Source organism: Proteus mirabilis ATCC 29906, from assembly GCF_000160755.1.
Taxonomy (GTDB): Bacteria; Pseudomonadota; Gammaproteobacteria; order Enterobacterales; family Enterobacteriaceae; genus Proteus; species Proteus mirabilis.
On sequence record NZ_GG668576.1, the window covers coordinates 452332 to 510002 of the forward strand.

At 38.5% G+C, this 57671-nt stretch carries 52 protein-coding genes, 2 tRNA genes and 1 pseudogene (1 of these 55 running past the window's edge); 30 read left to right on the top strand and 25 right to left on the bottom strand.

Annotation, left to right across the window (positions count from 1 at the left end):
- Window positions 1-88: 88 nt before the first annotated feature.
- Window positions 89-427 (bottom strand): Grx4 family monothiol glutaredoxin, encoded by a 339-nt coding sequence (locus HMPREF0693_RS02080; RefSeq protein ID WP_004243134.1) that lies wholly within the window; start codon window positions 425-427, stop codon window positions 89-91.
- A 315-nt stretch (window positions 428-742) separates the two neighbouring features.
- The gene (locus tag HMPREF0693_RS02085) at window positions 743-1276 is read right to left on the bottom strand and encodes a dihydrofolate reductase family protein (RefSeq protein ID WP_036932142.1); all 534 of its coding nucleotides are present in this window, start codon (window positions 1274-1276) and stop codon (window positions 743-745) included.
- A gap of 98 nt (window positions 1277-1374) precedes the next feature.
- Here HMPREF0693_RS02085 and HMPREF0693_RS02090 point away from each other — a divergent pair, with 98 nt between their 5' ends.
- A complete protein-coding gene (locus HMPREF0693_RS02090; protein WP_004243136.1) occupies window positions 1375-1941 on the top strand; it encodes a TetR/AcrR family transcriptional regulator in 567 nt (188 codons plus the stop codon).
- Between the two features lie 150 nt (window positions 1942-2091).
- On the opposite strand, the gene HMPREF0693_RS02095 is transcribed toward HMPREF0693_RS02090, so the two are convergent.
- A complete protein-coding gene (locus HMPREF0693_RS02095) occupies window positions 2092-2427 on the bottom strand; it encodes a hypothetical protein (RefSeq protein ID WP_004243137.1) in 336 nt (111 codons plus the stop codon).
- A 296-nt stretch (window positions 2428-2723) separates the two neighbouring features.
- On the opposite strand from HMPREF0693_RS02095, the gene HMPREF0693_RS02100 reads away from it, so the two are divergent.
- Both HMPREF0693_RS02100 and sodB read left to right on the top strand, forming a co-directional pair.
- Window positions 2724-3539 carry a sulfite exporter TauE/SafE family protein gene (locus tag HMPREF0693_RS02100; protein ID WP_004243138.1) on the top strand — a complete coding sequence of 272 codons (816 nt, stop codon included), beginning with the start codon at window positions 2724-2726 and terminating at the stop codon, window positions 3537-3539.
- Window positions 3540-3778: 239 nt separating this feature from the next.
- Window positions 3779-4357 (top strand): superoxide dismutase [Fe], encoded by a 579-nt coding sequence (gene sodB, locus HMPREF0693_RS02105; protein WP_004243139.1) that lies wholly within the window; start codon window positions 3779-3781, stop codon window positions 4355-4357.
- A 134-nt stretch (window positions 4358-4491) separates the two neighbouring features.
- On the opposite strand, the gene cydH is transcribed toward sodB, so the two are convergent.
- The gene (gene cydH, locus HMPREF0693_RS19785; RefSeq protein WP_096043109.1) at window positions 4492-4575 is read right to left on the bottom strand and encodes a cytochrome bd-I oxidase subunit CydH; all 84 of its coding nucleotides are present in this window, start codon (window positions 4573-4575) and stop codon (window positions 4492-4494) included.
- 268 nt (window positions 4576-4843) lie between these two features.
- On the opposite strand from cydH, the gene purR reads away from it, so the two are divergent.
- Complete coding sequence (purR, locus tag HMPREF0693_RS02110) at window positions 4844-5869, top strand: HTH-type transcriptional repressor PurR (RefSeq protein WP_004243141.1); 1026 nt, start codon at window positions 4844-4846, stop codon at window positions 5867-5869.
- Between the two features lie 9 nt (window positions 5870-5878).
- Here the strand turns inward: purR and punR are convergent, their stop codons facing one another.
- Window positions 5879-6781 (bottom strand): DNA-binding transcriptional activator PunR, encoded by a 903-nt coding sequence (punR, locus tag HMPREF0693_RS02115; protein WP_004243142.1) that lies wholly within the window; start codon window positions 6779-6781, stop codon window positions 5879-5881.
- A 119-nt stretch (window positions 6782-6900) separates the two neighbouring features.
- On the opposite strand from punR, the gene punC reads away from it, so the two are divergent.
- Both punC and cfa read left to right on the top strand, forming a co-directional pair.
- Window positions 6901-8118: a purine nucleoside transporter PunC gene (gene punC / locus HMPREF0693_RS02120; RefSeq protein WP_004248166.1), complete on the top strand. Its 1218-nt coding sequence runs from the start codon at window positions 6901-6903 to the stop codon at window positions 8116-8118.
- Between the two features lie 302 nt (window positions 8119-8420).
- Window positions 8421-9575, top strand: coding sequence for a cyclopropane fatty acyl phospholipid synthase (cfa, locus tag HMPREF0693_RS02125; protein WP_004243144.1), 1155 nt, complete (start codon window positions 8421-8423; stop codon window positions 9573-9575).
- Between the two features lie 89 nt (window positions 9576-9664).
- Here the strand turns inward: cfa and HMPREF0693_RS02130 are convergent, their stop codons facing one another.
- Entirely contained in the window at window positions 9665-10321 is a 657-nt protein-coding gene (locus HMPREF0693_RS02130) for a riboflavin synthase (protein ID WP_004243145.1), read from the bottom strand.
- A 303-nt stretch (window positions 10322-10624) separates the two neighbouring features.
- Here HMPREF0693_RS02130 and HMPREF0693_RS02135 point away from each other — a divergent pair, with 303 nt between their 5' ends.
- The 4 genes and pseudogenes from HMPREF0693_RS02135 (at window position 10625) to pykF (ending at window position 14217) form a co-directional block, all read left to right on the top strand.
- Window positions 10625-11998: an MATE family efflux transporter gene (locus HMPREF0693_RS02135; protein WP_004248167.1), complete on the top strand. Its 1374-nt coding sequence runs from the start codon at window positions 10625-10627 to the stop codon at window positions 11996-11998.
- A 158-nt stretch (window positions 11999-12156) separates the two neighbouring features.
- Window positions 12157-12233: transfer RNA gene (locus tag HMPREF0693_RS02140), tRNA-Val, on the top strand.
- Between the two features lie 28 nt (window positions 12234-12261).
- A tRNA-Val gene (locus tag HMPREF0693_RS02145) sits at window positions 12262-12338 on the top strand.
- A gap of 465 nt (window positions 12339-12803) precedes the next feature.
- Window positions 12804-14217: pseudogene (gene pykF / locus HMPREF0693_RS02150) on the top strand (pyruvate kinase PykF).
- A gap of 114 nt (window positions 14218-14331) precedes the next feature.
- Here the strand turns inward: pykF and gadC are convergent.
- Window positions 14332-15885: a glutamate/gamma-aminobutyrate antiporter gene (gene gadC / locus HMPREF0693_RS02155; RefSeq protein WP_004243149.1), complete on the bottom strand. Its 1554-nt coding sequence runs from the start codon at window positions 15883-15885 to the stop codon at window positions 14332-14334.
- A 104-nt stretch (window positions 15886-15989) separates the two neighbouring features.
- Window positions 15990-17381 (bottom strand): glutamate decarboxylase, encoded by a 1392-nt coding sequence (gene gad / locus HMPREF0693_RS02160; RefSeq protein WP_004243150.1) that lies wholly within the window; start codon window positions 17379-17381, stop codon window positions 15990-15992.
- Between the two features lie 402 nt (window positions 17382-17783).
- On the opposite strand from gad, the gene HMPREF0693_RS02165 reads away from it, so the two are divergent.
- Together HMPREF0693_RS02165 and HMPREF0693_RS02170 are read left to right on the top strand one after the other, a co-directional pair.
- Window positions 17784-18836, top strand: a complete 1053-nt coding sequence (locus tag HMPREF0693_RS02165) for a linear amide C-N hydrolase (protein WP_004243152.1) — start codon at window positions 17784-17786, stop codon at window positions 18834-18836.
- Window positions 18837-19111: 275 nt separating this feature from the next.
- Window positions 19112-19351 (top strand): Lpp/OprI family alanine-zipper lipoprotein, encoded by a 240-nt coding sequence (locus HMPREF0693_RS02170; protein WP_004248171.1) that lies wholly within the window; start codon window positions 19112-19114, stop codon window positions 19349-19351.
- A 104-nt stretch (window positions 19352-19455) separates the two neighbouring features.
- Here the strand turns inward: HMPREF0693_RS02170 and HMPREF0693_RS02175 are convergent, their stop codons facing one another.
- The 10 genes from HMPREF0693_RS02175 to ydiJ all read right to left on the bottom strand — a co-directional run bounded on the left by HMPREF0693_RS02175 (window position 19456) and on the right by ydiJ (window position 30780).
- Window positions 19456-20373 carry a L,D-transpeptidase family protein gene (locus HMPREF0693_RS02175; RefSeq protein WP_004243156.1) on the bottom strand — a complete coding sequence of 306 codons (918 nt, stop codon included), beginning with the start codon at window positions 20371-20373 and terminating at the stop codon, window positions 19456-19458.
- 117 nt (window positions 20374-20490) lie between these two features.
- A complete protein-coding gene (gene sufE, locus HMPREF0693_RS02180; RefSeq protein WP_004243158.1) occupies window positions 20491-20919 on the bottom strand; it encodes a cysteine desulfuration protein SufE in 429 nt (142 codons plus the stop codon).
- Window positions 20920-20940: 21 nt separating this feature from the next.
- Window positions 20941-22182 (bottom strand): cysteine desulfurase SufS, encoded by a 1242-nt coding sequence (gene sufS, locus HMPREF0693_RS02185; protein ID WP_004243160.1) that lies wholly within the window; start codon window positions 22180-22182, stop codon window positions 20941-20943.
- A 6-nt stretch (window positions 22183-22188) separates the two neighbouring features.
- Entirely contained in the window at window positions 22189-23496 is a 1308-nt protein-coding gene (sufD, locus tag HMPREF0693_RS02190) for a Fe-S cluster assembly protein SufD (RefSeq protein ID WP_004243162.1), read from the bottom strand.
- Window positions 23471-24217, bottom strand: a complete 747-nt coding sequence (sufC, locus tag HMPREF0693_RS02195; RefSeq protein ID WP_004243163.1) for a Fe-S cluster assembly ATPase SufC — start codon at window positions 24215-24217, stop codon at window positions 23471-23473. The genes sufD and sufC overlap by 26 nt, the downstream gene beginning before the upstream one ends.
- 44 nt (window positions 24218-24261) lie before the next feature.
- Window positions 24262-25758, bottom strand: coding sequence for a Fe-S cluster assembly protein SufB (gene sufB / locus HMPREF0693_RS02200; RefSeq protein ID WP_004243165.1), 1497 nt, complete (start codon window positions 25756-25758; stop codon window positions 24262-24264).
- Between the two features lie 17 nt (window positions 25759-25775).
- Complete coding sequence (gene sufA / locus HMPREF0693_RS02205; protein ID WP_004243167.1) at window positions 25776-26144, bottom strand: Fe-S cluster assembly scaffold SufA; 369 nt, start codon at window positions 26142-26144, stop codon at window positions 25776-25778.
- 407 nt (window positions 26145-26551) lie between these two features.
- A complete protein-coding gene (locus HMPREF0693_RS02210; RefSeq protein ID WP_004243168.1) occupies window positions 26552-27163 on the bottom strand; it encodes a hypothetical protein in 612 nt (203 codons plus the stop codon).
- 150 nt (window positions 27164-27313) lie between these two features.
- The gene (locus tag HMPREF0693_RS02215; protein ID WP_004243169.1) at window positions 27314-27727 is read right to left on the bottom strand and encodes a hotdog fold thioesterase; all 414 of its coding nucleotides are present in this window, start codon (window positions 27725-27727) and stop codon (window positions 27314-27316) included.
- Window positions 27724-30780, bottom strand: a complete 3057-nt coding sequence (gene ydiJ, locus HMPREF0693_RS02220) for a D-2-hydroxyglutarate dehydrogenase YdiJ (RefSeq protein WP_004243170.1) — start codon at window positions 30778-30780, stop codon at window positions 27724-27726. The genes HMPREF0693_RS02215 and ydiJ overlap by 4 nt, the downstream gene beginning before the upstream one ends.
- A 217-nt stretch (window positions 30781-30997) precedes the next feature.
- Between ydiJ and ydiK the strand changes: the two genes are divergently transcribed.
- On the top strand, window positions 30998-32110 hold the full coding sequence (ydiK, locus tag HMPREF0693_RS02225; RefSeq protein WP_004243171.1) for an AI-2E family transporter YdiK: 1113 nt from the start codon (window positions 30998-31000) through the stop codon (window positions 32108-32110).
- 453 nt (window positions 32111-32563) lie between these two features.
- On the opposite strand, the gene ppsA is transcribed toward ydiK, so the two are convergent.
- On the bottom strand, window positions 32564-34939 hold the full coding sequence (ppsA, locus tag HMPREF0693_RS02230) for a phosphoenolpyruvate synthase (RefSeq protein ID WP_004243172.1): 2376 nt from the start codon (window positions 34937-34939) through the stop codon (window positions 32564-32566).
- A 218-nt stretch (window positions 34940-35157) separates the two neighbouring features.
- Here ppsA and ppsR point away from each other — a divergent pair, with 218 nt between their 5' ends.
- From ppsR to HMPREF0693_RS02270, 9 genes are all read left to right on the top strand, one after another.
- Window positions 35158-36024: a posphoenolpyruvate synthetase regulatory kinase/phosphorylase PpsR gene (gene ppsR, locus HMPREF0693_RS02235; RefSeq protein ID WP_004243173.1), complete on the top strand. Its 867-nt coding sequence runs from the start codon at window positions 35158-35160 to the stop codon at window positions 36022-36024.
- Between the two features lie 120 nt (window positions 36025-36144).
- Window positions 36145-37194, top strand: coding sequence for a 3-deoxy-7-phosphoheptulonate synthase (locus tag HMPREF0693_RS02240; protein ID WP_004243174.1), 1050 nt, complete (start codon window positions 36145-36147; stop codon window positions 37192-37194).
- Window positions 37195-37408: 214 nt separating this feature from the next.
- Window positions 37409-37633 carry a hemin uptake protein HemP gene (gene hemP / locus HMPREF0693_RS18460; RefSeq protein WP_004243175.1) on the top strand — a complete coding sequence of 75 codons (225 nt, stop codon included), beginning with the start codon at window positions 37409-37411 and terminating at the stop codon, window positions 37631-37633.
- Between the two features lie 89 nt (window positions 37634-37722).
- Window positions 37723-39942, top strand: a complete 2220-nt coding sequence (locus HMPREF0693_RS02245; protein ID WP_248694446.1) for a TonB-dependent receptor domain-containing protein — start codon at window positions 37723-37725, stop codon at window positions 39940-39942.
- A 79-nt stretch (window positions 39943-40021) separates the two neighbouring features.
- Complete coding sequence (locus HMPREF0693_RS02250; protein WP_004248181.1) at window positions 40022-42064, top strand: TonB-dependent hemoglobin/transferrin/lactoferrin family receptor; 2043 nt, start codon at window positions 40022-40024, stop codon at window positions 42062-42064.
- 35 nt (window positions 42065-42099) lie between these two features.
- Window positions 42100-43149, top strand: a complete 1050-nt coding sequence (locus HMPREF0693_RS02255; RefSeq protein ID WP_036907935.1) for a hemin-degrading factor — start codon at window positions 42100-42102, stop codon at window positions 43147-43149.
- 15 nt (window positions 43150-43164) lie between these two features.
- The gene (locus tag HMPREF0693_RS02260) at window positions 43165-43980 is read left to right on the top strand and encodes a heme/hemin ABC transporter substrate-binding protein (RefSeq protein WP_004243179.1); all 816 of its coding nucleotides are present in this window, start codon (window positions 43165-43167) and stop codon (window positions 43978-43980) included.
- On the top strand, window positions 43980-44984 hold the full coding sequence (locus HMPREF0693_RS02265; protein ID WP_004248185.1) for a FecCD family ABC transporter permease: 1005 nt from the start codon (window positions 43980-43982) through the stop codon (window positions 44982-44984). Before HMPREF0693_RS02260 ends, HMPREF0693_RS02265 begins: the two co-directional genes overlap by 1 nt.
- Complete coding sequence (locus HMPREF0693_RS02270) at window positions 44981-45775, top strand: heme ABC transporter ATP-binding protein (protein ID WP_004243181.1); 795 nt, start codon at window positions 44981-44983, stop codon at window positions 45773-45775. The genes HMPREF0693_RS02265 and HMPREF0693_RS02270 overlap by 4 nt, the downstream gene beginning before the upstream one ends.
- Before the next feature lie 109 nt (window positions 45776-45884).
- Here HMPREF0693_RS02270 and HMPREF0693_RS02275 read toward each other — a convergent pair whose 3' ends face one another.
- On the bottom strand, window positions 45885-46352 hold the full coding sequence (locus HMPREF0693_RS02275) for an Lrp/AsnC family transcriptional regulator (protein ID WP_004243182.1): 468 nt from the start codon (window positions 46350-46352) through the stop codon (window positions 45885-45887).
- A gap of 160 nt (window positions 46353-46512) precedes the next feature.
- Between HMPREF0693_RS02275 and HMPREF0693_RS02280 the strand changes: the two genes are divergently transcribed.
- Window positions 46513-47124: a LysE family translocator gene (locus HMPREF0693_RS02280; RefSeq protein WP_004243183.1), complete on the top strand. Its 612-nt coding sequence runs from the start codon at window positions 46513-46515 to the stop codon at window positions 47122-47124.
- Window positions 47125-47206: 82 nt separating this feature from the next.
- On the opposite strand, the gene HMPREF0693_RS02285 is transcribed toward HMPREF0693_RS02280, so the two are convergent.
- Window positions 47207-48622 (bottom strand): aminotransferase-like domain-containing protein, encoded by a 1416-nt coding sequence (locus HMPREF0693_RS02285; RefSeq protein ID WP_004243184.1) that lies wholly within the window; start codon window positions 48620-48622, stop codon window positions 47207-47209.
- A gap of 148 nt (window positions 48623-48770) precedes the next feature.
- Here HMPREF0693_RS02285 and HMPREF0693_RS02290 point away from each other — a divergent pair, with 148 nt between their 5' ends.
- The 5 genes from HMPREF0693_RS02290 to HMPREF0693_RS02305 all read left to right on the top strand — a co-directional run bounded on the left by HMPREF0693_RS02290 (window position 48771) and on the right by HMPREF0693_RS02305 (window position 53296).
- On the top strand, window positions 48771-50105 hold the full coding sequence (locus tag HMPREF0693_RS02290) for a cytochrome ubiquinol oxidase subunit I (protein ID WP_036932145.1): 1335 nt from the start codon (window positions 48771-48773) through the stop codon (window positions 50103-50105).
- Window positions 50095-51102 carry a cytochrome d ubiquinol oxidase subunit II gene (gene cydB, locus HMPREF0693_RS02295; RefSeq protein ID WP_004243186.1) on the top strand — a complete coding sequence of 336 codons (1008 nt, stop codon included), beginning with the start codon at window positions 50095-50097 and terminating at the stop codon, window positions 51100-51102. Before HMPREF0693_RS02290 ends, cydB begins: the two co-directional genes overlap by 11 nt.
- Window positions 51083-51244 (top strand): DUF2474 domain-containing protein, encoded by a 162-nt coding sequence (locus HMPREF0693_RS18465; RefSeq protein ID WP_004243187.1) that lies wholly within the window; start codon window positions 51083-51085, stop codon window positions 51242-51244. Before cydB ends, HMPREF0693_RS18465 begins: the two co-directional genes overlap by 20 nt.
- 287 nt (window positions 51245-51531) lie before the next feature.
- Window positions 51532-52392 carry a siderophore-interacting protein gene (locus tag HMPREF0693_RS02300; protein WP_004243188.1) on the top strand — a complete coding sequence of 287 codons (861 nt, stop codon included), beginning with the start codon at window positions 51532-51534 and terminating at the stop codon, window positions 52390-52392.
- A 520-nt stretch (window positions 52393-52912) separates the two neighbouring features.
- Window positions 52913-53296 carry a DUF805 domain-containing protein gene (locus HMPREF0693_RS02305; protein ID WP_004243189.1) on the top strand — a complete coding sequence of 128 codons (384 nt, stop codon included), beginning with the start codon at window positions 52913-52915 and terminating at the stop codon, window positions 53294-53296.
- A gap of 269 nt (window positions 53297-53565) precedes the next feature.
- On the opposite strand, the gene phoH is transcribed toward HMPREF0693_RS02305, so the two are convergent.
- Window positions 53566-54351 (bottom strand): phosphate starvation-inducible protein PhoH, encoded by a 786-nt coding sequence (gene phoH / locus HMPREF0693_RS02310; RefSeq protein WP_004243190.1) that lies wholly within the window; start codon window positions 54349-54351, stop codon window positions 53566-53568.
- Between the two features lie 346 nt (window positions 54352-54697).
- On the opposite strand from phoH, the gene HMPREF0693_RS02315 reads away from it, so the two are divergent.
- Complete coding sequence (locus HMPREF0693_RS02315; protein ID WP_004248191.1) at window positions 54698-55141, top strand: methyltransferase family protein; 444 nt, start codon at window positions 54698-54700, stop codon at window positions 55139-55141.
- A gap of 10 nt (window positions 55142-55151) precedes the next feature.
- On the opposite strand, the gene HMPREF0693_RS02320 is transcribed toward HMPREF0693_RS02315, so the two are convergent.
- Complete coding sequence (locus HMPREF0693_RS02320; RefSeq protein ID WP_004243194.1) at window positions 55152-56129, bottom strand: endonuclease; 978 nt, start codon at window positions 56127-56129, stop codon at window positions 55152-55154.
- A gap of 254 nt (window positions 56130-56383) precedes the next feature.
- On the opposite strand from HMPREF0693_RS02320, the gene HMPREF0693_RS02325 reads away from it, so the two are divergent.
- Entirely contained in the window at window positions 56384-56566 is a 183-nt protein-coding gene (locus HMPREF0693_RS02325) for a hypothetical protein (RefSeq protein WP_004248195.1), read from the top strand.
- 5 nt (window positions 56567-56571) lie between these two features.
- Here the strand turns inward: HMPREF0693_RS02325 and HMPREF0693_RS02330 are convergent, their stop codons facing one another.
- Together HMPREF0693_RS02330 and HMPREF0693_RS02335 are read right to left on the bottom strand one after the other, a co-directional pair.
- Window positions 56572-57060: a threonine/serine exporter gene (locus HMPREF0693_RS02330; RefSeq protein WP_004243197.1), complete on the bottom strand. Its 489-nt coding sequence runs from the start codon at window positions 57058-57060 to the stop codon at window positions 56572-56574.
- A protein-coding gene (locus tag HMPREF0693_RS02335; RefSeq protein ID WP_004243198.1) for a threonine/serine exporter family protein crosses the window boundary here: on the bottom strand, window positions 57036-57671 show its 3' portion. 168 nt of this gene lie beyond the right edge of the window; only the last 636 of its 804 coding nucleotides appear in the window; the start codon falls outside the window, past its right edge — the gene reads right to left on this strand; it ends in the stop codon at window positions 57036-57038. Before HMPREF0693_RS02335 ends, HMPREF0693_RS02330 begins: the two co-directional genes overlap by 25 nt.

The following is a 57671-nucleotide window of genomic DNA, read 5'->3' on the forward strand; positions in this document are numbered from 1 at the left end:
CGACAAAAAAGAAGCCAGTGCAAATAATGTACTGGCCTCTTTTTTTAATTACGGTCAATTTAAATCATGGTGAAAAACGCAATGGGGATTATGCTTCTTCTTCACCACGGTATTTATCTGCAGTCTCTTTTAATAACTTCTGCAATTCACCGCGCTGATACATTTCTAAGATAATGTCACAACCACCGACTAATTCGCCATCCACCCATAATTGTGGGAAAGTTGGCCAATGAGCATATTTTGGTAGCTCTGCACGAATATCAGGGTTTTGCAAAATATCGACATAAGCAAAACGCTCACCACAAGCAGAAATCGCTTGAACGGCTTGTGCAGAAAATCCACAGCTTGGTAATTTTGGTGATCCTTTCATGTATAACAGGATGGGATTTTCTTTGATTTGGCGTTCAATTTTTTCGATAGTCGTCATTTATTAAGTCCTTACAACCTTTTTATATTCAGTATGTTTTATATTGAGGAAAACATGAAAGAAGAATACCACTTTATATAAGAAAGCTCTATATAAGTTTAGTTATGTATCTAAATCAATAAATTACGGATAAATCACCCTATAATTGATGAGAAAACATACGACAAGGCATGACGATCTGGGAACAAATTAAATAAGATTAATGTTGGCTTAGCGAAAAACGCCGTAAACCCTCGCTCAATGTGAAGTGCCCCCATAAAAAACACCTAAATAAACGCATAAAAGCACAACACTATTTCCTAGAAGGAATAAATATTATTTATCACGTAAATAAGTGGTTTGGACTAGATTTTCTAGTAATACTTCATTTTTAATCACCTTGAAATTTAATGGCTGTTTTAGTTCGCCAAATAAAGGTGTTCCACCGCCAAGTAAGATCGGAAAGCGGGTGATAATCATTTGATCTATTAAATCTTCATTTAGAAAACTTTGAACTGTCACACCGCCATCAATATAAAGTTCATTAAATCCCTTAGCATTCAATTCGGTAATAATATCTTGCAATTCACCTTTAACTAAAAATACTTTTCCGTTATAACCATTTGGAACAGTTGTCATAGAATTACTCAGTACAAACACGGGCTTTGTGTAAGGCCAATCACAATTAAAACTCAGTATCGTGTCTAGCGTATTACGTCCCATAACTAACGCATCAATTTTCTCCATTAAAGTGATAAAACCTGTATCAATATTATCTAGATTTTGTATTGAATATAACCAATCGAGCTTGCCTTGCCTATCTGCAATATAACCATCTAAGCTAGTTGCAATAAATACAATATTTGCCATAAATATCTCATCAAATTCTTTGTAATTGAATAAATCCAAACTATTACTTACAATAATTCTACAGCATAGAATTATTGTAAGCTTATTGGAGTTATTAGATGAATGTCAATGAAAAAAAACGAGGAAGACCCGCAAGAGCACATTCACAGCTAAGCGCTGATGCTATTTTAAACAAAGCCAAGATTTTGATGCAAAACGACGGAAAAGTGCCTAGTATCCGATCGTTAGCAACACAATTAAATGTAGATCCCATGGCAATCTACCACTACTTCAAAAATAAAAATTCACTGCTAGAGACACTAGCTACGTCACTTACAGAAGAGATCTATATTCCTCAAGCATATTCTGATTGGAAAGAAGAATTAAAATATTTATGTATCAGTTACGTTGAAATATTATGTAAATACAAAGGATTACTGAATATTATACTGACTATGTCATTACAAGGTCCTGCTCAAATATTTGCCAAACGATATAAAATTATCATCTCGCCTTTAGCTCTTCCTAAAAAAGTCGAAGAAGATAGCCTAAATTTAATCGCTGATTATTTGCACGGTTTTACTATTTCAATCAGTTGTAATCCAGACAAAGGTATTATTAAAAATGAAATGATGTATGGTCCATTAAAGCTAATCTGTCATTCATTAGGAATGGCCAAAATGTAACGACAAGATGCCAATATTCACATATAGCGCAATGATTACAGTAAAGGACAGCAGATAATGTTTTAGTCGACGGATATCTGATGTCCCTGATCACACAAATTTTCAACGTCAATATCAATATCTCGTTAAATTGGATATTGATAAATTTCGTTATTTAATAGGCTTAACAATAATATCCCAACCTGTAGTACCTGAAGCGTGATAATAATAACCGGCTTTTAATTGCTCTGGTTTTTTACTTGGCCCTTCAGCAACTAAAGTAGATTTCGTTGAGTTATTATCAATACGAATTACACCACCGCGAATACGATCTAATTCATTACCATTGAACAAGGTAATTTGTGGTGAGAAATGCGCATCACTTAAATCAATATGAATAAAAGTGTGCCCTGCATCATAAGCGGCTTTTAATTCTTTATCCGTAATTTCTTTACCATTCTCAAAGGGTAAGTCAAAAAATGCTTTTGGATCAATTTTAGCAGTCATAAATACTCCTTTTTATGAATAAACATCAATCATTAGTTCAATTTAAATTATAGATCATAATTAAACATTCTGATAAATATCCTGCTCACGCTCTGTGATATATATATAAATTATTTATATATTCAATAAATTAACGTACCTATCTTTTGTTTTGCTTTTATTCAACAGAGATAAAACAATAAGTAAAATTAACTAATTATTTATATATATAAAAATGAGATGTTATTTCTAATAGGGATCTGCCATTATCATGGACTCGTCAAAACTCGCATATTTAAACTTATGAGTATTTAGTAATGGAAATGATTTTACTGTTTCTGATTGTGGGATGTATAACTGGATTTTTTGCCGGATTGTTAGGAATTGGTGGTGGAGCCATTATTGTTCCTATTGTGATGTATGTTGTTAGCCAACAAGCTATCCCTGCAGATATGGTAATGAAAATCGCCCTCTCAACCTCTTTTTCTGTCATTATATTTTCTACCGCCTCTTCTGCTTATTCGCATAATAAACATAAAGCGATTTTATGGTCACAATTTCCGCTCCTCGCCGTAGGCACTCTTCTCGGTATGCTAGTTGGGACATTCCTAGTACAAAAACTCTCAAATACCCTATTGCAAATTATCTTTTGTATTTTTATGGCCTATACCATATATGGATTACTGACCAAGAAAAAAGAAGCTGAACGTGTTGAGAATGCCCAAGATCCGGTGGTTTCAAAACCAGCACTGACAACCGGTGGTAGCTTAGTGGGTTTTATTTCAAGTTTTATTGGTATAGCGGGTGGCACCATAACAATACCGCTATTAAGCCACTGGGGGTTTAATACCCGTAAATGTATTGCAACATCATCAATGCTGGGTGTGATTATCGCCACTATTGGGACTGTTATGGGGATCGTTTATGGTTGGCAACAAACTGAATTAGCAGACTATTATTTAGGCTTTGTCTATCTACCTGCTTTTATTGGTATTAGTATTACCAGTATACTTACAGCCCCTATCGGCGTAAAAGTTGCCTATAAACTACCTATTGCCAGAGTACGCCAAATATTTGCCCTATTCTTATTAATCGTCATGACTAAAATGTTATATACCCTGATATTGGGATAGTGTTTTAACACTTTACCTCTATCTTAGTGAGAGATACTCTTATCAATATAACTAATCTATATGTTCTATACTAATAGATAAAAGATATTTAGCTGTTATTTCAATGAATTTTTGTTAAAATAATTAGCAAAATAGTAACAACTTAGTGAGTTCATTTGCCTCATTTTATCAATTCAGTTGAATTAGATGAAATGGTTTAAGGCACAAAACCCGAAAATGATAGGATAAAGGAGTACGCAATGTCTTTCGAATTACCAAAATTACCTTATGCGTTAGATGCTCTTGAGCCACATATCTCTAAAGAAACATTAGAATACCACTACGGCAAACACCACCAAACTTACGTAACCAACTTAAATAACTTGGTTAAAGGTACTGATTTAGAAAATAAATCTTTAGAAGAGCTCATCAAAACTACTGAAGGTGGTATTTTCAATAATGCCGCTCAAGTTTGGAACCATACATTCTACTGGAATTGCTTAGCACCAAACGCAGGCGGTGCACCAACAGGTAAAATTGCAGAAGCAATCAATAAAGCGTTTGGCTCTTTTGAAGAGTTCAAAAAACAATTTAATGATGCAGCTGCAAAAAACTTTGGTTCAGGTTGGACTTGGTTAGTGAAAAAAGCAGATGGCTCATTAGCCATTGTTAATACATCTAACGCTGCAACACCTGTTTCTGGCGAAGATAAACCACTGTTAACTGTTGACGTCTGGGAGCACGCTTACTACATCGACTATCGTAATGCACGTGTGAAATACTTAGAAGAGTTCTGGGCACTGGTTAACTGGTCATTTGTTGAAGCAAATCTTGCTTAATTGACTGTTTCAGAGATGGGAAAACCATTTTTGATAATCTAATAACAAAGGGCCTAGTGCCCTTTGTTATATTGATATATTTGATTGCTCACTTTGGATAGCTAAAATTTAAGCAAATAATTAGCAATTAACAATCAAAACAATAAACTTGCATATATTACGATCATAACCAGTGCTGCTACTGCGGTACTTAAACCAAATTTCAGATCCGTATCCATCTATTTCTCCCTCAAAATGATTATAATACTCAGATTAAACCATAATCTTGTCATGGTTAATTATTATTACATATCAAGTTTTGCTAAAATAGCGACTAGAGCACAATTTATAACATTGATTAATACTTTCACTTTTGAGCTAGATCATACAAAATTCACAGCTAATCGCTAAATTATTGCCAGTGTTTGCCCTATATATGACTATACTGGCAGTTAAACCATAAAATGAATTAAAAGAGACCAATGAAGGTCAGGAGTTTTCCACACCATGGCAACAATAAAAGACGTGGCAAAACGCGCAGGCGTATCAACCACGACTGTTTCTCATGTGATCAACAAAACTCGTTTTGTTGCTGAGAACACAAGAGCGGCAGTTTGGGCTGCGATAAAAGAATTAAATTATTCGCCGAGTGCTGTCGCACGTAGTTTAAAAGTCAATCACACTAAATCTATTGGTTTATTAGCCACGTCCAGTGAAGCACCTTACTTTGCTGAAGTGATTGAAGCTGTTGAAAATAGTTGTTATAGCAAAGGCTACACGCTAATTTTATGTAATTCACATAATAATCTTGATAAACAAAAAGCTTATTTAGCTATGTTGGCACAAAAACGTGTTGATGGTTTATTAGTCATGTGTTCAGAATATCCCGATCATCTTCTTTCTCTCTTAGAAGGTTATCGTAATATTCCGATGGTCGTCATGGACTGGGGAAAAGCCCGCGGTGACTTTACTGATACCATTATTGATAACGCATTCCATGGTGGCTATATAGCCGGTCGTTATCTTATTGAGCGAGGTCATCGTGATATTGGTATTATCCCCGGCCCTCTAGAGCGAAATACCGGAGGCGGTCGTTTACAGGGCTTTTTAAAAGCCATGGAAGAAGCGAAAATTACGGTAAAAGAAGAGTGGATTGTACAAGGTGACTTTGAACCTGAATCTGGTTACAAAGCCATGACCCAAATGCTCAATCAAAAGCAACGCCCTACTGCCGTATTTTGTGGCGGTGATGTTATGGCGATGGGGGCAATATGTGCAGCTGATGAGTTAGGACTACGTGTTCCTGCCGATATTTCCATTGTCGGCTACGACAATATCCGTAATGCACGCTATTTCACACCAGCTTTAACCACGGTTCACCAGCCGAAAGAGCGTTTAGGACAAATGGCTTTTTCCATGTTACTCGACCGTATTGTGAATAAACGCGAGGATGCACAAACTATCGAAGTACACCCGCGCCTAGTAGAACGTCGCTCTGTTGCCGATGGTCCATTTATTGATTATCGCCGCTGATCCCCTTCATTAACGAAGCCATTCCTCATTTAAGGTTTGGCTATCGCCTAGATAATCTAATAGCCAAGTTAATGCCGGCGATTCGCTTTTATCAACCCATGTTAGACAGCACGGACTGTCTGGCAAGGGTTGTGCTAAGGTAAGGGTAACCAACTTACCTTGTTCGATTAATGGCTCTGCTCGGTGCCAAGGCACCATACCAACACATAATCCTGCTAATAAACACTCAAGCCCCATATCCCATGAAGGTACTATCATTCGGCGCTGGTTATTTAATGCCCAAGTATCTCGTTTTGGTAAACTACGTGAGGTATCTTCTAAACATAAACTAGGATAAGGCCGTAACTCATCATCGGTTAAAGGATGTGCCGCGCTTGCAAGAGGATGATCAGCATGACACACACATCGCCACGGCATAAAGCCCATATCTTTAAAACTATAACGTTCACCAATAGGTGAAGCTCTGGTGGCACCAATAGCCAAATCAACACGCCCGTTCACTAGTGAATCCCAGACACCGTTAAAAACTTCAGGATAAACATAGAGTTCGATATCAGGAAAATGGCGATAAAAGTCCAGAATAAGTTGCTGTGTTCTAGCCGGTTTGACAATACCATCCACGGCAATGCTAAACTGCCCCCGCCAGCCATTTGAGACTTGCTGGCACATATGGCGAGTGTCATTCATTTTTTTGATAACAGAACGGGCTTCTTTAATAAAGATCTTACCCGCATCGGTTAATTCAACATCACGATGCCGGCGTTCAAACAAAGGAACGGCAAGCCATTCTTCTAATTGTCTCACGGTGTAACTCACCGCGGAGGGTACTCTGTGCAATTCTTGAGCGGCTGAGCTAAAACTCCCCGTTCTAGCGACAGCATCAACGACCTCTAGCGAGTATTCTGACCACATAATATTTATTCCTTTGAATTTTTTTCACAGCATTAACCAAATATTCCCGTTTCACAAGTAAAATCACTCTTAGCTACAATATATAAAATGTTTTACATCACATAACATAGAAAATTAAAATGACTTTAAAGAATTCCACACAATCAAAAACACCTTCTCTCTTTATGGTGTATCTCGCCTGCCTTAGTATGCTGGGCTATTTAGCTATCGATATGTATCTGCCTGCATTTGGTATGATGCAACGCGAATTATCAATCAGTGAAGGCGCCGTCAGTAACAGCTTAAGTATCTTTCTATTTGGCTTTGCTGTCGCTCAACTACTTTGGGGGCCACTCTCAGACAAATTGGGGCGTAAGCCTATTTTACTTATTGGGCTAAGTTTCTTCTCCCTAGGTTGTCTAGGTATGCTTTGGGTAGACAGTGCTGCCGGTTTACTAACCATGCGCTTCTTACAAGCCTTTGGCGTCTGCTCTGCAGCCGTTATTTGGCAAGCACTAGTGATAGACCGTTTTGATGAGTCTCGCGCTCAACACGTTTTCGCATCAATTATGCCATTGGTCGCCCTTTCCCCAGCCTTAGCGCCACTCATTGGTGCTTTTCTGTTAAACCACGGTGGCTGGCGCATGATCTTTATGTTGCTGATGGCAATTACTCTTGTATTAATGCTACCCACATTGATGCTAAAAAATATTAAACAAAAATCAGTTATTGATGCAGGCCCATCTACAGTATCATTTTTAACTTTGCTTAAGTCACCTATCTATGCCGGTAACGTATTAGTTTACGCGTCCTGTAGTGCGGGTTTCTTTGCTTGGTTAGCAGGCTCTCCAATTATCCTTGAGAAGATGGGTTATTCACCACAAGATATCGGCTTAAGCTATATTCCACAAACCATCGCATTTATGGTAGGTGGTTATGGTTGTCGCATTCTATTATCAAAGATGTCGGGTAAGACACTGTTACCTTTATTGTTAATTGGCTACGCAGTGAGCATGACAGCGTTGTTCTTAGTCGCCAAATATACACACCCAACATTAACAACAATTTTAATTCCATTTTGTATTATGGCTGTGATGAACGGTGCTTCTTATCCTATTGCCGTCTCTAATGCGCTATCAGCCTACCCTGAAGTGAGTGGTAAAGCCGCCGCATTGCAAAATGCGCTACAATTAGGTCTATGTAGTTTAGCAAGCTTTATTGTCTCAGCCTTTATTAGCCAACAGCCATTAATTAATACCACAGCGATTATGGCACTCACGGCTATTCCAATGGCGCTGGGTTACTTTATTCAACGTAATAAATCCGTTAGCAAACACACAGTTCAGGCGACAGAATAACGCCACACCCTGCTTTTAGGAAAATTCTTAAAAAAGGCCATTTATATAAAATGGCCTTTTTATTTTCTAGAGAAAACCTATTTACATCTCTATACTTGTTCAAACGCTTAAGCGTTTTATTCATTTTTCTTTCGGATTTTGAGGCATTAAACAGATAATTTGCTGATTATGTCAGATTAGTTCTCTTAATAATTTTATTCATTCAATCTGTGTTGAATTCAATATTGTTTTAACTCTACCAATCTGCATTATCCTTTCTTGCTTCATGCCTCAAAACCCGCTTAGTTTACGCCGGAGAGTATATGAGTACATCTTGTGTAGAAGAAGGCCGAAAGACCTCCAATGATCCTTATCAACGGATCGCATCAGAGCTGCTCGCTCAAGCAGACATTCATATCAATGGTTCTGAACCTTATGATATCCAAGTGCATAATAAAGATTTTTATAAAAGAGTATTACAACAAGGCTCATTAGGTCTCGGTGAAAGCTATATGGATGGTTGGTGGGACTGCGAACGTCTTGATATATTCTTTCATAAAGTTTTACGAGCAGGTCTTGAAAATAAATTGCCAAGTAACTGGCGCGATATTTTAAAAATAGCCATGGCACGCATTTTTAATTTACAAACACAAAAAAGAGCGTGGATGGTGGGTAAAGAGCATTACGATTTAGGTAACGACCTCTTTACCGCAATGTTAGATCCTTATATGCAATATTCCTGTGGATATTGGAAGGATGCGGATAGCTTAGAAGTTGCTCAACAGCACAAACTCGACCTTATTTGCCGTAAGTTAGAGCTAAAACCAGGTATGACATTGCTCGATATTGGCTGTGGCTGGGGTGGTCTTGCTGCTTATGCTGCCAAAAACTATGGCGTTTCTGTTACAGGGGTGACCATCTCAGTTGAACAACAGAAATTAGCACAAGAGCGCTGTAAAGGTCTTGATGTCAATATCATCTTAGAAGATTACCGTGACTTAAACGAGCAGTTCGACCGTATCGTTTCTGTTGGTATGTTCGAGCATGTTGGCCCGAAAAACTATGCCACTTACTTTGATGTCGCTCGTCGTAATATCAAAGAAGATGGACTATTTTTATTACATACCATTGGTTCTAATCACAATAAAGTTAATGTCGATAGTTGGATAAGTAAATATATTTTCCCTAACGGTTGTTTGCCGTCTATTCAAAAAACCGCTGAGGCAATGGAAAATAAATTTGTTATGGAAGATTGGCATAATTTTGGTGCCGATTATGACAAAACCTTAATGGCATGGTATGAGCGTTTTTTAGCTAGCTGGCCTGAAATTGAATCTAACTATACACCTCGTTTTAAACGCATGTTTAGCTACTACTTGAATGCTTGTGCGGGTGCTTTCCGCGCCAGAGATATTCAGTTATGGCAAATTATGTTAAGCCCGAAAGGTAGAATAGGTGGATTACGCACACCTCGCTGATTTTTAGCTATCAATAGAGGTAAAAATCCCGTTTTCCATAGACTGAAAAACGGGATTTTTTAATTCTAGTCGTCTGATAACAGACTATATTATTTTTCGTTTTCTTCTTCGTGTGTTGCTTGAAGCTTAACCGTTAATGCTTGTTGCGCCATAACACGCTCTACGGTATCAACAATCGCCTGAGTTTGTGGATCTAACTCAATATTAACTTTATCCCCCAAACGCTTACGACCTAACGTCGTTCTATCGCGAGTCTCAGGGATCAGATGGACACAGAAACGATTATTAACCACATCACCAATAGTTAAACTAATACCATCAATGCCAATAAAACCTTTATGCAAAATATACTTCATCAATGTCTGATCAAAAATACGAAACCAGATCTGTAAGTTATTTTCTGAAGTAATAATTTTCGCAATTTCAGCCGTAGTGACAATATGACCAGACATCACATGACCACCAATTTCATCGCCATATTTGGCCGCTCGTTCAATATTAACTTCTGAACCAACCGTTAACTCGCCCAAATTAGTTAAGCGCAGCGTCTCTTTCACTAAATCGAAACTAATTTTATTGCCATCGATTTTTGTGACGGTTAGGCAACAACCATTGTTAGCGATCGAAGCTCCTGTTTCTAAGTTATTGACTAACTCGGAAGGTAATTCAATGATATGGGTACGGAAATCACCTTTATCTTCAATGGCAATAACACGTCCTTTTCCCTGAACAATACCTGTAAACATCTCACATCTCCTTGGACTGATAAGCGAGTTTATCTTAATTAATTTAGTGTAATCAGGATAACATAAGTGATATTACACAAAGGGATCATTATTGCCTTCTCCCCTTATGATGTTTGCCATCAAATATAACGTAAAACCACTTATTTACTTATCAAAATTCTGTGGTTGAAAAACGTCATATCTTTCATTGATAATTAAACATTTATCATTAGAATATGTTTGCTTAAGGATTATTTTACGCCATATTAACATGTGACGTTCTTTCCTCCCTTCCGTCTTATTATAATGAATAAAGGTGTATGCGTGCAGAAGTATATAAAAGAAGCGCGTAGCTTACTTGCTCTTGGTATCCCTGTTATCATCGCTCAATTCTCCCAAACTGCTATGGGAGTAGTTGATACCGTGATGGCAGGTGCTGTCAATGCCACAGAAATGTCTGCGGTTGCTGTAGGTACGTCGATTTGGTTGCCAACGATTTTATTAGGTCAAGGTATATTAATGGCATTGACCCCCATCGTTGCACAATTAAATGGTTCAGGACAACGAAAGCATATTGCTAATCGTACACAGCAAGGTTTTTGGCTTGCCACTTTTTTATCCATCATGGTCATTGCCATTCTTTATAACAGCCGTTTTATTATTGAAGCGCAACATGATATCGAGCCTGAGCTTGCAGAAAAAGCCATTGGATTTATTCATGCCATTATGTGGGGGGCTCCTGGTTGTCTCTATTATCAAGTGCTGAGAAGCCAATGTGAGGGATTATCAAAAACAAAACCAGGCATGATCATCGGCTTTATTGGATTATTAATTAACATTCCTGTTAACTACGCCTTTATTTACGGTAAATTTGGTGCCCCACAATTAGGTGGGATTGGTTGTGGTGTGGCAACCGCCTCTGTTTTTTGGGCGATGTTCTTAATGATGCGCTACTATGTGCGTCGAGCACCAACACAACGGGATGTTATGCCCAAAAAACGCCTAGTGTTACCTGAATTCCACACAATAAAACGTATTACATTGTTAGGGTTACCTGTAGGGCTAGCACTATTTTTTGAAGTAACACTGTTTGCTGTTGTGGCATTATTAGTTTCACCATTAGGTGTAACGGCTGTTGCAAGTCACCAGATAGCCCTTAATTTTAGCTCATTAATGTTTATGTTCCCTCTTTCCTTGGGAATAGCTGCAACAATTCGTGTGGGTTATAACCTTGGGCAACGTTCTACAGAGCAAGCTCGTACTTCAGCCATTACAGCCCTTGCTGTCGGATTAATGCTGGCAAGTTGTACCGCTATTTTCTCTATTATTTTTAGAGAAAAAATTGCTTTAATGTATAACGATAATATTGAAGTGGTGACATTAGCCTCTCATCTTATGTTATTCGCCGCACTTTATCAGTTGTCAGATTCCGTACAGGTTATTGGTTCAGGGGTATTACGGGGTTATAAAGATACTCGCTCTATCTTTTTTATTACCTTTATCGCTTATTGGGTAATTGGTTTGCCTTCCGGATATCTCTTGGGACGAACGGATTATATTGTTGAAGCAATGGGGCCTGCGGGGTTCTGGATTGGTTTTATTTTAGGTTTAACCGCTTCTGCAATTATGATGGGAACACGTATTTGGTGGATCCAGCGTCAATCTGATGAGGTTGTCTTATTACGCTCGGAGCGTTAATACTTCCATTAAAGCATTATTTTTTGGCAAAGGAATGACACAAATATCAACAAATAGCTTTAAATACGAGCAGTTGAATACAAATTTGTGTTTTTCCTCTTGCCAGAAGCAAATCATCTCGCTAATATTCGTCTCCGTTGTCACCCAGAATAAAGAATGCGTCCATAGCTCAGTTGGTTAGAGCACCACCTTGACATGGTGGGGGTCGGTGGTTCGAGTCCACTTGGACGCACCATTTACTCTGAACAACATTTCAATACAGTGCGTCCATAGCTCAGTTGGTTAGAGCACCACCTTGACATGGTGGGGGTCGGTGGTTCGAGTCCACTTGGACGCACCATTTCTCTTTCTTAATTCTTGTTATATTTCGTGTTACCTCCCCTACACCACAACAAAATAATTACGCAAAATTTAATTGCGCAACAAAACGCTTAAAAAACAAGCAATCAGAGCCCTATTTTGATCACATCACTTAAATTTACCTTTTTTCGATTTTCTTCATGGAAATTAACCTCTATAATACAAAACATAATTTTGTTGAAAGGTTTCAGCGTATTGATTTACAGGCATCTTTAGAAAACAGAACAAATGAATCATGATAGACTATAATGTAAGATGTCTAGCAATCTTTTATACAAAATAGTGACAAAATTTTTATCATGTTGTTGGAGCCACTCACATGTTGCGCAACTTATTAGCTAGAAATGAATGCACTTATCGTGTTTCGCACTGTTAAGATGATTGATATAACCCAACAACATTAATCCTTATTCATCCATTACAATAGAATCATTAATAGACTGCCATGAAAAAGACAAAAATTGTTTGCACCATCGGGCCAAAAACCGAATCTGAAGAAAAACTGACTCAATTACTGGACGCAGGCATGAACGTAATGCGTCTAAACTTCTCTCACGGTGACTATGAAGAGCATGGCAACCGTATCAAAAATCTGCGTAATGTCTGCGCAAAAACAGGCAAAAAAGCAGCCATTTTATTAGATACTAAAGGACCTGAGATCCGCACCATTAAATTAGAAGGTGGTAACGATGTCTCTTTAGTTGCAGGTCAGACTTTTACCTTTACAACAGATACTTCTGTTGTTGGTAATAAAGATCGCGTTGCGGTCACTTATGACGGTTTCGCAAGAGACTTAACTGTCGGCAATACCGTATTAGTCGATGACGGCCTTATCGGTATGAAAGTCATTAAAGTCACTGATACTGAAGTGGTATGTGAAGTACTCAACAACGGTGATTTAGGCGAAAATAAAGGCGTTAACTTACCAGGTGTTTCTATCGGCTTACCGGCATTAGCAGAAAAAGATAAACAAGATCTTATCTTTGGTTGCGAACAAGGCGTTGACTTTGTTGCTGCTTCTTTTATTCGTAAACGTTCAGATGTTGAAGAGATGCGTGCTCACTTAAAAGCACACGGTGGCGAAAACATCATGATCATCTCTAAAATTGAAAACCAAGAAGGTTTAAATAACTTTGACGAAATTTTAGAAGCTTCTGACGGTATCATGGTTGCACGTGGTGACTTAGGTGTTGAGATCCCTGTTGAAGAAGTTATCTTCGCAACAAAAAATGATGATCGAAAAATGTAACGCTGCGCGTAAAGTGGTTATCACTGCAACACAGATGTTAGATTCCATGATCAAAAATCCACGCCCTACTCGTGCAGAAGCAGGTGACGTTGCCAATGCTATTTTAGATGGTACTGATGCTGTTATGCTATCCGGTGAAAGTGCGAAAGGTAAATATCCAGTAGAAGCTGTGACTATTATGGCGACTATCTGTGATCGTACTGATCGCATCATGAAATCACGTTTAGAGTCTTACCAATTAGGTGCTAAATTACGTGTAACAGAAGCTGTTTGTCGTGGTGCTGTAGAAATGGCTGAGAAATTAGATGCTCCTCTTATCGTTGTAGCAACTTATGGCGGTAAATCAGCGCGCTCTATCCGTAAATATTTCCCAACAGCGCCTATCTTAGCATTAACAAATAATGAAGAGACCGCACGCCAATTACTGTTAGTAAAAGGTGTGACAACACAATTAGTTAATAAAATTGCTTCTACTGATGACTTCTACCGTATCGGTAAAGATGCAGCATTATCAAGTGGCTTAGCCCATGCAGGTGATCGTGTTGTTATGGTTACAGGTGCACTGGTTGATAGTGGAACGACAAATACTTCATCAGTACACGTTCTGTAATACTCGATTATAGCTAATTTGTAATTAAAAAATTTAAGCCATCCGTTTTAACGGATGGCTTTTTTATCGCTACTTTTTTATAAAAAACATCACTTTGACCTACTGCCAAAGAGATTATTTCTGTTGCTGACTATCATGATCTGTTTTATCTATTGGCACTAAATAATGCGTTGAACGAGCACGAGGATGGATAAAAAAGTGTCCTTTCGGTGCATTATGACTCTTAATGTGGATCATCGATACATTGGTTTTATTACCTTTGCGAGAGCACGCATAAATAATAAAAGGTAAAGCAAAAATAATAATAAAACTCACCACTAGCAATGAAACATACGTTGTATCACTACTGCCACCCGGTAAAGAGCTAGGCGGGAAGAATGAAACAACAAAAGCTAAAATAGACACAATCAGACCGACAACGGCCACTAATAATTTAACACCTTTACCACCGGGAATATTAAATGCACGTTTCTTATCTGCTTGCTTGCAAACCAAATGCATATAGCCAATAAACAGCATGAAGTAGCTACATAGATAAATCACCACCGTCAGCGCTAAAGCAATAAGAAATGACATATTGCCCCCACCACCGGTGTTAGTCAGTACCACTATAGCAATAGTAGTAATAATTAGCTGAGTGATCACTAAAGCTACCGGTACACCATTTTTATTTACTTTAGCCAGTGTTGGCGGAAGAATACCTTGTTGTGCGGCCACAAACATTCCCCGTGAAGGCCCTACGATCCACGATGCAATTTCAGCCAAGACGCCAAGCAATAATAGTGCAGCAATAATTTTAACCGCCCAAACTAATCCGGTACTAAAATGGCTGACTAAAACACTAAAGGTTTCAACCACACCCGCAGATAAGTTGATTTCGTTATGAGGGATCACTGCAGCAACAGATAAACCGCCAATAGAGCTTAAGCATATTGCCACAATCATTAATAAAAACATGGCAAGTGGATAATCACGGCCCGGATTTTTCATTTCGTTGACGTGAGTGGCTGAGGCTTCAACGCCCATATAGCTTAAAATAAAGGCCACAAAAACCACTAAAGTACCAATCTGAGTAAAATCAGGGAAAAAGGTTTTGCTGCTGATTTCTATTGCTAAAGGCGCACCACTGACCAGATAACTAATAGCTAAAAGCACTAAAATAATTGCCGGTAATAATATCCCTGCGAAGAAACCTAATTTAGCAATAGTAGCCGTGTATTTAGTTCCGCCAAATTGAGTTAAAGCTAATCCCCATAAAATCACTAATGCGGCAATCGTTTTGGTGAGCGGATCGGTATTTAACTCAGGCCAATCAAGAATATAAGATAATGCCCCTAATACGAAATAAAGCATTGGAATAAAACCAATCGCTATTTGTAAATAACCAAAAGAGATCGCCGCAAATCCCCAGCGCTCCCCTAGCGTATTAGATACCCAAGCAAATACGCCCCCTTCTTGCCATCCTTCAACGGTTGCCATTTCAGCTGCACATAATGCAACAGGAATAAACCACAACAAACCGCCTAGTAATAAGAAAAAGACTAGACTAAAGCCGGAAGTTGCAAAAGTTGGATACTCATAGACCGCCATCACCATGGATGCAGTTATGGCAAAAAAACCTAATAACGTGAGCTGTTTTGAGGCAGAACTTGTTGCAGATGTCGCCATGCTCATTCTCCTACGTGTATACAATGAAATAATGGTGTGCAGATAATCAAGGCTGGAGAAAAAGAGTCCATTTCTCCAACCTATTACCAAATAAAAGAGCCTGTTTAGCTGTGGTTAAAACCACCGCCGTCCTCTTCAGATAAAGGTGTGCTGACAGGATGTTTTTCGAAATAATCGAGAGTACGTTTCATATCTTCTATCAGTAATGTCGCCAAATCTAAACTCACACCATGACGAACAAGAATACGTTGAATAACTAAATCTTGGCGATCAGCAGGCATAGAATAAGCAGGTACTTGCCAGCCACGGCTACGCAATTTATCAGCGATGTCATATAAGGAGTAGCTTACCTTAGCCTCTTTTTTCAGTTTCCACGCTAATGCAGGTATTCCTTTTTGACTATCACCACTGAAGATCATTTCAAAAGGCCCTAGCTTTTCAATTTCTCGAGCAAGGTATTGCGCGGTGTGATAACAGGCATTGTGGATCTTCGCATACCCTTCTCTACCAAGACGCAAGAAATTATAGTATTGAGCAATAATTTGCCCACCGGGACGTGAGAAATTAAGCGCAAAGGTTGGCATATTACCGCCAAGGTAGTTCACATTAAAAATAAGCTCTTCCGGTAAGTCTTTAGCTTCACGCCATACTACCCAACCAGAGCCCAATGGCGCTAAACCAAACTTATGGCCTGATGAGTTAATGGATTTAACACGCGGTAAACGGAAATCCCATTCTAAATCAGGTGCACAGAAAGGCGCTAAAAAGCCACCACTCGCACCATCGACATGAATAGGAATATCAAGTCCGGTCTCTTTTTGTAGTTGATCGAGTGCATCATGTACCGCTTTTACTGGCTCATAAGTACAGGTGAAGGTCACTCCTAATGTTGGCACTACACCGATAGTATTTTCATCAACACGTTTAATGACCTCTTCTGGACTCATCATCAAACGATCACCTTCAAGCGGGATCTCTCTGAGTTCAACGTCAAAATAACGGGCAAATTTATGCCAACAGACTTGAACTGGCCCACAAATAAGATTAGGTTTATCTGTCGCTTTTCCAGCAGCAAGACGTTTTTTACGCCATTGCCATTTTAATGCAAGTCCCCCCAGCATTGCCGCTTCAGAGGAGCCAATGGTTGAACAACCTAGGGTATTGAGTGGATCGGGTGAGTGCCATAAATCAGCAAGCATATGAACACAACGGTTTTCAATTTCTGCCGTTTGTGGATATTCATCTTTATCTATCATGTTCTTATCGATAGATAAATTCATCAAATCACGGATCTCATCATCTACCCAGGTTTGACAAAATGTGGCCAGATTTTGTCTTGAATTGCCATCTAGCATCAGCTCATCCCTTACAGCATCAAAAACATGACGAGGATGGCTCTCTTGTTGCGGAAAATGTGTTTTCGGTAAGGATTGTGATAAATCAACCGATGCATAAACATCATCGAGTGAACTATAACTTGGCGTTTTTTTATTCATCTTGAAATTACCTTTACTAATTATTATTACATTAGTGACTAAATGATTTTAAATACCTACTTTAAAAGATAGTCTAATAATTCCAGTAATGAAAAATTTTTTATATTTTATGAAAACAACGAGAGTATATTTATCAAATCAGCTTTAACACTCTATAAAAAATAACAACTCATTGATTTTAAATGATATTAATAATATTCCACTTGCTTTTATGTTAATTTATTTATGTACATTTAGAATAAAATATTTGTACTATAATAAAACTTGAATTATGAGAAATAACCTTTATATCATTAAGTAATAACACTTAATTTAAAATATAAATGTAAATGAAATTTTAAATCTAAGTTTTAAAATTAATAATTATTTAATTTAGATTTGATTTAATAAGGAACAAAAAAAATGATAGAAAATAACCGACACCCCTTCGCTTGCACAACACTTGCGATTACTGACAAGAAAAAACGTGTTTATCATGGTCGGACAATGGAGTTTTCTTCTGATGAGCCAACGTCTATCTTAGCTTATTATCCACAAGGTCATACTTTTCAGCAAAATGCCCCTGATGGAACCCCCGGATTAAAGTACAGCGTTAAATATCCTTTTATGGCTATTACCGCTCCTATTAACTTATCGGGTACCAAAGATGTACTTGAAGGTGTAAATAGTCAGGGACTCTCTTTTAGCTTAAATATGCTACCTAACTCTAAGTTAGATGATCTCGATCCCCAATATTACGCAAGCTCTGTTCCTATTGCTGCTATTGGTGAGTGGGCATTAGGACAATATGCGACGGTTAAAGAGTTAAAAGAGATTATCCCCCAAACCCATTTTTGGTCACAAAAGCTATTATTGTTACGTAACTTACCAAGCCCTTTCCATTACGCATTTTATGATAAAACCGGTGATTGTATTGTTGTCGAAGTCTCTGATGGTAAATTACATATTTATGATAATCCTACCTATTGCATGACCAATAGCCCTATTTTCCCGTGGCATTTAACTAATTTAAACAACTACACTCATCTTTCTAATATCAACGTTTCCAGTAGCACATTAGGTCGTATTAAAATCAACCAACCTGATAGTGGTATTGCATTAGCAACATTACCTAGCTCAGATACTTCTGTAGATAGATTTATTCGTGCAGTTTATTATTCAACCTATTACCACAAAGTTTCTGATCCTGATAAACAGCTTATTGAGCTTGCCCATATCATGAATCGCTTCGATCGCCCTAAAGATGCAACCATTGATCCACTATTAGGTAATGATACGCTAACTAAACTTCATACTAGTGAATTTTCTGTCTGGACGGCGCTAACTGATTTAGAACGGGGGATCTTTTTCTTCAGAGGCTACAACAACTTAAACTTTCAAAAGTTCACACTTGAGTCATTTAAAAATGAAAGTAGCGCGGTTTTTATTAAGGTCAATTTGGAAGAGGCATTGTAAAATGCTTTAGATGGAAACTAGATTAGTTTAGCACGGAGAAAAATTTTTTATATCAGACTTTTACGAATAAAAATCTTTTGTGAAATAACACGCATTTTTTATACTGGTTATTTGCTTGTTGTAGGTTATTTTTCATATTGTCATATAAAGAGTAAGTAGTTATAGCTAGTTATAAATAAATTCTGTATTTTCTTATAACTGTGCCATACTTACTAGTGGCTTCATACAAAATGCTACTTGTTCCTTTAAACAAACTAATAATAGAGGTTGTCACAATGAAAGCAAAAATTGTACTAGGTGCGGTAATTCTGGCTTCAGGCCTATTAGCAGGTTGTTCTTCTAGCAACAACGCACAATTAGACCAAATCTCTTCTGATGTAAACCGTTTAAATACGCAAGTTCAACAACTAAGTAGTGATGTTCAATCAGCTAACGCTCAAGCAAAAGCCGCTTATGATGAAGCAGCTCGTGCTAATCAGCGTCTAGATAACCAAGTAACTACTTATAAAAAATAATTTGACTGACTAGTAAGCTGAAAAACGTTAAGTCAGCTTTAATTAATAATAAAAAGCAGATACCTATGAAGTATCTGCTTTTTTTCATTACTGAATATCAATCATCAATATGCGGTTACATCGACCGGTATACCTGAACGACGAATAATTTCTGCATCCACTTTTGCTTTATCCACTTTGCCACTTTCATACCAAGCCGTAAATTGTTTAGTAAACGTTAGGGGCATCGTCTGGGGATCGTCATCTTCATTTTGTGAGAGTGGTTGGTGCACTTCAATAAATTGCTTACCATCTGCAGTCTCAGTAAATTTAATCGGTTTATTGATCACTTGAACCCGACTGCCTTTGGGTACCACATTAAACAGTGTTTCAATATCATCAGGACGTAATCTAATACAGCCAGAACTCACTCTTAAGCCAATACCAAAATCGGCATTAGTACCATGAATAAGATATTCACCACGACTGTGCGCTAATCTTAACGCATATGCCCCCATTGGATTATCTGGCCCTGCTGGTACCACTGCCGGTAACGTGATCCCCTTAGCCGCATAATTTTTACGAATATTGGCTGTCGGCGTCCAAGTCGGATCTTTAATCAATTGAGAAACAGATGTCACCATTTCAGGCGTTTCCCGCCCTAATTGGCCAATACCGATAGGATAGACATCAACGGTTCCCCCTTCTTTGGGATAGTAATAAAGGCGCAATTCTGCCAGATTAATGACAATACCTTTACGCACGGTATCAGGTAAGATCATCTGTAAGGGAATTTGTAGTGTTTTGCCCGCTTCGGGTAATAGAGGATCAATACCTGGGTTGGCTTCCATCATATTTAGCAAACCCACTTGATATTGTGCAGCGATCGTTTCTAAAGAACGTTTATCATCAGGAACGGTGTAAGAAACATTTTCCCCAATGATACGTGAACCATCCGTAGGTAGCAGGTATTCATGTGCATAAGTTAAGTGACTGCTCATCCCTAACAGCGATGCACCCAATAAGGTTAACCATTTCTTCATTGTTGATCCCGTGTGTTAGCAATAAAATAAACTGACTATTATCATGATAACATTCTCATCGTTATGATTATCATATAATAAGTCAGTTTAGAACATTAATATGGGATCGGGTAACATTTATGCTACAGTGTATTCCGAAAAGCGTTTCATTAACCGTGTTACCATAGCGTGTAGCCCTTGAGTACGAGATGGCGTCAAATGACTTTCCAGTGCTAATGTCGAGAAATAGTGGTTAACATCAGTGGCGAGAGCTTGCTCTACCGTTTTACCTTGAAAAAGAATAATCACTAATGCCACTAATCCTTTTACAATACCTGCATCGCTATCACCGGCTAAGATCAGCTGTTTATGCTCATCTAATTCAACCGCTATCCAGACTTGGCTCTGACAACCTTCAATAAAATTAGCCGCCGTTCTTTGTTCATCTGTTAATGGTGGTAAGCGTTCTCCTAGCTCCATCATATAGAGATAGCGTTGCTCCCAATCCTGACAACGAGAAAAATTGCGTAATAATTTTGCTTCATCAGGCAAAGCCGCAATTGCCATGAATAACCTCTTTTTTAATTGTTAGCCTAATAGTTTTTCAATGCGTAACAACGCATTAACCAGTGCATCAATATCCGCTTTATTATTGTATAATCCCAACGAAGCGCGACACATGGCAGGAACCTGATAATAGTCCATAATTGGCATCGCACAGTGATGACCCGTACGAATAGCAATACCATAGTTATCAAGAAAAGTTCCCACATCATAAGCGTGATGCTTACCTAAATTAAATGCTATCACACCTTGACGCGCTTCATTACCATAAAGCGTTAATGATTTTACTTTGGTTAATTGTTGTTGTGCATATTGCATTAAGCTATTTTCATATGCAGCAATCTTATCCATACCAAATTGAGCAAGATATTCCAAAGCTGCCCCTAAGCCAATGATACCGATAATATTAGGCGTTCCAGCTTCAAATCGCCACGGCGCATCTGCGTAGGTAATATCACCATTGATATGCACATGTTTTATCATAGCGCCACCCCCTTCCCATGGAGGTAATTCATCAAGTAGCGCTTTTTTGCCATATAGCAAGCCAATCCCTGTCGGACCATAAAGTTTATGGCCACTACATACAAAAAAATCACAATCTAACGCACTAACATTGATAGCTTGATGCATCGCACTTTGTGCCCCATCAACTAAAATATGTAACTCACCCCCTTGCTGAGCCGAATACTCTCTAGCTTGGCAAATAATTTCAGCAATAGGATTGACGGTTCCCAGTACATTAGACTGATGAGTGATCGCCAGTAACTTAGTTCTGTTATCAATTAATTGGGGTAATTGCGCTAAATCGAGTTGCCCATTAGCAAGCAGAGGAATAACACGGACATGAAAACCATACTGTTTTGCTAACATATACCACGGCACTATATTCGCGTGGTGTTCCATTTCAGTAATGATAATGTTATCACCATCATTTAGGAAACGATGGCTATAACTGTAAGCGACTAAATTGATCCCTTCTGTCGTTCCTTTTACAAAAACGATTTCTTCTTCACTCTTTGCACCTAAGAAATGTGCTGCTTGCTTACGAACATTCTCCACTAAGGTGGTGGCGTTTGCACTTAATGTGTGAATGCCGCGGTGAACCGCGGCATATTGTGTTAAGGCAAACTGTTTTTCACGCTCCATGACACAAGCGGGTTTTTGCGCACTTGCGGCACTGTCGAGATAGACTAAAGGTTTTTCTTTCACCTGTTGGGAGAGAATAGGAAAGTCATCCCGCGCTTTTTCAATGGAATGTGTCATCATGCCTTTTTATACCTCTGATAAGCGTTGATTTATTCTCTCTAGAACATGAGTTTTGATCACACTATTTTCTAATGATTCCGTTAATTCGGCAGCAAATGCATGAATGATCATTTTGCGAGCTTCACTTAACGCAATACCTCGTGAACGTAGATAAAATAGTTGCTCATCATCAATACGCCCAACCGTTGCACCATGACTACATTTCACATCATCAGCATAGATCTCAAGTTGTGGCTTAGTATCAATTTGTGCTTTATCACCTAATAACAAGTTGTTATTGGTCATTTGACCATCTGTTTTCAGCGCTTGAGGGGTGACTGTGATCATGCCATTAAATACGGCTTTCCCTGCATCCATTGCAATACTTTTATGTAATTGACGGCTTAGGCAATTTTTCTCACCATGCACGAGCCAAGTACGAGTATCGGCAATTTCGTTCGCTTTGGGTAATACCACACTATTCATTGATAGCTCACTGTTCTCACCCGTCAGTGCAGCGCTAGTATGATGACGACTCAGTTTATTCCCCAACAAGAATGCGTAACTATTAACACGAGCATCTCGTCCAATGCTTAAATCGTTATGGGCAAAATGTTGGCTAATGCCATTTTCAAAACCAAGTTTAATATGGTTGAACGAGGCATTATCACCAATAGTGGCGGTTAATCTCGCCCCGGTAAAATGACGGTTTTCACCATCACTACTAATATAGTGTTCAATCACTTGCATCTGAGCATTAGCGCCAACATCAAGATGGAAACGATAGTTAGCACTGTTAACTTCTTGCCCTGCATGACCTTGTGTAATATTAAGGATATAAAGCGGTTTATCTGCCACTACGCCTTTTTTCAAGGTAATGAATAGCGGCTGTTGCGCTAAACTTTCAACTAAATGCAAGAACACTTCACCATTAATGGCTTGCGGTAATTCACTTTGGTTATCCAGTAATGTCACTTGGTATGGACCAAAATCTTGACTACTTTCAGCCGGTGAAAATGCACCATTAACCATCACGATACGGTAGCAATCAAATGAGAGTGCCCGTTGCTCAATTAAATCTTGTACCTCAAAAGGTGGCAACATTTGATATTGCTGACTGAGCGTCTCATCTAATGGCGTATAATGCCAATCTTCGTGTCGATAAGCTGGAAAACCCACTTTTTCCACTTGTAGCCAGTGATTACGTGCATTTAAATTATCTTCCCCTTTACGCTGTTGATATAGCGCAGAGAATTGTTTTAATGCCTGTTGATTACGCTGTTCTACTTGATGCTGTTTTTCACGTTTCTCATTGAGGGTCAATAAGCCAGCCATAACCTTGTTCCTCCAATTTTTGTGCTAATGAAAAATCACCTGATTTAATGATTTTTCCTTGGTAAAGCACATGCACATAATCAGGTTTAATATAATCAAGGATACGTTGATAGTGAGTCACCACGATAAAGGCGCGTTTACCATCACGTAAGCTATTGACACCATTAGCGACAATTTTTAACGCATCGATATCAAGTCCTGAGTCGGTTTCATCTAAGATACACAGTTCAGGTTCAAGGGCAGCCATTTGCAAAATATCGTTACGTTTTTTCTCACCACCGGAAAAACCTACGTTAACAGAACGAGTTAACAAATCTTGAGGCATATCCAATAGTTTGATTTTATCTTCAATAAAATCTTCAAAATCAAAGCGATCTAACGGCTCTTGGCCTCGATATTCTCTTACCGCATTGACTGAGGATTGTAAGAAAAACTGGTTACTGACACCGGGGATCTCTACCGGATATTGAAACGCCATAAAGATACCTTCACCCGCTCGCTCTTCAGGCTCTAATTCCAGTAGATCTTTGTTTTTAAAAGTCACACTACCTTCATCAACTTCATACTCTTCGCGACCTGCTAAGGTTGCGGATAATGTACTTTTACCAGAACCGTTTGGCCCCATGATAGCGTGCACTTCGCCGGCACGTACTTGCAAATCTAATCCTTTAAGAATTTCATTGCCTTCAACACTGACATGTAAATTTTTAATATCTAACATAATATATGCCTTCGGTATTTTTATACCCAGAATTTGGTTAATGGTTAACCAACGCTATGTTCTAAGCTGATTGCTAATAATTTTTGTGCTTCTACAGCAAATTCCAGCGGTAATTCTGAGAACACGTCCTTACAAAATCCATTGACAATCATTGAGATTGCATCGTCTTCACTTAATCCACGTTGACGGCAGTAAAATAACTGATCTTCACCAATACGTGACGTTGTCGCTTCATGCTCTAGTTGTGCTGAGTTATTCATGACTTCAACATAAGGGAAGGTGTGAGCACCACACTCTGTGCCAATTAACATTGAGTCACATTGTGTGTAGTTACGTGCATTCTGCGCACCAGGTAACACTTTCACCAAACCGCGATAACTATTTTGACTTTTACCCGCAGAAATACCCTTAGAAATAATAGTTGATTTGGTATTTTTACCGATGTGGATCATCTTGGTTCCCGTGTCGGCTTGTTGGTTACCATTGGTTAGTGCCACTGAGAAAAATTCAGCCGTTGAATTATCTCCTTTTAAGATAACACTTGGGTATTTCCAAGTGATCGCTGAACCTGTTTCAGATTGAGTCCACGACATTTTAGCGTTCTCGCCTTCACAAAGGGCTCGCTTAGTGACGAAGTTAAGAATTCCGCCTTCGCTATCACCGCCAGAGAACCAGTTTTGTACCGTGGAATATTTCACTTCGGCATCTTTATGAATGATAACTTCAACAACGGCAGCATGCAGCTGATAGCTATCACGTACAGGTGCTGAACACCCTTCGATATAACTGACGTAACTTCCTTCATCCGCAATTAAAATCGTACGTTCAAATTGGCCTGTTTGTGCCGCATTAATACGAAAATAGGTGGATAATTCCATAGGGCAGCGAACACCTTTAGGAATATAAACAAAGGTACCATCAGAAGCGACCGCCGCATTAAGTGCCGCAAAATAGTTATCGTGGCTAGAAACAACTGTACCTAAATATTGGCGTACTAATTCGGGATATTCTTGAATCGCTTCACCGAAGGAGCAGAAAATAACACCATGTTTAGCTAGCTCTTCACGATAAGTGGTAGAAACCGATACTGAGTCAAAAATGGCATCTACAGCCACTGACTGCCCTTCTCTTACTGGCACGCCTAACTGATTAAATGCGTCTTCAACTTCTTTAGTTAAATAATCTTGGGTTTCTTGTGTTGAGACTGCTTCATTGTTACCACTAGCACAACTGCCATTGGCACAACAAGCACCGCAAGATGGCGCTGAATAATAACTATAATCTTGATAATTCAGCGATGGATAATCTGCTTTTAGCCAATGAGGCTCTTCCATCTCTAGCCAATGACGATAAGCATCAAGACGAAACTCTAGCATCCACTCTGGCTCATTTCTTTTAGCTGAAATAGCTCGCACAACCGCTTCATTCAACCCTTTATCTAACGTATCGGTTGAGATATCGGTATAGAACCCTTCTTTATAGTGATGATCACTGAGCCAGCCTTGAACTTCATCACCAATTTCAACATTGCTCTGAGACATAATCTGACTTCACTATGTTATACCCCAAAGCTCTCACCACATCCGCAGACGTTCTGAGCTTTAGGATTATTAAATTTAAACATCTGATTAAGTCCTTCACGGACATAATCAACAACTAAACCATCAATGAATGGCATGGCTTTTAATGCAACAAATAACTTGGCGCCATTATGTTCATAGACAAGATCGTCCTCTGTGGGGCCTGCTGCAAGCTCAATAACATAACCATAGCCCGTACAACCTGATGGCTTAATACTTAAGGAAAGTCCCTGACTTTCAGGGTTTTTCTCCACTAATTGGCAAATATGTTTCGCTGCACTATCAGTCAGCACAATGCCTTGCCAAGCAGTATCATTTAGAGAAAAAGTTTCAACATTGTTTGTCATTACTGACCTCATTTCGAAAGGAGATTAATATCTTTCCTGACTCTAATGGTAATGATAACCCTTATCACTTCAACCCTGTCTTTTGAAAGGATATTATAAAATCGTTTAAAAATTGCTCTTTTTTTGCTTCTTAATTGTTAAAGATAGCGCTTAATAAATTGAAATGTAACAATTTTTATCTTTTTTCATTACAAAAATAAAACTTTTTTAAATTCCTTTATTTCGCACAATACGCATAAAAGTTGCAAAACAAATACATTTTATACCTTTGTCACTGAAATGTAGAGAAAAAGCATAAAAAATCAACAATTGATAATCGCAAAATATTTTCTTTTTATGCTTATACTGATAGGTAAGATAGCACCACTTTTGTGATAACTTCTTATTGTATTGTGTGCTTTTATGACTTATTGATTGATACTAATTGAATTTACATACCTATTAGTACAATCAATAACTTCTTGATTATTATTACTTTTATTTTCAGCAATAAATTGTAATTGCCATACACGATTTGTGTTAGTATCCGCAATTAATACCCCTTCATAGCTCACTTTTTGATTAGACAACTTTCCTTCAAAGAAAATTTGTCGAGCTGGCATTTCTGACACTGTGAAAGGCTTTATTGTTGTTGAAGTTTCTTTCATACCATCAATAGTGGAAATATTATCAACGATACCCTGTGCTCCTGAATCAATATCATAACTCATCATATCGTCAAGTTTAAAATAAACTAAACGAACTTCTGATAACTGGCATACTGGTTTGGCTTGATAAACTAACATCTGTGATGTGACATCTTGGACATGATCAGGTAATAATTGAAAATAGTGTTCTGTATCATCTCTATTTAATGAGAATGAAGTTGGATACGCGATATTAAACCCCGACATAGTACGTACAGGATAATTTATTATCTCTTCACTCTTATTGTGAGTTGATTCGTTATCACATGCTGTAAGTAATAAACTACCGATTAAAATAAAAACGCTTTTATAATTTAGAATGGTTGATGTCATTTTTTCTTACTATTAATAATAATGAAGATAATAATTATCATTAAAATTTAAACTTAAATAAAGATAATTTTTTCACATGACCTCATTTCAATAAATAAAAAACGCCTAAAGTGAAATAATAACCTTAGGCGTCTATTATTAATTAACGAATTAAACAATAACCGCAGTTGTTAAACGTGAAATACAAACTTTACGGTCAGCGTCATCAAAAATTTCTATTGACCATACTTGATGTGTACGACCTAAATGAATAGGTTTACAGACACCTTTTACAACCCCTTCTTTTACTGCTCGCATATGGTTGGCATTGATTTCTAAACCCACCACTTTTTGTTCACCTTCTGTGCATAAATAGCCAGCAATTGACCCTAAGGTTTCAGCTAATACCACAGAGGCCCCACCATGTAATAAACCAAAAGGCTGTTTAGTACGCTGATCTACTGGCATGGTGCCTTCAAGATAGTCCTCACCCAGTGCGGTGAGTTCTATACCAAGGTGCCCCACCATATTATTTGGGCTAATATGATTAAGTTGTCCTAATGTTGTTTTTCGTTTCCATATCATTGCATAATCTCCAAAAGCGCCTGTAATGGATGTTTTAACTCAATATTATCAATACGTTTTACTTGGCTACGACAAGAATATCCGGTACTCAAGCAACGTGCTGTAGGGAGTGTTTTCAATGCATTTCCCCATGACAGTTGATAAATTCCCAATGAATTTTTATAGTTATTCACTTCATGTCCATAAGTGCCCGCCATACCACAGCACCCCGTAGTTACCACTTCAAGTGGTTGACCATAACGTTGGAATATCGCTTGCCACTGTTGCATACTTTGCGGTAATGCCGTTGACTCAGTACAATGACTAAAAAGATACCATTTTTCAGCATCTTCGCAGATCTCAATCGGCTCACTGACTAACTGATTTAGCCACTCATGAACCAGTTGAACCTTAAAGTTACCGCGTTTATCCCCTAATATCTCCCGATATTCATCGCGGTAGCAAAGGACTAAAGCGGGGTCGACTCCTACCATCGGAATGGACAACTGTGCAACTCGATTAAGCATCGTTGCTGTTTTTTGTGCAGTTTTACTAAATTGCTGTAAAAAGCCCTTAATATGCTGTGCTTTTCCGTTAGGTGAAAAAGGCAATAGCACAGGTTTAAAACCAATTTTTTCAATCAACTTAATAAAGTCAGCAACCACTTTGGCATCGTAATAACTGGTAAATGGATCTTGTACCACGATAACATAATGGCTTCGTTGCTTTTCTGATAACTGCTCTAACTCTTCCAAGGTCATCGCTAATGCGCTATGTCCAGCTAACTGCTGCTTTAATGTCGGAGATGACAATAGAGGCAGATCTACCATACCAATAGTACGTTTACTCAACGATTGCACCAATGGTTGCTTAATAAAGAAATTAAACAGACTTGGTACTTTTGCCATTAACGGTGTGGTGAGTTCGACATTTGCCACAATATGATCTTTTAGCGGACGTAGATAGCGTTGATGATATAACTGAGTAAATTTGGCTCTAAATGATGGCACGTCAATTTTAATCGGGCATTGTGTAGAGCACGCTTTACAGGCTAAACAACCATTCATTGCTATTTTAACCTCATGAGAGAAATCATATTCTCCACGTTTAGCTTTCCATGTATTGCGTGTTTTTTCAATCAGTCCCCGTAAGCTAGGTTTGTTATTTGTAAGACTTGTTTCTAACTGCTGAGGGCTTACTCCTTGCTCTGTAAGTAGACGTAACCACTCTCTGACTAATGTCGCTCTGCCTTTAGGTGAATGAATACGTTGTCCAGTTATTTTCATAGAAGGACACATTGGACTTTTAACATCAAAGTTAAAACATAATCCATTACCATTACACTCTAATGCACCGCGAAAATCTTCGCGAACCGATACAGGAATGGTGCGATCAAATGTGCCGCGTTTAATAGCATCGACCTGTTTCATTGGCGCCTCAACCTCGAGAGGAGGACATATTTTCCCTGGGTTAAGTCTATTTCGAGGATCGAACACCGTTTTTATTTGACGTAATTCGTGATAAAGGGTTTCGCCAAAGAATTCTGGACTATATTGCGCTCTAAAGCCTTTTCCATGCTCCCCCCATAGTAAGCCACCATATTTCGCCGTTAATGCAACAATTTCATCAGAAATGGTTTTCATGAGTTGTTCTTGTTGCGGATCACACATATCTAAAGCAGGTCTCACATGCAATACACCAGCATCAACATGACCAAACATACCGTAATTGAGCTGATAACTATCAAGTAATGCCCTAAATTCAGTAATATAATCCGCTAAATGCTCTGGTGGCACACAAGTATCTTCAACAAAAGGAATGGGTTTAGCATGCCCTTTAGCATTACCTAATAGCCCTACTGCTTTTTTACGCATGGCATAAATACGGTTAATATCGGCGAGGTTATCACAAACCTGATAACCGATAACGCCCCCTTCGCCATTATTCATCAGCTTATCTAAGCGCTGACATAAATCCTCCACTTGTGAGGCAATAAGTGTTTTATCATCGCCGGCAAACTCAACAATATTTAGCCCTTGCATATCTTTATCGGGCACATCCGTAATCAATGCATTAACGGAATGCCAGACAATATCTTCTCGAGCAAGGTTTAATACTTTGGAGTCAACAGTTTCAACAGAAAGCGCCTTTGCTTTTACTAAAAACGGCGCGTTACGCAATGCGGAATCAAATGAGTCATACTTCACATTCACTAAACTGCGCTGCTTTGGAATGGGGGTAATATCGAGTGTTGCCTCGGTAATAAAGGCCAAAGTCCCTTCTGAGCCGGTTAGAATACGCGTAAGATCAAAATGCTTCATGTCATCGCTAAACACATGGCGTAAATCATAGCCCGTTAAAAAGCGATTCAGTTTAGGGAATTTTTCGAGAATAAGCTGACGTTGTGCTTTGCAACGGGATAATACCGTTTGATATATCCGACCAACAGCAGAATCTTCTTTCGCAATAGTTTCAGCTAAAGCGCTGTCCATCGCGCGAGTTTCAAGCAATTCTCCGCCTAGCAAAACGGCTCTGACGCCTAATACATGATCGGAGGTTTTGCCATATACCATAGAGCCTTGCCCTGAAGCATCGGTATTGATCATTCCCCCTAATGTCGCACGATTACTGGTAGACAGTTCTGGCGCAAAAAAGAAGCCATAGGGTTTTAAAAACAGATTAAGTTCATCTTTTATCACACCGGCTTCTACCTTTACCCATCGCTGTTCTGGGTTTATCTCAATAATACGTTTCATATAACGAGATAAATCCACCACGATACCCTCGGTTAAAGCTTGACCATTAGTGCCGGTTCCGCCACCTCTTGGTGTCAAAGAGAGGGAATGAAAACGAGGTTCATCCACTAAACGTGCTACAATAGTCACATCCGCTGTGGAACGAGGAAAAATAACCGCCTGTGGTAGCAACTGATAAATACTGTTATCTGTTGCCATAGTGAGTCTATCGGCATAAGTGCTCGATAAATCACCTGTAAAACCATTTTGTCGGAGTGTATTTAAAAATTCGGTTGTGAGTTCACTGACTTGCGGTGCTTGCGATATACGTGGGATCATTTGTTATAGCTCTTTAATCTAATTTATCCACATTGCTTTATTAAAACTATCTCAATGTATGCCAAGGGGTGCAATAATTTGAATTTGCACTTTCAGACCGATACCTGTTCACCTTATCATACAATTCTGGCAAATTGCGTAGTGACATAAACAACATGATATTTGCCATGTTTATTCATCTGCTTTTAGCATTTTATTCGTGTAGGGATTTAAAATCATGGAAAAACCGCAGATCCATACAGATATACCCAAAATTTTATTCACCGTTCTTTTTATTTCTTTTTTTATTATCGGTAGTTTTTGGATCCTGAATCCTTTTATCGTTGGTTTTATTTGGGCTGGCATGATAGTGGTTGCCACTTGGCCTTTACTCATTATTTTAGAAAAACGAGTAAAATATCGCTGGCTATCAACCATGATCATGATGATTTTAATATTACTGATTTTCGTCATTCCGATTATTTTGTTAATTAGTAGTGTTATTGACAACAGTGCTCCATTGATTGAACTAGCAAAATCACCTTCAGATATTCAACCACCACAACTACTATGGTTAAAAGAGATCCCCATGGTTGGTAATACGCTCTATGAAACTTGGCACTCTATTCTCGTTTCTGGTGGTAATGCCTTAATGGCGAAGATCCAACCCTATATTGGACAAGCAGCAAATTGGTTCTTTGCACAAGCCTTAAATATTGGCCGTTTTGCGCTTCACTTAGTTGTCATGTTACTTTTTTCAGGATTACTCTTTTTACAAGGTGAAAATGTTGTTGCTTGGTTACGCCATTTTGCTGTGCGTCTTGCCGGACAACGGGGTGATGCAGCCATTTTATTAGCCTCCATGTCAATTCGCGCAGTGGCGCTGGGTGTGGTGTTAACTGCGCTGATCCAAGCCGTTATTGGTGGTATTGGCTTAGGTATTTCGGGTGTGCCTTATGCCACAGTGTTAACGGTATTGATGTTTATTTGCTGCCTTGCGCAATTAGGACCTTTGTTCGTTCTGGTTCCTTCTATTCTATGGCTATTTTGGACCGGTGATACTACATGGGGTATCGTCATGATCATTTGGGGTGGGATTGTGGCGACGATGGATGGTGTACTACGTCCATTCCTCATCAAAATGGGAGCTGACCTACCTATGGTACTGATTTTGACCGGTGTTATCGGTGGTATTTTAACACTCGGTATGATTGGTCTGTTTATTGGCCCTGTTGTATTAGCCGTAGCACACAGTTTATTGAATGCGTGGATCAATGAAGTTCCTAAACCCGATCCAGATTTAACAGAAACTGTAGAATTTATGAATAAAAACTTTATAGAAAAAGAGTAAATAATATAAAAGCATGTAAGTATCAACACTTACATGCTTTATAAGTATTACTTAAAACTTTAATAAAGATTATCAATTTATGAGTATTTTATTATTTTTATATCTTGAAATTTACAATTTGAAACAATTCTTATTTTTTTAAACCTGTTTGCTACCAGCGAGTTATATTCACTTCTTAATATCCTAATATTTTTTTGATTGAGATAATTCTTAGAGAATAATTAACTCATTTCTCTTAATATAAATCTCATCGAAACGAATGTTTCATTTAATTAATGGTTTTGCCTATTTTATTAATAGATTAAAAGGCGAGACCAAAGTATATAAAATATTGCTGTGTGTAGTCTTTGCCTGTCAGCCCATGATAGGCTTTTTTTTTATCTATTATTTATAAATAGTATAAAAAAAGCTCACATTATTTTGTGAGCTTTTAATTATTCAATAATAATATAATTATTGTTGTGCTAATTTCACCCAGGTTTTAATAACGGTATCTGGGTTTAAAGATAAGCTATCAATACCCTCTTCCATTAACCATTGTGCAAAATCTTCATGGTCAGAAGGGCCCTGTCCGCAGATCCCGACATATTTACCTTGACGTTTCGCTGATTGAATTGCCATAGATAATAGCGCTTTTACCGCATCATTACGTTCATCAAACAGTGATGAGACGACACCAGAATCACGATCTAAGCCCAATGTTAACTGAGTCATATCATTAGAGCCGATAGAGAAACCATCAAAATGAGCCAAGAATTGATCGGCTAATAAAGCATTGGATGGAATTTCACACATCATAATCACTTTTAAGCCATTCTCACCACGTTTTAAACCATTACGTGCTAACTCATCTATCACTTCTTCTGCTTGGCGCACCGTACGTACAAATGGGATCATCACTTCCACGTTAGTTAATCCCATCTCATTACGCACACGTTTCACTGCTTCACACTCGAGTGCAAAACAACGACGGAAATCATCCGATACGTAACGACCCGCACCACGGAAACCTAACATAGGGTTTTCTTCATCAGGCTCATAGCGATCGCCACCGACTAAGTTTGCATACTCATTTGATTTAAAATCAGACAAGCGAACAATGACACGTTTTGGCCAGAATGCTGCAGCGAGTGTTGCGATACCTTCGGTTAATTTACCAATATAATATTCAACAGGTGATGCATAACCCGCCATCATTTCATCAATTTCAGCTTTTAGTGCATCTGTTTGATCTTCGTATTCGAGTAAAGCGCGAGGATGCACACCAATCATACGGTTGATAATAAACTCTAAACGCGCAAGGCCTACCCCATCATTTGGTAACCCAGCAAAGTCAAAGGCGCGATCAGGATTACCGACGTTCATCATGATTTTTAAGCCAAGTTCTGGCATGTTATCGATTGCGGAGCTTTGAATAGAAAAATCGAGTTTCCCATCATAAACAAATCCGGTATCCCCTTCAGCACAAGAGACGGTGACCACTTGCCCTTCGCTAATACACTCCGTCGCATCGCCACAACCTACCACTGCTGGAATACCTAATTCACGAGCAATAATTGCCGCATGACAGGTTCTTCCACCACGATTAGTCACAATCGCAGAGGCTTTTTTCATGATAGGCTCCCAATCAGGATCTGTCATATCGGTGACCAACACATCACCCGCCTCTATTCTATCCATCTCACTTAAGTTATGGATAACCTTAACCGTACCACTACCAATACGATGACCAATTGCACGACCTTCTACAATCACAGTGCCTGTTTCATTTAACTGATAGCGTTCCATAACTTGTTGGTTAGAACGAACTGTTTCTGGACGCGCTTGAACAATATATAGACGACCATTATGACCATCTTTAGCCCACTCGATATCCATTGGACGTCCATAATGTTGTTCAATCAATACCGCTTGTTTTGCTAGCTCTTGCACTTCATCATCAGTTAAAGAGAAACGATTGCGCAATGCTTCTGGCGTATCTTCAATACGGACTTGTTTACCATGCTCAATGCTATCGGCATAAACCATTTGGATCTTTTTAGAACCTAGGTTACGGCGCACAATTGCCGGTAAACCTTTCGCCAAAGTTGGTTTATGAACATAGAATTCATCTGGGTTAACTGCCCCCTGAACCACCATTTCCCCTAAACCATAAGCAGAGGTAATAAAGACTACTTGATCAAAGCCTGATTCAGTATCAATAGTAAACATCACCCCTGATGAAGCTAAATCAGAGCGAACCATACGTTGGACACCTGCAGATAAAGCAACACCGCGGTGATCATAGCCTTGGTGAACACGATAAGAAATTGCGCGATCATTAAACAGTGAAGCAAACACGTGTTTAATCGCAACTAAAATTGCATCGATACCTTGAACGTTTAAAAATGTCTCTTGTTGGCCGGCAAAAGAAGCATCAGGCATATCTTCAGCGGTTGCTGATGATCGTACTGCAAATGAGGCTTCAGATTCACCTTCACTTAAGGTCTGATAAGCATCACGAATATCTTTCTCAAACTGAGGGGTAAAAGGTGTATCAATCACCCATTGGCGAATTTGGTTACCCGCTTGTGCTAATTGATTAACATCATCAACATCAATACTATCGAGTAGCTCATAAATACGCTGATTAATACCACTTTGTTCCAGAAAATCATTAAACGCTTGCGCTGTGGTGGCAAATCCATTAGGAACAGACACACCCAGTTCCGCAAGATTAGTGATCATTTCACCGAGGGAAGCATTTTTCCCACCAACACGATCAACGTCATTCATACCCAATTGGTTATACCAAAGTACATTGCACGGGGTGAGGCTATTGCTGGACATTGAGAACAATCCTTTTTTAAACAAATGAGAGAGAGAAAAAAAAGAAAAACCCGCTGTCAAAACGACAACATAAATAAGCCTATCACAATGTTATGGAGAATATAGAAAGGTGAATCGATCAACCAGAAAACTTTATTTTTTTATCCTTTATAATCACTAAAAATACTATAGATAATATTGTCTGAATTGCTAATTCAGCTAAAAAAAAGGTGAGAGGAATGATATTAAGTTTGAATTCAATTAACTGTGATAATAATGAACTTGTTGATAGAACTGTTTTTTTTATCTCTGACGGCACCGCTATTACCGCAGAAGTCTTAGGCCATGCGGTACTCTCACAATTCCCATTAAAAATGAAAAGCTATACCTTACCTTTTGTATCTTCTGTAGAAAGAGCGGAAGAAATAAAAAATAAGATTAATGAAATTTATAAAAAAAGTGGCGCCAAGCCTCTGGTTTTCTACTCTATTATTAGTCCTGACGTAAAACGAATAATAAATAGTAGTGAAGGATTCTGTCAGGATATTGTGCAGTCATTAGTTCTCCCCTTAGAAAAAGAAATTGGCGTTCAAGCGCTACCTCAATTAAATAAAACGCACGGTTTAACAGAAAAAAATCTCAGCAAATATGATGCTCGAATTGCTGCTATTGAATACACTTTATCTCATGATGATGGGATCTCTTTACGCAATCTCGACCAAGCGCAAGTGATCTTAATCGGTGTCTCACGCTGCGGTAAAACCCCTACCAGTTTATATTTAGCGATGCAATTTGGCATTCAAGCGGCTAATTACCCTTTTACTGCTGATGATATGGATTTTTTAAAATTGCCTCCTGAATTAAAAGAGTATCAACATAAATTGTTTGGCTTAACCATTGCTCCAGAACGCCTTGCTGCTATCCGTAGCGAACGTCGTGAAAACAGTCGTTATGCATCTATTCGTCAATGTCGTATTGAATTAGCGGAAGTTGAAGCGCTATTTAGGAAAAATAACATTCCTTACCTAAATACGACAAACTACTCTGTTGAAGAAATTTCCACTAAGGTAATTGATTCTATGGGATTAGCCAGAAGAATGTTCTAGAGACAGTAAGTCATTTTTTATTTATTTTTCACCAATAACAGTGTTGAAATTAGCTGAATTTCGTTTATTGTGATCTTAATCACTGGGTAGACTTACCCTGTATTTTTATTGAGATAAATTATGTTAAAAACAGACGAATTACGGACAAAGGCTTTAGCCAGCCTAGTAACGCCGGAAACGTTAGCTAATGAGTTACCCATCTCACAAGAGATTATCAGTAATATCACTTCTGCCCGTCAACGCATTGAAGCTATTCTCACTGGTGAAGATAAACGACTATTAGTTATTATTGGCCCTTGCTCTATACATGATCCCAAGGCAGCTAAAGAGTACGCAACAAAACTAAATCAACAAAAAGCGCGTTTTCATGACCGTCTAGAAATCGTGATGAGAACCTATTTTGAAAAACCGCGTACCGTTATTGGTTGGAAAGGCCTTATTTCTGATCCTTTCCTTGATAACTCTTGTAATGTTAATGAAGGCATTCGTATTGCAAGGAAACTGCTAATTGAGATCAACGCATTAGGACTCCCCACAGCCACTGAATTTCTTGATATGGTCACGGGACAATATATTGCAGATTTAATCAGCTGGGGAGCAATCGGGGCAAGAACAACAGAGAGTCAAGTTCACCGTGAAATGGCCTCCGCCCTCTCTTGCCCTGTGGGATTTAAAAATGGCACTGACGGTAATATACGCATTGCGATAGATGCCATTCGTGCCGCTCGTGCCAGTCACACCTTTTTATCACCTGATAAAACGGGACGTATGACAATTTACCAAACCAGCGGAAATCCCTACGGTCATATTATTATGCGTGGCGGTAAAAAGCCTAATTATCATGCCAGTGATGTAGCAGATGCTGTTGATGCACTGAAACAACTTGATTTACCTGAACACTTGGTCATCGATTTTAGCCATGGTAATTGTGAAAAAATTCATCGTCGCCAACTTGAAGTTGCACGCAATGTCGCTCAACAAATTACGGATGGTTCACAAGCTATTGTTGGTGTTATGGCAGAAAGCTTTTTACAAGAGGGATCACAGAAAGTCACAGCAGATAAGGTGCTGACCTATGGACAATCGATCACTGATCCTTGTCTCAGTTGGGAAGATACCGAACAATTACTGGAATTATTAGCTCAAGCGGTTGAAAGTCGATTTAAATAATATCGCCAAAAAGGAGAGTTTTACCTCTCCTTTTTAACTTACACAAAAAGTCGTTATCCATCTTCATTAAGATTAAGCTTTATCTTCTCCCACGCTAATCAACTGTATGATTTTTATTCTAACACCCTATTTTTGTTGTTCTTTTGTTACTAATCATCTTAAATTTAGACGTTTACGTTAAAAAAAGCTTGTCTAAAATATTCTGATAACGATAATGATTATCATAATCATAACTTCTATCAGTATTGCTATTGAAATGAATAAAAATGTTCATAATTTAAACGATTCATCGATAACACGTGAAACAAGCTCCCCAGTCATTCAATCTATAAATAGCATAGAATTACTGGGTAAATCGGGCGTGGTTTATATTCAACATAACGGAGAGTTGTATCAGTTACGCCAAACAAAAACAGGAAAACTTATCCTAACAAAATAATTATTTAATCCCTTTTCGCAAGCCACCTATTTTGCTAGGCAGCCAGCTAATTCACTCCATATACAAGGACTTTTATGGATATTAATGGTATGTCTATGCTGAAAAGAAATTTCAAATACTCCACATTAGCTACAGCAATTTGTCTGTTATACGCGCCGACTACTTTTGCTCATATTGAAAAAGTAGAGACAGATACATTGACTGTTATTGGGCAACAAGACAATCAAATAACGGATTTTCAATCTGTCGTCGATACCCGTTCAGCACAAGCTCAAACCGCATCTACCACGGGGCAATTGTTAAAACAAATCCCGGGGATCACCGTATCAGGAACGGGGATCGCCAATGGTGGCAATATTATGATGCGTGGTTACGATCAAAGAGGTGTCAAAATCTTTGTGGATGGTATTCATCAACCTATTGATAATACTATGAACAAGCTTGGTGGCCTTTTTATTGAACCCTCGCTTATTTCGCGCGTTAAAGTCAAACATGGTGGCTCTTCGGTTAAACATGGAAGTGGCGCGCTAGGTGGCGTTGTTTCGTTCTCAACTCTCCATCCAAATGAATTATTAGACGCCAATAAAAACCTTGGTGCTAAATTATTTAGCTCATTCTCTTCTGCGGATAAACATTTTTCTTATGGTGGTGTGATCGCAGGTAGACATCAGTTAGTGGAAGGGTTATTGGCTTATAGCCAAAGAGAGCGTGGCCCGATACGTATTGCTGATGACTCAATATTAAATAACCACGAACGTATCAAAAATTATTTTGCAAAAGCCTATGTTTACCCTACAGAGGAACAAACCGTTATTTTTTCTGCCCGTCAATATAATAATGCAGGAGAGCAAAGAGAAGTTTTAAATCGAATGGGGGGATATGGAAAAAGAGACAGTAACAATATGTATCGAGCCACCAAACAAAATGATATCTCACTCACCTATCATTTAAATCCAAATAATTATGATTGGCTCGATCTGACCACTCAACTTTATTATTCTCAGTTTAAAATTGCGCATACGTTTCTGACGGATACACGCAAAGAAATATATCCAGACATAGAAAGTGTGCTAGGTAATTCTGAAAAACGTACCCAATATACCTATGGTATGAAAGTAGAAAACGCCTTTAATTTAAATTACTTTCAAGATAGGTTGACTCAATCTGTGATTATCGGCATTGATGCTGAAAAACAGAAGATGGTATCGAATAATAAGGCTAAAAATTTCCCTTTATCACATATGGATAATGCCTCAGGTTGGGTTCATAACACGTTCAATACCCCTCTATTACCCATTACTTTAATTGCGGGTCTTCGTTACAACTATTATCAAAATGTCCCTGATAACAGTAAAACTTTAGATTACTACAAAGACTTAAATAAAAAAGGAGACATGACCTCCGCCGACAAATATCAAGAAACATATCAAAATATTTCTAAAAATATTGCGTTACGTCTCACACTGACCAAATGGTTACAGATCTATTCTTCTTATTCTGTTGCCTTTAGGGCGCCGACTTTAAGCGAAATGTATAATGACTCAGTACATTTCACTATAATTTCCCCTTTTAATAAGAAAAGCTATGATGCTCGTTGGGTTCCAAATTCCACATTAGAACCAGAGACGAATAGAACATGGGAACATGGTATCAATTTACAAAAAAATGCGTTGCTTTTTACCAATGACCAGCTAAACATTAAAGCTTCATATTACAGCACTGAATCGATTGACCACATTACTTATCAACAGTGGTATCATAGTCGTAAGCCTATCCAATTAAAAAATAGTCATATTGCGTTATCTCCCATTAAAGATGCTCGTGAACCTTTATTATTTCAATCAGTTAACTTGCCTAAAGCGCTTATTCACGGCTTTGATTTAAGATTGCTATATTCTCATCCATACATCGCTATGGGGGTAAATTACAATCAAACTAAAACCTTGGAACTGTCGTCTCTAGAGACTATTTCAATGGTGCGTCCTGAAACATTAACCGCTTTTATAAATGTACCCATTATCAAAACACCATTTTCTGTTGCTTGGTCAGGAAAGTTTGCCGGTCCAACGGCCAAAAAAGGCACACATAAATACCCTGGTTCAGAGGAAGTGACTACTCGATTAAAAGAAGATCTTCAGCAATACCCTGGCTATGGTGTGCATAGTTTTGCAGTCAACTATCAATCCAATAATAAAGATATACAAGCCTCATTGGTACTCGATAATGCATTCAACAAAGTGTATTACTCAACGGTAGGTGTGCCTCAAGAAGCTAGAAATATCAAAATGTCTGTCAGTTATCGCTGGTAAACAATAAAAAGAGCAATGATTTTTATCATAACGGGCTGTTGAGTTTAGCAGCCCATTTTAATAACGGAGATCGACCTGTATGTCTCAATCATCGCGATGCATAAAGGTGAGTGTTTTAGTTGTTGCAACAGCGATTAGCAGTGCATTCGCTGAAAATAAAAATCAAATCTATGGAGAAAAAAATAGCGGGGAGAGAAACACACAAATAATAACGGTTTATGCAACAGGTAACGAGCGAGATAGCTTTACATTACCAATGATGTCGACCGTCATAAAAAATAACAGTGCTTTGACAGAAACGGCTGGAAGTGCCACGGAGTTGTTGCGTCATATACCGGGCATTTCAATATCAGGAGCTGGCCGCACAAACGGTGAAACTATCAGTATGCGTGGCTACAGTAGTAACGGTGTTTTGACACTAGTAGATGGCATACGCCAAGGTACTGATACAGGTCATATTGACAGTATTTTTGTCGATCCTCTACTCATTAAACAAGTTGAAGTGGTTCGTGGCCCTTCAGCACTTTTATATGGAAGCGGTGCCCTCGGTGGGGTTGTGGCATATGATACCGTTGATGCCAGCGACTTGCTTGCAAAAAATGAACATGGTGGTGTGCGTGTTACCGCCCTTGGTAATACGGCACAACAGAGTCAAGGATTTGGCATTACCGCTTTTGGTCAACAAGACAATTTCGATGGATTACTCGCCCTCTCCGCTCGTGATAAAGGTACAACTCGCTATGGAGGCGGTTATCGTGCGCAAAACGATGAAACAATCATTAACTTATTATCTAAAGGACGTTGGTTTATTGATGATAGCAATACGTTAAGTGGCCAATTACGCTATTATCATAACAACGCACAACAGCCTAAGGATCCACAACTCGCCAATAACCCAACACCGGCTAATGTAGCGACAAATCGTACTACAACACAAAAAGATGCACAGTTAACCTATCAATATCATCCTAGTGATATGTCATGGATTAACCTAAAAACACAAGCCTATTACAGCGAGGTAGATATTAATGCGAAAACACAACAAAAAGGATTTGAAGGTAGAGAGCAAAAAACCTATGGCATTAAACTTGAAAATCGCACTCAATTAGCCACCTACCCCTTTGCTGCTCACGCTTTAACTTATGGCGGTGAGATCTATAAGCAAAAGCAATCACCCAGTGCAAATGCCGAAAGCTTCCCTAAAGCAGATATTCGTTTTATGTCAGGCTGGTTACAAGATGAAATGACTTTACGTGATGTACCCATTTCATTCATCGTCGGTACAAGGTTTGATAAATATAGCAGTCAAAATGATCGTTATGATGACATCAGCGCTGATAAATGGTCATCAAAAGGAGCCGTTAGTATTACACCCACAGATTGGTTAATGCTTTATACCTCTTATGCTCAAGCTTTTAGAGCACCAACAATTGGCGAGATGTATAACGATGCTAAACATTTTGATGCCCCATTCCCCGGAGCACCAACCAATTACTGGCGACCTAACCCTAATTTAAAGCCCGAAACCAATTCAACAACTGAATACGGGTTCGGTTTTCAATTCGACGACTTATTATCTAATAATGATAATCTGAAAATTAAAGCTGCCCATTTCAATACGCGTGCAAAAGATTATATTGATACAGATGTCGCTATTTTTCAGGGATATACACAATCGACGAATATTCCAAGAGCAACTATTTGGGGTTGGGATATCGAGATGAATTATCAATCGAAGTTCTTTAGTTGGGATTTGGCTTATAACCATACAAAAGGAAAAGATAATGCCAGTAATGCCTCTATTACCTCTATTGAGCCAGATACATTAACCAGTCGCCTCGATATTCCCGTACCCAATAGTGATTTTTCCGTAGGTTGGGTGGGACAATTTACTAAAAAAACAGATTTTACAAAACATGATCGCTTTAATCGCCCGACCAATCGCCAACAAGCGGGTTATGGTGTCAATGATTTCTACCTCCGTTATGAAGGTAGTGCTTCATTAACAGGGCTAACAACCTCACTGGTACTGGGTAATGCATTTGATAAAAAATACTACTCTTCTGCGGGTATTCCTCAAGAGGGGCGCAATGCAAAAGTACTGGTGAGTTATCAATGGTAATTAACAATAAAATAAACGAAACAATAGGAGTTTCCGTGACTAAACCTCTTTATGAGAGCTACCTGCAAGCAAAAAATGAAAAAAAAGCATCTTATGCGCGTGATTTAGCAACTTACCTTAATGTAAGTGAAGCTGAGCTTACTCACGCGCGTGTTGGGCACGATGCTAAACGCTTACATGGTGATGTTCGTGATATTTTAACCGCTCTCGCAACCGTAGGCGAAGTGAAAGCCATTACTCGTAATGAAATTGCGGTTCATGAACATCTTGGTGAATATACCAATGCTCGTTTTAACGATCATGCAGGATTGATCTTAAACCCTCGAGCCCTCGATTTACGCTTTTTCTTCTCTCATTGGGCAAGTATCTTTGCATTAACCGAAGAGACGGCTCGTGGCATTCGTCATAGTATTCAATTCTTTGATCTTCATGGTGATTCTCTCCATAAAGTGTATACCACTGATAATACTCATATGGACGCATGGAATACCTTAATCGATACTTATTTATCACCAGAAAATCCCGTATTAGAGATTACCCCCGCTAAATCTTTTACTGATGCACCGGTAACAACGGCATTAGCACAACAGTTAGAACAGCAATGGCGCTCGATGACTGACGTTCATCAATTCTTTAAAATCCTGCAAGAAAATAATCTCAGTCGCCAGCAAGCGTTCAAAGCGGTCAGTGATGATTTAGCTTATCAAGTAGATAATAGTGCCTTAAAAACATTATTAGCACTGGCGAAAGAAGTACAAAATGAAATTATGATTTTCGTGGGAAATCGAGGTTGTGTACAGATCTTTACCGGTAAAATTGATCGTTTAGTGCCTCATCAATTTGAAAATAGTGAACAAGTATGGATTAACATTTTTAATCCTGCATTTACACTGCATTTAATTGAGAGCGAAATTGTGGAAAGCTGGATCACTCGTAAGCCAACCCAAGATGGTTTTGTCACAAGTCTTGAACTATTTGATAGCAAAGGTCAACAGATTGCTCAGCTCTATGGACAACGCACTGAGGGAACAAAAGAACAACAACAATGGCGTGAGCAACTCAACGCTCTTGCTAAAATAGCTTAATAGAAGGATAGCTCAATGAAAAAATGGCTTCTTTTGATCCTGTGTAGTTTGATGACATTCACCAGCCTCGCTAAACAACGTATTGTCACTATTGGTGGTGATATTACTGAAATTGTTTTTGCATTAGGTGCAGGTGATCAGGTCATTGCTAGAGATAGTACGAGTTTAGTACCAGAGCAAGTTAAATCATTACCCGATGTGGGTTATATGCGCATGCTCAATCCTGAAGGTATTCTTTCGGTTAAACCGACGCTGATTATTGCTAGCGAATTAGCTCGCCCTTCTTTTGCATTACGTCGTATCGAAAAAGCAGGTGTACCTGTTGAAACTATTACGGGTACACGTTCATTAGAAGCCATTAATGAAAAAATCGATGCCATTGCAACCCTCTTACAAAAAGAAACAGAGAGTCAGCAATTAAAAGAAAAGCTCACTCAATCTATTAATCAAATTGCCACGACGCCTATTGATAAAAAAATTATTTATATCATGAGCCATGGTGGTGTTGCCCCTATGGCTGCCGGTCAAAATACTGCTGCAGATACGATTATCACACTGGTAGGCGGAAAAAATGCTATGCAAGGTTTTAGTAGTTACCGCTTACTGTCACAAGAAGGGGTTATTGCCAGCCAGCCTGATATTTTGTTGGTCACTAAAGAGGGAATAAAAGGTATTGGAGGTATCGAAAAACTGTGGGACTTGCCCGGCATAAAGTACACCCCCGCAGGTAAAAATAAGCGCTATATCGTTGTTGATGATATGGGTTTATTAGGCTTTACCTTATCAACCCCCAAAGTTATGCAACAAATTCGTCAAGCATTGGAGCAATAATGTCTCGTTTTCGCTCACCGTGGATGAGTATTGCCATTTTACTCATCTTATTTACCATCATTACGCTTATTTCTGTTAATAGCGGCCCGCTAGCACTCTCATTTAGTACTTTATGGGATCGCTCTTTTGATGATATAGAGTGGCAAATTTGGCTTGATATTCGTTTACCTCGAGTACTATTAGCTATTCTCGTCGGTGGCGCTTTAGCCATATCAGGCACCATCATGCAAGGACTATTTAGAAACTCACTTGCCGATCCTGGATTACTAGGTATTAGCAGTGGTGCTGCGCTAATGGTCGCTATTGTGATTATTTTACCCTTCTCTTTTTTATCCGTATTTTCTTTCTACAGTCATATTATTGCCGCCTTTATTGGCGGCTTAATAGTGGCAATGATTATTTTTTCATTGCATCAATTAAGTGATGGTAACTTGGCAAGATTGCTCCTAGCGGGAATTGCCATTAATGCGCTTTGTATGTCTTTTATTGGTGTATTGAGCTATATCAGCACAGATCAGCAACTGCGCCAATTTTCACTATGGATGATGGGCTCTTTAAGTAAAATAGACTGGAACACCTTGGCGATTGCAACTCTCGTGATTATTCCCATTAGTGCATTAGCCTGTTGGCAAGGTCATAAACTTAACCTATTACAACTCGGTGATGAAGAAGCACATTATTTAGGGTTAAATGTAAGAAAAACAAAATTTATTTTACTACTACTCAGTGCCATTTTAATCGGTTGTGCCGTTGCATTAAGTGGTGTTATTGGGTTTGTTGGTCTTGTGGTGCCCCATCTTATTCGTATGCGATTAGGCAGTAACCATATTTGGTTATTACCCGCCACCCTATTAGGGGGCGCAATACTCTTATTAGCCGCAGATACCCTGTCAAGAACCTTGGTATCACCAGCGGAAATTCCTGTAGGACTTATTACCGGACTTCTTGGTGGACCTTATTTTCTTTGGCTTATTTTACGACAACCAGCAGGACGCATGTCATGATGGAAAATCAACACACTCCATTATTATATGGCAATAACTTGAGCTATAAAATCGGCAATAAAACTATTCTTGAGGATGTTTCTATTGCACTTAACACCGGTGAGCTTGTCACAATCATTGGTCCGAATGGTGCTGGGAAATCATCATTATTACGTTTATTGACCGGCTATACTCCCCCGACACAAGGAGAATGTTTTTTTAAAGGGAAAACTTACTCACAGTGGAATAGTCAATTATTAGCGCAAAACCGTGCTGTTATGCGACAAAACAGCCAGCTATCATTCTCTTTTTCTGTAGAAGAAGTCGTCGCTATGGGAAGAGCACCACATGGGCAAAAACATAAACAAATCGCAATAGAAACCGCGCTATTACAAACCAATTGTTTAAAGCTTAAAACAAGAGATTACCGTCAATTATCAGGTGGAGAGCAACAAAGAGTGCAACTTGCTAGAGTGCTTGCTCAACTTTGGCAACCGACACCTGAGAATGTTGCGCTATTTCTTGATGAACCCACATCGGCACTTGACCTCTACCACCAGCAACAAAGTTTGCGTTTATTAAAACAACTGGTCAAAACGCAAAATTTGATGGTGTGTTGTGTTCTGCACGATCTCAACCTCGCCTCCCTTTATGCTGATCGTATTTTATTACTGCATCAGGGAAAATTAGTTTGCGAAGGTACACCTCAAGATGTACTCACCGCTGAGAATATTGAAAAATGGTATGGCGCCGAGGTCAGTGTTAATACTCATCCTGAGTTATCTCAACCTCAAGTTTTTTTACGCCCATAAATAATAAAAGAAAAAGGACTGAGTCCTGTTGAATGCAGAGCTCAGTCCTTAAAAGACGCTTAATAACATAATTTCTATTGGATGATTATTACCTTCACCAAATAGAGTATTACTGCAATGGTAAAGCAAAACTCACTTTTACCGTCTCCATGGGTACTTCTGTTTTTATGCTTTGAATGCTAGGAATTTGTGTTAAATAATCAGCGTGAAAACGGCGATAAGTGGCGAGATCTTTTGTCACAATGCGAATAAGTGCATCACATTCTCCCGCCATTAGATGGCATTCAACCACTTCGGGTAATACTTTTATCGCCTTTACAAATTCTTCAATAGTTTCAGCATCTTGTGCTCTGAACCAAATTCGCGCAAATAAAGATAATCCTGCATCAACTTTACTACCATCTAATACGGCAACATAACGCGTGATCACACCTGACTCTTCAAGTAAACGTACACGACGTAAACAAGGAGATGGTGAGAGTCCCACTTCTTTTGCCAGTTCGATGTTTTGAATTTTGCCATCGCGCTGTAACACTTGCAAAATATGCTTGTCTATCTTATCCAATTTTATTGACATCAAAGATTAACCTTAGTTCTATTTGTGGAATTTTATTGCCAATTAATTATTTTTGTTAGCAACAAAGCAACCCGATTTTTACGAAAATATCATATAATTTTTCAGCTAAATTGCACAGCAAAAACGATATTTTCTTCAATTGCTCAATCAGGTGAAAAAGATGGAATTTAACACTTTGTTATTCTTTGCCCTTACAGTACTGCCTTTAATTTGCACACCTGGCCCCGATATTCTTTTTATCTCCTCACAAGGATTAGCGGGAGGAATAAAATCAGCGTGGTTTGCCAATATCGGTGTCATTTCAGGTTATATAACACATGCTATTCTTAGTGCTTTGGGTCTTGCAACGATAATGGCAACCTATCCCATTTTCTTTTATCTACTAAAGTGGCTAGGTGTGATTTATATTACCTACTTAGCAATCAAAATGCTGATATCTGCATGCCAAAAAGACCAACTCGCACTAAATGCAGATAAAAAAACACATCTCTTTCGCAAGGGCTTTTTAACGAGTTTTCTTAATCCGAAAGGCTTACTCGTCTATCTGGCTATTTTACCAAATTTTATCAATAACCAGAATGATATCGCTATGCAATCTCTGCTTTTATCTGGGATATTTATCACTATTTGTCTATTTATCTATGGCTTTTTAGGTACGATTTTCGCTTATATTGGTTTAAAAGGCGGATTAGGTGATAAAGGACGCCGTTATAATGATGGCATTGCCGGCAGTTTACTTACCTTTGCAGCCGTTAATTTAGCCCTTAATTAGAGGGCTAGCATCACTTTATAGTGATATTTGCTCAATGCCGTGCAATATGACCATTTAACTGATGAATACGTACGCTAATGTGCTATTTACGACGTAATTTTCGACACCCTTCACCAATAATTTGCATTCCTTTTTCAGTCTGACCATTCCATTGAAAAGAAGAGTTTAAACGAAAAGCATGATTAAACTGTGAACTGGTCGAAAACATAGCACCTGGTGCAATACTCACCCCTCTTTCGAGAGCAAAATGGTACAATGTATTAGCATCAAAAGTTGGCTCGAATTCTAACCATAGGAAATAGCCTCCGACAGGAATATTCACTTTAACATCTTTAGGCAAATGCGTTTGTATGGCCTGTAACATACGATAACGTCTCTGCTCTAATAATAATCTTAAGCGACGTAGGTGCCCGTCATACCCCCCTTGTGATAAATAGTCAGCGATAGCTTGTTGTGTTGGCATACTCGCTGATACAGTACTCATCATTTGTAACTGCTGTATTTTAGTCGCATGTTTTCCGGCTGCGACCCACCCGACTCGAAATCCTGGCGCTAAACATTTAGAAAAAGAAGCGCAGTGCAATACGCTATTGGATTTATCAAAGCCTTTCACAGGCATTGGCGCTTTTGGACTATTATACAGTTCACCATAGACATCATCTTCAATTAAGGTTATCTGTTTTGCCGCTAAAATTTCCACTAGTCTGATTTTATTTTCATCAGGCATAGTGCCACCTAATGGATTTTGGCAATGACTCATCAACCAACACGCTTTAATGTCGTATTGTTCTACCACCTTTTCTAACTCATCTAAACAAATGCCTGTCACCGGATCAGTTTTGATAGCAATCGCTTTTAATCGTAAACGCTCTATCGCCTGTAATGCGCCATAAAAAGCAGGAGATTCTATGACAACCCAATCTCCTGGCTCAGTAACAGCTTGTAAACTAAAACTTAATGATTCCATTGCACCTGCGGTGATCACAATATCGTCAGGCGATACATGAATACCTTGCAGTGCATAGCGTTGAGCTATATTACGACGTAGTTTTTCATTACCAGGAGGTAAATTAATCACTGAACTTTGAGGGGCTAAATGTCTAGCGGCAGAGGCTAATGCTCGGCTTAATTTAGGTTGTATGAATAAACTGGGATCTGGAAAGGCGGAACCGAACGGAATGATATTGGGATCTTTACAGGCTTGAAGAACATTGAATATAGAGGCGCTTATCTCAACATTTTCACTCATATGTAGCCCTTTGCTGGCAGTTACTTGAGCAAAAGCGGTATTGCGATGTGCAACATAATAACCTGATTGCGGACGAGCGGTGATCCACCCTTGACTTTCTAACAGTTGATAAGATTGTAAAACGGTCATTAAACTCAAACCTGATTGTTTAACCGTATCCCGTAATGAGGGTAAACGATCGCCTGATTGCCAAATATTATCTTCAATTTGTTGGCGTATCTGTGCCGCAAGCTGTTCATATCGAGTCATATTTACCTATTCACCCTCAAACTGTTATAGTCATTTTTAAACTTATTGTCACTATTATAGTTTACTGTCATATGGTCTACTTATCCACACGATTTACCTGCTATTTACAGATCAGCGCGATTTGTATATCAAAATAATGAGGTTGTTTATGTTTGGGTTAAGTGCCTTTGATTTGGCGCGTATCCAATTTGCGTTTACCGTTTCTTTCCATATTATCTTCCCCGCAATTACTATAGGGCTAGCCAGCTTCTTAGCTGTCTTGGAAGGATTATGGCTAAAAACTCGCAATAAGGATTATTTAGCGCTATTCCATTTTTGGTCAAAAATATTCGCTGTTAACTTTGCTATGGGCGTCGTCTCTGGTCTCGTTATGGCATATCAGTTCGGTACTAATTGGAGCTTTTTCTCCGATTTTGCCGGCTCTATCACCGGCCCTCTATTGACTTATGAAGTACTTACAGCATTCTTCTTAGAAGCTGGATTTCTAGGTGTAATGTTATTTGGCTGGAACAAAGTAGGTGAAAAATTACACTTTTTCGCCACTTGCATGGTGGCATTGGGTACATTAATGTCAACATTTTGGATTTTAGCCTCCAACAGTTGGATGCAAACACCACAGGGATTCGAAATCGTCAACAATCAAGTGGTTCCCGTTGATTGGCTAGCGGTTATTTTTAATCCTTCCTTCCCTTATCGTCTTGCTCATATGGGCGTTGCTGCATTTCTTGCTTCGGCATTCTTTATTGCCGCCTCGGCTTCATGGCATTTATTAAAAGGCAACAAGACATCTGCAATGAAGAAGATGCTCTCGATGTCTATATGGATTATCTTAATCTTAGCGCCTATTCAAGCACTTATTGGTGATATGCATGGTTTAAACACGTTAAAACATCAACCCGCCAAAATTGCCGCGATTGAAGGGCATTGGCAAAATAATCCTGGTGAGGCTACACCGTTAATTCTATTTGGTATACCGGATATGAATGAAGAAAAAACCAAATATGCCCTTCAAATTCCTTATTTAGGTAGCCTGATATTAACTCATAGTTTAGATAAACAAGTACCAGCACTAAAAGAATTTCCTAAAGATGATAGGCCAAATTCACTGATTGTTTTTTGGTCATTTCGTATTATGGTCGGCCTTGGCATGCTGATGATTTTAGTGGGTGTATGGGGCACATGGTTACGTTATAAGAAAAAATTATATCAATCTAACCTCTTCTTGCGATTCACTTTTCTAATGGCACCTTCAGGATTAATTGCCATTTTAGCGGGTTGGTTTACTACAGAAGTAGGTCGACAACCTTGGGTTGTGTATGGGATACAACGAACACGAGATGCGGTATCTGCTCATGGTGAAATGCATATGAGCATTAGCCTACTGATTTTCTTTATCGTTTATGGATCTGTATTCGGAATTGGATATGCCTATATGTTAAAACTTATCCGCAAAGGTGCGCCGGAGGTTCAAGATGGGAATTGATTTACCCGTTATTTGGTTCATCATCATCGTATTTAGCACATTAATGTATATTGTGATGGATGGCTTCGATCTCGGCATCGGCATGCTCTATCCTTTTATAAAAGAGAGAGAAGATCGCGATTTAATGATGAATACTGTCGCCCCGGTATGGGACGGCAATGAAACATGGCTAGTTTTAGGTGGTGCGGCGCTATTTGGTGCGTTTCCTTTAGCGTATTCAGTGATCCTTGATGCTTTAGCCATGCCTTTAACTATCATGCTAGTTGCGCTTATTTTCAGGGGCGTTGCTTTTGAATTTCGCTTTAAAGCCGATGACACTCATAAAGTTTTTTGGGATAACGCCTTTATTGTCGGCTCTCTATTAACCACCTTTATGCAAGGTATAGTCGTCGGTAGTATTGTTCAAGGTTTACCCATTATTGACCGTACTTTTGCAGGAAGCTATTTTGATTGGCTATCACCCTTTGCCCTGTTTTGTGGCTTTGGTCTAGTCATTGCCTACTCACTGTTAGGGTGTGGCTGGCTCATTATGAAAACTCAAGGCCATTTACAACAGAGTTTGTATAAAGTGATCTTGCCATTAACGTTCGTTATGCTAGCAGTGATAGCCGTTGTCAGTTTATGGACACCATTAGCACAACCGGCGATTGCTGAACGTTGGTTTTCACTACCCAATATTTTCTTTTTCTTACCTGTACCACTGCTAGTGTTATATAGCGCTTGGTTGATTATTCGCGCAGTAAAGAAAAAAGGTCATTACTTACCTTTCTTTGCTTCTCTAGCGATTATATTTCTTGGTTTTACTGGGCTAGGGATTAGTATCTGGCCAAATATTATACCGCCGGCAATTAGTTTTATCGATGCATCAGCACCACCGGAAAGTCAAGGTTTTATGCTCGTTGGTGCGCTATTTATCATTCCCATTATTCTCGTTTATACATTCTGGAGTTATTACGTATTCAGAGGAAAAACCAATTATGAAGAAGGCTATCACTGATCCGAACCCTGAAACAAAACCCTCATTACTGAAAAAATGGGGTTGGTTAATTACCATTTGGTTTTGTAGTGTTTTAGCGCTATTTGCCGTTTCTTCGCTATTTCGTTTTTTAATGACGGCAGCGGGAATGAAAGTAAAGTAAAAAATCAATCAGGTAATATAAAAATAAAGCGGGATAAATTCCCGCTTTATATTAGTTAAAAAAATTCCTCTTTTTAACTCGCGTTACTGTTAGTGACTCTCCCCTCATAAAAATACAAGCGCTTTAATTTGTTGATTTTTATTTTCTTTATTTACATCTTATTTGAACTACATCACGCTTCGACAAGTCAATCTTATTCATGGCTTTACTAAATTAGTGTTAATAGTGATAATGACTATCATTATTGATTGTAAATGATAATATATAACAAGTAATAAATAGCTTAGATGGGTTGGATAAACGTGAGTAATCAAGACAGCACACAACAAAAGAATATTTATCGTCCTGCACCGCCTCGTTTGGTGCAAGTAAAACGTATAGTAGATATCACGCCGGGCATGCGCTCTATTACCTTTACTAGCGATGACTTGGACAATTATCCAAGTCACACAGGTGGTGCCCATTTAAAAATATTTTTACCTGTAGAAGGCCAAACTAAACCAACAATTCCAACACTCACTGACAAAGGCCCTAGTTGGCCCGAAAACCAACCAAGAGCGATAGTACGAACTTACAGTGTGCGAGCTATTCGTCCTGAATTAAAAGAGCTTGATATTGAATTTGCGGTTCATGAAGATGCAGGGCCGGCCATTAATTTTGCTTTAAATGCCAAGGTAGGTGATTATATTGGCATTACTAATCCTGGAGGCCCTGATCCCCTATTGGCTCCCGCCTCTCATTACTATATGGCAGCCGATCCCAGCTCATTACCCGCTTTAATGGCATTAATTGAAACAATGTCACCCGATGTACAGGGTAAAGCGGTGATCCGCATAGAAAATGAATCCGATCGCCAAATCATTGATGCTCCTCAGGGGCTAGAAATTGTTTGGCTAGTCGGCTCTGTTGAAACACAAACTCAGCCTCTGATTGATGAATTTATCTCTTGGTCGTTACCAAAGGAAGATGTGGCATTTTGGATCGCCGGAGAAGATAAAATTATCCGTGCACTAAGACGTTATATTCGTCGTGATAAAGGCTATGAGCGCGGACAGATTTATGCTATCCCTTATTGGCGTTTTGGCTTTAATGAAGAAGGTTATCATGCAGAGCGTCATCATGTTATGGATAATGAAGATGTAAGCTAAGCGTATTTTAGATAAAACGAGTTGGCTGTACCGGCAGCATATTAAGACCCTCATTTAATATGCTGCCTTTTTATAGGAATGGTAATAGCGAAGAAATCTTTAATATTTAACTTATATAAACAATAATTCACCTAACACAACTCCTGACAAAACAAACAAAAAAACTATTAACTCATCAAAATTAAATAAATAACAGAAATAAAACCCAATTTACACAGTCAATTTAAACAAAAAAATATAAACCATTAAGCCAATCAAAATCTTTCACTAAAATAATATTTAATTATTATTGAAACAGAACAGTAATTTAATTATTATACCGCCGCTTGACGTTACTCTTTATTAGCTAGATATAACATATTGAACTTAATTTATTTATATTTTTAGAGTGAAAAATTCAAAAACAATAGCAAATAATAATTTTATTATCTTCAATTGATTATTAGAATTTGACTGAGTCAAAAAATAATAGAGATTAACCTAAATCTATGTATTTTTACTATTGAATTAAGGATGAAAAATGAATTGGTACTTAGAGGTTATTAAAAATAATTATGCTAATTTTTCAGGTCGTGCGCGCCGAAAAGAATATTGGATGTTTATAGTGGTAAATACCATTATTTTAGCTGTGTTATATGGGATCATGTTCTCTTCTATCGACAGTTATACTGGTGAAATGAGTGGCACAGGCTTTGCTGCTTTGATTATTATCGGCATCTACTCTTTAGCAACTATTATTCCTAATATTGCCGTGACAGTGCGCCGTTTTCATGACCAAGATAGATCTGGTTGGATGGTTTTATTATCATTTATTCCTTTCGTTGGCGGACTGATCCTGTTTATTTTTATGTGTTTAGATGGTACTAGAGGTGAAAATAGATTTGGTCTTGATCCTAAAGCCTAATAGCTAATTAATTTCTATCTTAATACAGTGAGTAAACTATTTATATAATTTACTTACTGTGTTGATTCTCCTTTCTCTTACAGTCGCTTCTCTTACCCCCTATTAGCATAGGATTTTATACCTGATTATTTTAAGTAATATTATCCACATACTATTATGCTCATGTATGCCATATAGTAATTTAAATAACATGAATGTTTTTTATCGGCAGCATATTAATACTCTTATTTAATATGCTGCCTTTTTTATTGCTATGCTAAAGAAATATTTTAATCACTATATGCTGCTAATACATGCTGACATAGACTGGAACGCACACAATCTTCTTCATTAAATTTAATGACACCAACACGCTCATTAGCTTGAAAACGACTTAGTGCATCAGCTAATCCTGAGTTTACATTGGCAGGTAAATCGCATTGCGTAATATCACCGTTAACAATCACTGTCACATTTTCTCCCATTCGCGTTAAAAATAATTTCATTTGATTAATGGTGACATTTTGCGCTTCATCCAATATGACAAATGCATTTTCAAAAGTACGTCCTCGCATATAGGCAAATGGGGCTATTTCAACTTTGCCTATTTCAGGCCGTAAACAATATTGTAAAAAAGAGGCACCTAAACGTTTAACTAATACATCATAGACAGGACGAAAATAAGGCGCGAATTTTTCTGCTATATCGCCAGGAAGAAAACCTAAATCTTCATCAGCTTGTAATACAGGCCGAGTAACAATAATTCGCTCTATCTCTTTATTAATAAGGGCATCAGCAGCCATTGCTGCACTTAAAAACGTTTTACCACACCCCGCTTCCCCTGTCGCAAAAACTAAATTTTGATGTTTAATAGCGTTCATATATTGGCGTTGAACTTCATTACGAGGAGAGAGTGTTCGTTGATCACGTTTCTCTCTCGCCATACCAATTGTTTCTAGATCCCCAAATCCTGGTAAAACCATAACATTATCTCGATGGGCGGCATTACGTTGCTCTTTACGTAATGTACGTTTATTTTCTCTACGTAAACGTGTTGCTGCTTTTTGTCTACTCATAATGGTATTTACCTTTGTTAGTCTCAAAAAGTCATCAGATCAATCATTGTTTGACTAGAAAATAAGGTGAGCCTCCCTCAGACTCTATTGCGCTGTAGAAAACAAAAAAGCCGGTCACAGACTTGAGCATTAAACATCAATGCACAGTTGCTACCAGCTTTGTCTTGGTGATTTAAAATTTTGATTGCTTCTGTCATTCATATTCCCCATCATGGAGTTAGAGTGAAAATTAACGAAGCTTTATGACAGTATAATGACAGAACAAAAATTTTTTCAATATTTAAGTCATTAATAACGCGATTAAGTTAACATTTTGCTAACAAAGAGCGCTATTGAGGGGAATAAAATGCGTTTTTTAAAATTACCTTTTATTTATTGGCTGCTACTCAATTGCATCCCATTTATTGGCTTTGAACTACACTCAGGCAATATAAAACCCGGTGTTTTTTTCTATTTAGGTGCTCTAACGATCATCACTTCAGGGATTTGGCTATTTTTCTGCCTTTACTTTTTTATCAAACATAATACATCTCCTAACCCTCACCAGACACCGCGCCAGTTAGTCACCACAGGTCCATATAAAATAAGTAGAAATCCTATGTATCTTGGCTTTCTCGATATTAGTATTGGGCTGTTTTTTATTTTTGGTAACTGGGGATTTTTAGGGGCTGCGCTTGCCTTCTACTTTATTACCGATCGCTATACTATTGTGCAAGAAGAGAAAATATTAAGTGAGCGGTTTCCACAAGCGTGGCGACAATATTGCCGCCACGTTCGACGCTGGATATAAAAGATGTAGACTAAAGCGCTTTACAGTTATTTGCTAATCGGTAACCCGCTTTAGTTGCTTCATTTTCGGTTTTAAAATATACCGCATTTTTATCTGACATGGTTCTATAACCAGTACAGTGTGAAAAATGATAAATTTTACTATTTAGATTACCTTTGATCTGCTCATCTTGGGAGACTGTGGGCGCTTTAGGCATTTCTATTTTGTCAGTTGTAGGACGATATGTTGCAGTTAATCCTGCACCACTATTTTTATGTCCTAACTGCCACTTCATTTGTCCCGTAACAAAGGGATTATGATGCCCAACAATGTTAGCAATTCGATTATCTCGCTCTCTTTCCCACGGTGTTGGTGGGTAAGCTTTATCCCATGCCATAAAAAGCTGTTGTTGTTGACGTGACATTGAGAGGTTATAACGATCATGTAAGTAGAAATAGACACGTGCAACTTGGCCTTTCACCTCATTACGAGGCTCAAAGGTGCGAGAAGCAAAATCGACCCGACTGCGACACTGGCCATATTGATAAGGCGCTTGAGATGATAATTGACCAAAGCTAAAATTACTGCGATCACCATTCACCTCTCCAATCGAAGGCGCTAGATTATGTAAATCAGCCTCAATTTTGCCAAAAATAGGATCGTTTTTAACACAGTTAGCTCGCCCACCATTTTGCCAGCATTGACGTTGATGACCAAAAACCCAAGCAGGGACGATATGTTCCCATTCAATGCGTGAAGCTCGGGTGGCTTGTGCCCTCACTTGATAACCACAACTGGCTAAATTAACACGTCCCCCCGATTTTCCTACCCACTCCCAATGACAACCACAATACAGCGTACCTTGGTTGTTTTGATTTTGATCATAATAAATGCGTTCTCTGGCTAGCTGTTTTGCTTTAGTGAAATTTTCCGGTGCCTGTGCGGATACATTTAGCGTAATAATAAATAAACCTAACGCTAAAACAATATAGTGTAATATTTTTCTCAAAGTGCTATCTACCTTATACTCTCTTTTATTAAACCTAATAAGATTTATTATTAAATAACCAACTAATAATCTTATTTTTATTTGCGCTTACCATACCTTTTTTATTTATTTGAAGATATCTTTTTAATTCATTTTTTGATGGATTTACTAAAACAATACAAATGAAAAGTGCTAGAAAAAGGCGCTATTCATGTCATTGTGTAAAAACATCTTTGCTATGGTTTAAAGATTGGTATTTTAATGGAATAGATAAAATGAATGAGAATATGCTGAATTTAATGAATGAGCTCGTCGAAATAACCAAAAAGCATGCGAACAATGAAGATGTTAAAGCGCATGCTAATTTAGAGTCAGAAAATAAATTAAGAATTCAAATTATTATTTCTGGTAAAAACGAACTGGATATTACATTAAATTCGCTACAACATGCGGTATAAAGCATTTATACACTGGGACGTTTACGATATAACCACAATCCAGGTAAAGATAGCCCAATAGAAAGAGCACCCACAATAAATGAAGCTTTAAGAAAATTAGTCACTAAAGCTTCAAAAATTTCTTCGCTATAGCCTATTTGAGTCAACTTCACCACGGAGATCATCGCAACATAAGCATTGATCCCAGGAAACATAGGAATAATCGCTGCAACAGTGAAAACTTTTGGATGAGCTAACCACCAGCGTGACCATTGAATACCTATACAACCGACTAGAATAGCGGCACAAAAGCTTGCCCACTCAATATTCATACCACTTATCATTAATACCGTACGAGAGCCATGCCCTATTGCACCTAATAACGCACAATACTTTAATGCACGTAGCGGTACATTAAATACCATTGCAAACCCCACCGCAGGTATTGCCGCTAAAATCATATCTTCAATTAGCGTTAGAATAATGTTGATTATGCCCAATCTCTTAACTCCCATACTGCCATCGCTAAAATAACCCCTAAGCAGGTAGCAAGTGTCAACATCGTTGCCATCGCCCAGCGTGCGAGTCCTGTATTAACATGACCTTTAAACATATCAGCAACAGCATTAATTAAAGGAAATCCAGGAACTAATAATAGAACGCTCGCGGCCATTGATATAGTGGCAGTAACTTGAAAATAAGGGAGTTTTAGCAATAAACCTGATACTGATGTCGCAACAAATGCCGTAATACAAAAGTTGATTAAAGGATTTACTTGACGATGAGTGAGGAGCTGACGAACCCACATTCCCATTCCTCCCCCCAAAGCAGAGACTAAAAAGCCATCCCAATCACCGCCATTCAATTTGGAAAAACATCCACAAGAAAGTGCAACCATAACAATAATTATCCAACGTGGATAACGTAGTGGTTTGATATGTTCAAAACGTTTCCTTGCTTCATCAATATCAGCGAGATGATGCTCAACTAAAATAACAATGTGCTGAACTTCGGTAACAACATGCATATTGATACCACGATCAACAATTTTTCGTGTTGAGGTTTGGCAATGACCATTAACTATTGTCGTTAATACCACCGCATTGGCTGAAATGGCCGTTTCAAC

Excerpts from the sequence above, each read along its gene's own strand:
- HMPREF0693_RS02265 (WP_004248185.1), top strand. The coding sequence starts at position 43,980 with ATGTCTCGTTTTCGCTCACCGTGGATGAGTATTGCCATTTTACTCATC.
- sufS (WP_004243160.1), bottom strand. The coding sequence starts at position 22,182 with ATGATGACACATTCCATTGAAAAAGCGCGGGATGACTTTCCTATTCTC.
- sufD (WP_004243162.1), bottom strand. The coding sequence starts at position 23,496 with ATGGCTGGCTTATTGACCCTCAATGAGAAACGTGAAAAACAGCATCAA.
- HMPREF0693_RS02100 (WP_004243138.1), top strand. The coding sequence starts at position 2,724 with ATGGAAATGATTTTACTGTTTCTGATTGTGGGATGTATAACTGGATTT.
- sufE (WP_004243158.1), bottom strand. The coding sequence starts at position 20,919 with ATGGCAATTGCGGCTTTGCCTGATGAAGCAAAATTATTACGCAATTTT.
- HMPREF0693_RS02095 (WP_004243137.1), bottom strand. The coding sequence starts at position 2,427 with ATGACTGCTAAAATTGATCCAAAAGCATTTTTTGACTTACCCTTTGAG.
- HMPREF0693_RS02130 (WP_004243145.1), bottom strand. The coding sequence starts at position 10,321 with ATGTTTACAGGTATTGTTCAGGGAAAAGGACGTGTTATTGCCATTGAA.
- gad (WP_004243150.1), bottom strand. The coding sequence starts at position 17,381 with ATGAATAAAAAAACGCCAAGTTATAGTTCACTCGATGATGTTTATGCA.
- sodB (WP_004243139.1), top strand. The coding sequence starts at position 3,779 with ATGTCTTTCGAATTACCAAAATTACCTTATGCGTTAGATGCTCTTGAG.
- ppsA (WP_004243172.1), bottom strand. The coding sequence starts at position 34,939 with ATGTCCAGCAATAGCCTCACCCCGTGCAATGTACTTTGGTATAACCAA.
- HMPREF0693_RS02210 (WP_004243168.1), bottom strand. The coding sequence starts at position 27,163 with ATGACATCAACCATTCTAAATTATAAAAGCGTTTTTATTTTAATCGGT.
- HMPREF0693_RS02305 (WP_004243189.1), top strand. The coding sequence starts at position 52,913 with ATGAATTGGTACTTAGAGGTTATTAAAAATAATTATGCTAATTTTTCA.
- HMPREF0693_RS02175 (WP_004243156.1), bottom strand. The coding sequence starts at position 20,373 with ATGAAGAAATGGTTAACCTTATTGGGTGCATCGCTGTTAGGGATGAGC.
- phoH (WP_004243190.1), bottom strand. The coding sequence starts at position 54,351 with ATGAGTAGACAAAAAGCAGCAACACGTTTACGTAGAGAAAATAAACGT.
- HMPREF0693_RS02260 (WP_004243179.1), top strand. The coding sequence starts at position 43,165 with ATGAAAAAATGGCTTCTTTTGATCCTGTGTAGTTTGATGACATTCACC.
- HMPREF0693_RS02165 (WP_004243152.1), top strand. The coding sequence starts at position 17,784 with ATGATAGAAAATAACCGACACCCCTTCGCTTGCACAACACTTGCGATT.
- HMPREF0693_RS02245 (WP_248694446.1), top strand. The coding sequence starts at position 37,723 with ATGTCTATGCTGAAAAGAAATTTCAAATACTCCACATTAGCTACAGCA.
- HMPREF0693_RS02090 (WP_004243136.1), top strand. The coding sequence starts at position 1,375 with ATGAATGTCAATGAAAAAAAACGAGGAAGACCCGCAAGAGCACATTCA.
- HMPREF0693_RS02280 (WP_004243183.1), top strand. The coding sequence starts at position 46,513 with ATGGAATTTAACACTTTGTTATTCTTTGCCCTTACAGTACTGCCTTTA.
- ydiJ (WP_004243170.1), bottom strand. The coding sequence starts at position 30,780 with ATGATCCCACGTATATCGCAAGCACCGCAAGTCAGTGAACTCACAACC.
- HMPREF0693_RS18465 (WP_004243187.1), top strand. The coding sequence starts at position 51,083 with ATGAAGAAGGCTATCACTGATCCGAACCCTGAAACAAAACCCTCATTA.
- gadC (WP_004243149.1), bottom strand. The coding sequence starts at position 15,885 with ATGGCGACATCTGCAACAAGTTCTGCCTCAAAACAGCTCACGTTATTA.
- sufC (WP_004243163.1), bottom strand. The coding sequence starts at position 24,217 with ATGTTAGATATTAAAAATTTACATGTCAGTGTTGAAGGCAATGAAATT.
- HMPREF0693_RS02170 (WP_004248171.1), top strand. The coding sequence starts at position 19,112 with ATGAAAGCAAAAATTGTACTAGGTGCGGTAATTCTGGCTTCAGGCCTA.
- HMPREF0693_RS02325 (WP_004248195.1), top strand. The coding sequence starts at position 56,384 with ATGAATGAGAATATGCTGAATTTAATGAATGAGCTCGTCGAAATAACC.
- cfa (WP_004243144.1), top strand. The coding sequence starts at position 8,421 with ATGAGTACATCTTGTGTAGAAGAAGGCCGAAAGACCTCCAATGATCCT.
- HMPREF0693_RS02085 (WP_036932142.1), bottom strand. The coding sequence starts at position 1,276 with ATGGCAAATATTGTATTTATTGCAACTAGCTTAGATGGTTATATTGCA.
- ydiK (WP_004243171.1), top strand. The coding sequence starts at position 30,998 with ATGGAAAAACCGCAGATCCATACAGATATACCCAAAATTTTATTCACC.
- HMPREF0693_RS02290 (WP_036932145.1), top strand. The coding sequence starts at position 48,771 with ATGTTTGGGTTAAGTGCCTTTGATTTGGCGCGTATCCAATTTGCGTTT.
- HMPREF0693_RS02080 (WP_004243134.1), bottom strand. The coding sequence starts at position 427 with ATGACGACTATCGAAAAAATTGAACGCCAAATCAAAGAAAATCCCATC.
- cydB (WP_004243186.1), top strand. The coding sequence starts at position 50,095 with ATGGGAATTGATTTACCCGTTATTTGGTTCATCATCATCGTATTTAGC.
- punC (WP_004248166.1), top strand. The coding sequence starts at position 6,901 with ATGACTTTAAAGAATTCCACACAATCAAAAACACCTTCTCTCTTTATG.
- HMPREF0693_RS02330 (WP_004243197.1), bottom strand. The coding sequence starts at position 57,060 with ATGGGAGTTAAGAGATTGGGCATAATCAACATTATTCTAACGCTAATT.
- sufB (WP_004243165.1), bottom strand. The coding sequence starts at position 25,758 with ATGTCTCAGAGCAATGTTGAAATTGGTGATGAAGTTCAAGGCTGGCTC.
- ppsR (WP_004243173.1), top strand. The coding sequence starts at position 35,158 with ATGATATTAAGTTTGAATTCAATTAACTGTGATAATAATGAACTTGTT.
- HMPREF0693_RS02240 (WP_004243174.1), top strand. The coding sequence starts at position 36,145 with ATGTTAAAAACAGACGAATTACGGACAAAGGCTTTAGCCAGCCTAGTA.
- sufA (WP_004243167.1), bottom strand. The coding sequence starts at position 26,144 with ATGACAAACAATGTTGAAACTTTTTCTCTAAATGATACTGCTTGGCAA.
- HMPREF0693_RS02215 (WP_004243169.1), bottom strand. The coding sequence starts at position 27,727 with ATGATATGGAAACGAAAAACAACATTAGGACAACTTAATCATATTAGC.
- HMPREF0693_RS02275 (WP_004243182.1), bottom strand. The coding sequence starts at position 46,352 with ATGTCAATAAAATTGGATAAGATAGACAAGCATATTTTGCAAGTGTTA.
- purR (WP_004243141.1), top strand. The coding sequence starts at position 4,844 with ATGGCAACAATAAAAGACGTGGCAAAACGCGCAGGCGTATCAACCACG.
- HMPREF0693_RS02315 (WP_004248191.1), top strand. The coding sequence starts at position 54,698 with ATGCGTTTTTTAAAATTACCTTTTATTTATTGGCTGCTACTCAATTGC.
- HMPREF0693_RS02270 (WP_004243181.1), top strand. The coding sequence starts at position 44,981 with ATGATGGAAAATCAACACACTCCATTATTATATGGCAATAACTTGAGC.
- hemP (WP_004243175.1), top strand. The coding sequence starts at position 37,409 with ATGATTATCATAATCATAACTTCTATCAGTATTGCTATTGAAATGAAT.
- HMPREF0693_RS02250 (WP_004248181.1), top strand. The coding sequence starts at position 40,022 with ATGTCTCAATCATCGCGATGCATAAAGGTGAGTGTTTTAGTTGTTGCA.
- cydH (WP_096043109.1), bottom strand. The coding sequence starts at position 4,575 with ATGGATACGGATCTGAAATTTGGTTTAAGTACCGCAGTAGCAGCACTG.
- punR (WP_004243142.1), bottom strand. The coding sequence starts at position 6,781 with ATGTGGTCAGAATACTCGCTAGAGGTCGTTGATGCTGTCGCTAGAACG.
- HMPREF0693_RS02285 (WP_004243184.1), bottom strand. The coding sequence starts at position 48,622 with ATGACTCGATATGAACAGCTTGCGGCACAGATACGCCAACAAATTGAA.
- HMPREF0693_RS02300 (WP_004243188.1), top strand. The coding sequence starts at position 51,532 with ATGGGTTGGATAAACGTGAGTAATCAAGACAGCACACAACAAAAGAAT.